General features: G+C 37.0%; 52 protein-coding genes and 2 tRNA genes (2 of these 54 running past the window's edge). 28 read left to right on the top strand and 26 right to left on the bottom strand.

What is annotated here, in order from left to right; translation table 11 throughout:
- A protein-coding gene (locus FCR2A7T_RS12915) for an ATP-dependent Clp protease ATP-binding subunit (RefSeq protein ID WP_023571749.1) crosses the window boundary here: on the bottom strand, positions 1–647 show its 5' end (the start). The gene continues 1,903 nt to the left of window position 1, outside the view; 647 of the gene's 2,550 nt are visible here — the first part of the coding sequence; its start codon is at positions 645–647; the stop codon falls past the left edge of the window.
- 264 nt (positions 648–911) lie between these two features.
- Between FCR2A7T_RS12915 and gyrA the strand changes: the two genes are divergently transcribed.
- From gyrA to FCR2A7T_RS12885, 6 genes are all read left to right on the top strand, one after another.
- Positions 912–3,464, top strand: a complete 2,553-nt coding sequence (gene gyrA / locus FCR2A7T_RS12910; protein ID WP_023571748.1) for a DNA gyrase subunit A — start codon at positions 912–914, stop codon at positions 3,462–3,464.
- An 18-nt stretch (positions 3,465–3,482) separates the two neighbouring features.
- Positions 3,483–4,802 carry a tetratricopeptide repeat protein gene (locus FCR2A7T_RS12905; protein ID WP_023571747.1) on the top strand — a complete coding sequence of 440 codons (1,320 nt, stop codon included), beginning with the start codon at positions 3,483–3,485 and terminating at the stop codon, positions 4,800–4,802.
- Between the two features lie 157 nt (positions 4,803–4,959).
- Positions 4,960–5,643, top strand: coding sequence for a hypothetical protein (locus FCR2A7T_RS14895; RefSeq protein ID WP_023571745.1), 684 nt, complete (start codon positions 4,960–4,962; stop codon positions 5,641–5,643).
- Positions 5,644–5,771: 128 nt separating this feature from the next.
- Positions 5,772–6,860 carry an efflux RND transporter periplasmic adaptor subunit gene (locus FCR2A7T_RS12895; RefSeq protein WP_023571744.1) on the top strand — a complete coding sequence of 363 codons (1,089 nt, stop codon included), beginning with the start codon at positions 5,772–5,774 and terminating at the stop codon, positions 6,858–6,860.
- Positions 6,860–8,116: an ABC transporter permease gene (locus FCR2A7T_RS12890; protein WP_035118466.1), complete on the top strand. Its 1,257-nt coding sequence runs from the start codon at positions 6,860–6,862 to the stop codon at positions 8,114–8,116. The genes FCR2A7T_RS12895 and FCR2A7T_RS12890 overlap by 1 nt, the downstream gene beginning before the upstream one ends.
- A 2-nt stretch (positions 8,117–8,118) precedes the next feature.
- Entirely contained in the window at positions 8,119–8,796 is a 678-nt protein-coding gene (locus FCR2A7T_RS12885; RefSeq protein ID WP_023571742.1) for an ABC transporter ATP-binding protein, read from the top strand.
- On the opposite strand, the gene FCR2A7T_RS12880 is transcribed toward FCR2A7T_RS12885, so the two are convergent.
- From FCR2A7T_RS12880 to FCR2A7T_RS12865, 4 genes are all read right to left on the bottom strand, one after another.
- Positions 8,793–9,368: a pentapeptide repeat-containing protein gene (locus tag FCR2A7T_RS12880; protein WP_023571741.1), complete on the bottom strand. Its 576-nt coding sequence runs from the start codon at positions 9,366–9,368 to the stop codon at positions 8,793–8,795. The two genes, FCR2A7T_RS12885 and FCR2A7T_RS12880, sit on opposite strands and share 4 nt — an antisense overlap.
- Before the next feature lie 27 nt (positions 9,369–9,395).
- Positions 9,396–9,779 (bottom strand): response regulator, encoded by a 384-nt coding sequence (locus tag FCR2A7T_RS12875; protein WP_035118464.1) that lies wholly within the window; start codon positions 9,777–9,779, stop codon positions 9,396–9,398.
- Complete coding sequence (locus FCR2A7T_RS12870; protein ID WP_052115190.1) at positions 9,779–12,070, bottom strand: sensor histidine kinase; 2,292 nt, start codon at positions 12,068–12,070, stop codon at positions 9,779–9,781. Before FCR2A7T_RS12870 ends, FCR2A7T_RS12875 begins: the two co-directional genes overlap by 1 nt.
- A gap of 184 nt (positions 12,071–12,254) precedes the next feature.
- Positions 12,255–12,328 (bottom strand) — tRNA-Arg (locus FCR2A7T_RS12865).
- Between the two features lie 74 nt (positions 12,329–12,402).
- Between FCR2A7T_RS12865 and FCR2A7T_RS12860 the strand changes: the two genes are divergently transcribed.
- Positions 12,403–12,915 carry an adenine phosphoribosyltransferase gene (locus FCR2A7T_RS12860; RefSeq protein WP_023571738.1) on the top strand — a complete coding sequence of 171 codons (513 nt, stop codon included), beginning with the start codon at positions 12,403–12,405 and terminating at the stop codon, positions 12,913–12,915.
- Here the strand turns inward: FCR2A7T_RS12860 and FCR2A7T_RS12855 are convergent.
- The 5 genes from FCR2A7T_RS12855 to FCR2A7T_RS12835 form a co-directional block, all read right to left on the bottom strand.
- Positions 12,912–13,052, bottom strand: a complete 141-nt coding sequence (locus tag FCR2A7T_RS12855) for a hypothetical protein (protein WP_023571737.1) — start codon at positions 13,050–13,052, stop codon at positions 12,912–12,914. The genes FCR2A7T_RS12860 and FCR2A7T_RS12855 overlap by 4 nt on opposite strands.
- A gap of 147 nt (positions 13,053–13,199) precedes the next feature.
- A complete protein-coding gene (locus FCR2A7T_RS12850) occupies positions 13,200–15,071 on the bottom strand; it encodes a peptidase U32 family protein (protein WP_035118605.1) in 1,872 nt (623 codons plus the stop codon).
- 303 nt (positions 15,072–15,374) lie between these two features.
- On the bottom strand, positions 15,375–17,315 hold the full coding sequence (locus FCR2A7T_RS14890) for a M56 family metallopeptidase (protein ID WP_023571735.1): 1,941 nt from the start codon (positions 17,313–17,315) through the stop codon (positions 15,375–15,377).
- A 5-nt stretch (positions 17,316–17,320) separates the two neighbouring features.
- Positions 17,321–17,680, bottom strand: a complete 360-nt coding sequence (locus FCR2A7T_RS12840; protein WP_023571734.1) for a BlaI/MecI/CopY family transcriptional regulator — start codon at positions 17,678–17,680, stop codon at positions 17,321–17,323.
- Between the two features lie 303 nt (positions 17,681–17,983).
- Complete coding sequence (locus FCR2A7T_RS12835) at positions 17,984–19,198, bottom strand: MDR family MFS transporter (RefSeq protein ID WP_023571733.1); 1,215 nt, start codon at positions 19,196–19,198, stop codon at positions 17,984–17,986.
- 109 nt (positions 19,199–19,307) lie between these two features.
- On the opposite strand from FCR2A7T_RS12835, the gene FCR2A7T_RS12830 reads away from it, so the two are divergent.
- The 3 genes from FCR2A7T_RS12830 (at position 19,308) to FCR2A7T_RS12820 (ending at position 21,402) form a co-directional block, all read left to right on the top strand.
- Positions 19,308–19,898: a DUF1684 domain-containing protein gene (locus FCR2A7T_RS12830; RefSeq protein WP_023571732.1), complete on the top strand. Its 591-nt coding sequence runs from the start codon at positions 19,308–19,310 to the stop codon at positions 19,896–19,898.
- 102 nt (positions 19,899–20,000) lie between these two features.
- A complete protein-coding gene (locus tag FCR2A7T_RS12825; RefSeq protein WP_023571731.1) occupies positions 20,001–20,636 on the top strand; it encodes a TatD family hydrolase in 636 nt (211 codons plus the stop codon).
- 49 nt (positions 20,637–20,685) lie between these two features.
- Positions 20,686–21,402, top strand: coding sequence for a tRNA threonylcarbamoyladenosine dehydratase (locus FCR2A7T_RS12820; protein ID WP_023571730.1), 717 nt, complete (start codon positions 20,686–20,688; stop codon positions 21,400–21,402).
- A gap of 32 nt (positions 21,403–21,434) precedes the next feature.
- On the opposite strand, the gene FCR2A7T_RS12815 is transcribed toward FCR2A7T_RS12820, so the two are convergent.
- Positions 21,435–22,508 carry an SRPBCC family protein gene (locus FCR2A7T_RS12815; protein WP_023571729.1) on the bottom strand — a complete coding sequence of 358 codons (1,074 nt, stop codon included), beginning with the start codon at positions 22,506–22,508 and terminating at the stop codon, positions 21,435–21,437.
- Positions 22,509–22,812: 304 nt separating this feature from the next.
- Between FCR2A7T_RS12815 and FCR2A7T_RS12805 the strand changes: the two genes are divergently transcribed.
- A complete protein-coding gene (locus FCR2A7T_RS12805) occupies positions 22,813–23,196 on the top strand; it encodes a pyrophosphohydrolase domain-containing protein (RefSeq protein WP_023571727.1) in 384 nt (127 codons plus the stop codon).
- A 62-nt stretch (positions 23,197–23,258) separates the two neighbouring features.
- Here the strand turns inward: FCR2A7T_RS12805 and FCR2A7T_RS12800 are convergent, their stop codons facing one another.
- Positions 23,259–24,326, bottom strand: coding sequence for a branched-chain amino acid aminotransferase (locus tag FCR2A7T_RS12800; protein ID WP_023571726.1), 1,068 nt, complete (start codon positions 24,324–24,326; stop codon positions 23,259–23,261).
- A gap of 303 nt (positions 24,327–24,629) precedes the next feature.
- Between FCR2A7T_RS12800 and FCR2A7T_RS12795 the strand changes: the two genes are divergently transcribed.
- The 5 genes from FCR2A7T_RS12795 (at position 24,630) to FCR2A7T_RS15335 (ending at position 26,996) form a co-directional block, all read left to right on the top strand.
- Entirely contained in the window at positions 24,630–25,127 is a 498-nt protein-coding gene (locus FCR2A7T_RS12795) for a DUF4920 domain-containing protein (RefSeq protein ID WP_023571724.1), read from the top strand.
- The gene (locus FCR2A7T_RS12790; protein WP_035118461.1) at positions 25,127–25,570 is read left to right on the top strand and encodes a hypothetical protein; all 444 of its coding nucleotides are present in this window, start codon (positions 25,127–25,129) and stop codon (positions 25,568–25,570) included. The genes FCR2A7T_RS12795 and FCR2A7T_RS12790 overlap by 1 nt, the downstream gene beginning before the upstream one ends.
- Before the next feature lie 2 nt (positions 25,571–25,572).
- Positions 25,573–26,235: a tRNA (5-methylaminomethyl-2-thiouridine)(34)-methyltransferase MnmD gene (mnmD, locus tag FCR2A7T_RS12785; RefSeq protein ID WP_023571723.1), complete on the top strand. Its 663-nt coding sequence runs from the start codon at positions 25,573–25,575 to the stop codon at positions 26,233–26,235.
- A 129-nt stretch (positions 26,236–26,364) separates the two neighbouring features.
- Positions 26,365–26,562 carry a hypothetical protein gene (locus FCR2A7T_RS12780; RefSeq protein WP_035118459.1) on the top strand — a complete coding sequence of 66 codons (198 nt, stop codon included), beginning with the start codon at positions 26,365–26,367 and terminating at the stop codon, positions 26,560–26,562.
- A gap of 233 nt (positions 26,563–26,795) precedes the next feature.
- Entirely contained in the window at positions 26,796–26,996 is a 201-nt protein-coding gene (locus tag FCR2A7T_RS15335; protein WP_035118456.1) for a hypothetical protein, read from the top strand.
- Positions 26,997–27,049: 53 nt separating this feature from the next.
- On the opposite strand, the gene FCR2A7T_RS12770 is transcribed toward FCR2A7T_RS15335, so the two are convergent.
- On the bottom strand, positions 27,050–27,991 hold the full coding sequence (locus tag FCR2A7T_RS12770) for a LysR substrate-binding domain-containing protein (RefSeq protein ID WP_023571720.1): 942 nt from the start codon (positions 27,989–27,991) through the stop codon (positions 27,050–27,052).
- A 108-nt stretch (positions 27,992–28,099) separates the two neighbouring features.
- On the opposite strand from FCR2A7T_RS12770, the gene FCR2A7T_RS12765 reads away from it, so the two are divergent.
- The 4 genes from FCR2A7T_RS12765 to can all read left to right on the top strand — a co-directional run bounded on the left by FCR2A7T_RS12765 (position 28,100) and on the right by can (position 31,424).
- A complete protein-coding gene (locus tag FCR2A7T_RS12765; RefSeq protein ID WP_023571719.1) occupies positions 28,100–28,579 on the top strand; it encodes a Dps family protein in 480 nt (159 codons plus the stop codon).
- Positions 28,580–28,668: 89 nt separating this feature from the next.
- Positions 28,669–28,953: a hypothetical protein gene (locus FCR2A7T_RS12760; RefSeq protein WP_023571718.1), complete on the top strand. Its 285-nt coding sequence runs from the start codon at positions 28,669–28,671 to the stop codon at positions 28,951–28,953.
- A gap of 82 nt (positions 28,954–29,035) precedes the next feature.
- Entirely contained in the window at positions 29,036–30,700 is a 1,665-nt protein-coding gene (locus FCR2A7T_RS12755; protein WP_023571717.1) for a SulP family inorganic anion transporter, read from the top strand.
- Between the two features lie 88 nt (positions 30,701–30,788).
- Positions 30,789–31,424, top strand: a complete 636-nt coding sequence (can, locus tag FCR2A7T_RS12750) for a carbonate dehydratase (RefSeq protein ID WP_035118599.1) — start codon at positions 30,789–30,791, stop codon at positions 31,422–31,424.
- A gap of 31 nt (positions 31,425–31,455) precedes the next feature.
- On the opposite strand, the gene FCR2A7T_RS12745 is transcribed toward can, so the two are convergent.
- The 9 genes from FCR2A7T_RS12745 to FCR2A7T_RS12705 all read right to left on the bottom strand — a co-directional run bounded on the left by FCR2A7T_RS12745 (position 31,456) and on the right by FCR2A7T_RS12705 (position 42,440).
- Positions 31,456–32,655, bottom strand: coding sequence for an LETM1-related biofilm-associated protein (locus FCR2A7T_RS12745; RefSeq protein ID WP_035118448.1), 1,200 nt, complete (start codon positions 32,653–32,655; stop codon positions 31,456–31,458).
- 76 nt (positions 32,656–32,731) lie between these two features.
- A complete protein-coding gene (locus FCR2A7T_RS12740) occupies positions 32,732–33,301 on the bottom strand; it encodes a YdeI/OmpD-associated family protein (RefSeq protein WP_023571714.1) in 570 nt (189 codons plus the stop codon).
- A gap of 14 nt (positions 33,302–33,315) precedes the next feature.
- Complete coding sequence (locus tag FCR2A7T_RS12735) at positions 33,316–33,885, bottom strand: hypothetical protein (protein ID WP_023571713.1); 570 nt, start codon at positions 33,883–33,885, stop codon at positions 33,316–33,318.
- A gap of 17 nt (positions 33,886–33,902) precedes the next feature.
- The gene (locus FCR2A7T_RS12730) at positions 33,903–34,427 is read right to left on the bottom strand and encodes a superoxide dismutase family protein (protein WP_035118592.1); all 525 of its coding nucleotides are present in this window, start codon (positions 34,425–34,427) and stop codon (positions 33,903–33,905) included.
- 136 nt (positions 34,428–34,563) lie between these two features.
- On the bottom strand, positions 34,564–36,360 hold the full coding sequence (locus FCR2A7T_RS12725) for an acyl-CoA dehydrogenase family protein (protein WP_023571711.1): 1,797 nt from the start codon (positions 36,358–36,360) through the stop codon (positions 34,564–34,566).
- 133 nt (positions 36,361–36,493) lie between these two features.
- Positions 36,494–37,675 carry an acetyl-CoA C-acyltransferase gene (locus FCR2A7T_RS12720; protein ID WP_035118444.1) on the bottom strand — a complete coding sequence of 394 codons (1,182 nt, stop codon included), beginning with the start codon at positions 37,673–37,675 and terminating at the stop codon, positions 36,494–36,496.
- Positions 37,676–37,681: 6 nt separating this feature from the next.
- Entirely contained in the window at positions 37,682–40,072 is a 2,391-nt protein-coding gene (locus FCR2A7T_RS12715) for a 3-hydroxyacyl-CoA dehydrogenase/enoyl-CoA hydratase family protein (protein ID WP_023571709.1), read from the bottom strand.
- Between the two features lie 22 nt (positions 40,073–40,094).
- A complete protein-coding gene (locus FCR2A7T_RS12710) occupies positions 40,095–40,547 on the bottom strand; it encodes a MarR family winged helix-turn-helix transcriptional regulator (RefSeq protein ID WP_023571708.1) in 453 nt (150 codons plus the stop codon).
- Between the two features lie 114 nt (positions 40,548–40,661).
- Entirely contained in the window at positions 40,662–42,440 is a 1,779-nt protein-coding gene (locus FCR2A7T_RS12705) for an AMP-dependent synthetase/ligase (RefSeq protein ID WP_023571707.1), read from the bottom strand.
- Positions 42,441–42,857: 417 nt separating this feature from the next.
- On the opposite strand from FCR2A7T_RS12705, the gene FCR2A7T_RS12700 reads away from it, so the two are divergent.
- From FCR2A7T_RS12700 to FCR2A7T_RS12690, 3 genes are all read left to right on the top strand, one after another.
- Positions 42,858–44,786: an LTA synthase family protein gene (locus FCR2A7T_RS12700; RefSeq protein ID WP_023571706.1), complete on the top strand. Its 1,929-nt coding sequence runs from the start codon at positions 42,858–42,860 to the stop codon at positions 44,784–44,786.
- A 74-nt stretch (positions 44,787–44,860) separates the two neighbouring features.
- Positions 44,861–45,448, top strand: coding sequence for a dual specificity protein phosphatase family protein (locus FCR2A7T_RS12695; protein WP_023571705.1), 588 nt, complete (start codon positions 44,861–44,863; stop codon positions 45,446–45,448).
- A 416-nt stretch (positions 45,449–45,864) separates the two neighbouring features.
- Positions 45,865–47,919: a response regulator gene (locus FCR2A7T_RS12690; protein WP_131473120.1), complete on the top strand. Its 2,055-nt coding sequence runs from the start codon at positions 45,865–45,867 to the stop codon at positions 47,917–47,919.
- Positions 47,920–47,937: 18 nt separating this feature from the next.
- Here the strand turns inward: FCR2A7T_RS12690 and FCR2A7T_RS14885 are convergent, their stop codons facing one another.
- From FCR2A7T_RS14885 to FCR2A7T_RS12670, 4 genes are all read right to left on the bottom strand, one after another.
- Positions 47,938–48,612: a DUF3667 domain-containing protein gene (locus tag FCR2A7T_RS14885; protein WP_023571703.1), complete on the bottom strand. Its 675-nt coding sequence runs from the start codon at positions 48,610–48,612 to the stop codon at positions 47,938–47,940.
- 188 nt (positions 48,613–48,800) lie between these two features.
- Positions 48,801–52,502, bottom strand: coding sequence for a phosphoribosylformylglycinamidine synthase (purL, locus tag FCR2A7T_RS12680; protein ID WP_023571702.1), 3,702 nt, complete (start codon positions 52,500–52,502; stop codon positions 48,801–48,803).
- Between the two features lie 169 nt (positions 52,503–52,671).
- Positions 52,672–53,319 carry a DUF1579 domain-containing protein gene (locus FCR2A7T_RS12675; protein WP_023571701.1) on the bottom strand — a complete coding sequence of 216 codons (648 nt, stop codon included), beginning with the start codon at positions 53,317–53,319 and terminating at the stop codon, positions 52,672–52,674.
- Between the two features lie 17 nt (positions 53,320–53,336).
- A complete protein-coding gene (locus FCR2A7T_RS12670) occupies positions 53,337–54,866 on the bottom strand; it encodes a right-handed parallel beta-helix repeat-containing protein (RefSeq protein WP_023571700.1) in 1,530 nt (509 codons plus the stop codon).
- Between the two features lie 156 nt (positions 54,867–55,022).
- Between FCR2A7T_RS12670 and FCR2A7T_RS12665 the strand changes: the two genes are divergently transcribed.
- The 5 genes from FCR2A7T_RS12665 to FCR2A7T_RS15245 all read left to right on the top strand — a co-directional run.
- Complete coding sequence (locus tag FCR2A7T_RS12665; protein ID WP_023571699.1) at positions 55,023–55,448, top strand: PaaI family thioesterase; 426 nt, start codon at positions 55,023–55,025, stop codon at positions 55,446–55,448.
- 2 nt (positions 55,449–55,450) lie between these two features.
- Positions 55,451–56,515, top strand: a complete 1,065-nt coding sequence (locus tag FCR2A7T_RS12660) for an isochorismate synthase (RefSeq protein ID WP_023571698.1) — start codon at positions 55,451–55,453, stop codon at positions 56,513–56,515.
- Positions 56,516–57,232 (top strand): bacillithiol biosynthesis deacetylase BshB1, encoded by a 717-nt coding sequence (gene bshB1, locus FCR2A7T_RS12655; RefSeq protein ID WP_023571697.1) that lies wholly within the window; start codon positions 56,516–56,518, stop codon positions 57,230–57,232.
- A 63-nt stretch (positions 57,233–57,295) separates the two neighbouring features.
- Positions 57,296–57,371: transfer RNA gene (locus FCR2A7T_RS12650), tRNA-His, on the top strand.
- Between the two features lie 124 nt (positions 57,372–57,495).
- Positions 57,496–57,671: the start of a tyrosine-type recombinase/integrase gene (locus tag FCR2A7T_RS15245; RefSeq protein WP_242604102.1), read on the top strand. 994 nt of this gene lie beyond the right edge of the window; 176 of the gene's 1,170 nt are visible here — the first part of the coding sequence; the start codon lies at positions 57,496–57,498; its stop codon lies beyond the right edge, outside the window.

Genomic DNA, 57,671 nt, shown 5'->3' with positions numbered 1-57,671 from the left:
CCCACAACAGGATCTAATTTGCCTTCTTCGGCCAATTCTGTTAAGTCACGACCAAAATTATCCAAAACAGGAGTTTTTGATTTTTTATTGGCTTTACCTGCGGCGCCCGGATTGTTAAATCCTGCATCACGCATACTGTCATCTTGTCCGGAATCGTCATTAAATGACTCGTTTTTCGGTAAGTTATCGATGTAATCTTCTTCGTTTGATGTCATAGCTATAAATTGGTCTTTAACAAGTTCGTAGTCAATTTTTAATTTGTTCAAAAGCTTGGTTGTCGGGTCGTTCTCGTTGCGGAGAATACACAGCAATAAATGCGCGGTACTGATAGAAGTACTCTGAAAAACTTTAGCTTCCAGAAACGTTGTTCTTAAAGCACGTTCCGCCTGACGCGTTAAATGCAGGTTTTTCTTGTCGTTACTTCTGTCGGCGTTAGGATTTGGGGGACTAACGATTTCGATTTTTCGGCGTAGATGTTCTAAATCCACCGAAAGGTTGTTCAATATATTGATTGCGGTACCGTTACCGTCTCTTAAAATCCCGAGCATTAAATGTTCTGTGCCAATAAAGTCGTGCCCTAATCGTAAAGCTTCTTCTTTACTGTAGGTAATAACGTCTTTAACCCTTGGTGAAAAATTATCGTCCATTACAAAAATCTTTATATTGTAAATTTACTAATTCTATAAAGGCTGTGCAAAAATCATACCTGATAAAATCATTTTACTTGTATTGCTAATAGACGAATAATAATTGAGAAATAAAAGACAAAAAGGCAGGTTTTTTCAACTTTTTAAAACTTTTTCAATGTTAATAAAATCGCTAAAATTGTGGATAAATTACTGTTTCGTTACTACAAAAATGTGTATATTGGCACGTTTTGAAATAGCTATAATTTTTTAATATAAATACTTATGTCTGAAGGAGAAAAGTTAATTCCTATTAACATTGAGGACGAAATGAAGTCAGCCTACATCGATTATTCGATGTCGGTAATTGTATCAAGAGCACTTCCTGATGTTAGAGATGGTTTGAAACCCGTACACCGAAGAGTTTTGTTCGGGATGTATGAATTAGGAGTATTATCCAATAGAGCGCATAAAAAATCAGCGAGAATTGTAGGGGAGGTTCTTGGTAAGTACCACCCGCACGGAGATAGTTCAGTATACGATGCCATGGTTCGTATGGCACAGGAATGGAGTTTACGTTACTTGTTAGTTGACGGTCAGGGTAACTTCGGTTCGGTTGACGGTGATAGTCCGGCAGCAATGCGTTATACGGAAGCAAGAATGAAAAAACTATCGGAAGAAATTCTGGCCGATATCGATAAAGAAACAGTTGATTTCCAATTGAACTTTGACGACACGTTAGAAGAACCGAAAGTAATGCCGACAAAAATCCCGAACCTTTTAATTAACGGAGCATCGGGTATTGCTGTAGGTATGGCGACTAATATGGCGCCACATAATTTAACAGAAGTTATCGACGGTACTTTAGCGTATATCGATAATAATGATATTGAGATTGACGAATTGATGCACCATATTAAAGCACCGGATTTCCCAACGGGTGGTGTGATTTATGGTTATGAAGGTGTTCGTGAGGCATTCAAAACCGGTCGCGGTCGTATTGTAATGCGTGCTAAAGCGAATTTTGAGGAGGTAGACGGTCGTGAGTCAATTATTGTTACCGAAATTCCATACCAGGTGAACAAGGCGGAAATGATCAAGAAAACTGCCGAGTTGGTTAATGATAAAAAAATCGAAGGTATTTCCACTATTCGTGACGAATCGGACAGAAACGGTATGCGTATCGTTTACGTGTTAAAGCGTGAAGCGGTTCCGAATGTGGTAATGAATACCTTATTTAAGTATACGCAATTGCAGTCGTCTTTCAGTGTGAACAACATCGCATTGGTAAACGGACGTCCGCAGATGCTGAATCTGAAAGACTTAATCCATTATTTCGTAGAACACCGTCATGAAGTGGTAACACGTCGTGCACAATTTGATTTACGAAAAGCAGAAGAAAGAGCCCACATTTTAGAAGGTTTAATCATCGCTTCTGATAATATTGACGAAGTAATTCAATTGATTCGTTCTTCAAAAGACGGAGACGAAGCAAGAGCAAAATTAATCGAACGTTTCAATTTATCTGAAATTCAGGCCCGTGCGATTGTTGAAATGCGTCTGCGTCAGCTAACCGGTCTGGAACAAGACAAGCTAAGAGCCGAGTACGAAGAAATCATGAAATTGATTACGTATTTGAGAGAATTATTGGCCAGCAAAGAAATGAGAATGCAGGTGATTAAAGATGAGTTGGTTGAAATAAGAGATAAATATGGTGATGAGCGTCGTTCTAAAATTGAATATTCCGGTGGTGACGTAAGTATTGAAGATTTGATTGCCGATGAACAAGTGGTAATTACCATTTCGCATGCAGGTTATATCAAGCGTACGCCGCTTTCTGAGTACAAAACGCAGAATAGAGGAGGAGTAGGACAAAAATCGGCTGGAACAAGAGATCAGGATTTCTTAGAACATATGTATGTGGCAACCAACCACCAGTATATGTTGTTCTTCACACAAAAAGGAAAATGTTTCTGGATGCGTGTGTATGAAATTCCGGAAGGAAGTAAAACCAGTAAAGGCCGTGCAATTCAGAACCTTATCAACATCGAAAACGACGATAAGGTAAAAGCATTTATCTGCACACAGGACTTAAAAGATCAAGACTACATCAACAGTCATTATGTAATCATGGTGACCAAGCAAGGTCAGGTGAAGAAAACGTCGTTAGAGCAATATTCAAGACCACGTGTGAACGGAGTTGCCGCCATTACGATTAAAGAAGACGATGAATTGTTAGAAGCAAAATTAACCACCGGAAACAGTCAGGTGTTAATCGCTGTGAAATCTGGTAAGTTAGTGCGTTTCGAAGAAGAGAAGACCCGTCCGATGGGAAGAACAGCTTCCGGTGTTCGCGGAGTTACTCTGGCAGACGATAATGATGAAGTAATCGGTATGGTTTCCATAGATCGAGATCATGTGAATGATTCTCAGATTTTAGTGGTTACGGAAAACGGTTACGGAAAACGCACGAAGTTGGTGGATGAAGATGGTGAAGACGTATATCGTATTACCAACCGTGGTGGAAAAGGAGTGAAAACGCTTAATCTGACAGAGAAAACGGGATCGTTAATTTCAATCAATAATGTTACCGATGAGGATGATTTGATGATTATCAACAAATCCGGTTTAACGATTCGTATGAAAGTTTCTGATTTACGTGTTATGGGACGTGCCACACAAGGGGTTCGTTTAATTAACATTAAAGGAAACGACGCCATTGCTGCGGTAGCAAAAGTAATGCGTGAGGACGAAGAGGAAGAAGGTAATGGTGAAGAATCCAATTCAGAAAATGATACTACTGATACTTCATCAGAAGGAACCGAAACACAGGAATAATTAAAAACTGAATATAAAATGAAAATTAAATATCTTTTATTGGCATCTTCAATGATGTTTTCAGTAGCCTCTTTCGCACAGAAAGATGAGTTAAAAACGTTGAAAAAGCTGTATGCAAAAGATCAGTTATCGGCTGATGACATGTCTGATTATAAATTAGCGGTTAACAAAGCGACTGCAATGACGGGTTTAGCAGAACAGGATTTGGTTTATGTTAATTTCTACAAATCGATGTTACCGATTTTAGAACTGAATAATGCCATGACCAAAAATCCTAATGATTTACAGGCATTGGCAAAAAATCTTACTCCGGCTAATATTAAAATGCTTGGAAAAGGTTTGAGTGATGTATTGGATTTTGAAAAAAAATCAGGCAAGCAAGTTTACACAACTGATATTCAAGAGACTATTGCAAGTTTTAAACCCATGATGTTGCAATATGCTTATGGTTTAAACCAAGCATCAAAGTTTAAGGAATCTGCCCAGTTATTTGAAGCGATTTATCAGTTTGATAAAAGCGATGCATCCAATTTATATAATGCTTCTCTTTTAGCGCTTCAGATTCAGGATTATGACAGTGCATTGAAATATTATGAAGAATTAAAAAACATCAACTATTCCGGTGAAGGAACGAGTTATCTTGCCGTAAACAAGGTTAATGGTCAGGAAGAACCTTTTTCTTCTGATGCTGAAAGAAAAGCAGCCATTAAAATTGGAACCCATGAAAAGCCACGTGATGAGAAAATCCCTTCTAAAAGAGGTGAGATTTACAAGAACTACGCTTCAATTTTATTAAGTAAAGGAAGAGTGGAAGAAGCTAAAAAAGCAATTGCTGATGCTAAAGCTCACAACCCGGAAGATACAGATTTGATTTTAGCGGAAGCCAATCTTTACTATGAAGCAAAAGATATGGTAACCTATAAAAAACTGATTAATGAGGTTATTGCTAAAAAACCAAATGATGCCGATTTGTATTTTAACTTAGGTGTTGTAAGTACAAATACCGGAGAAACCGAAGAGGCTAAAAAATATTATGAGAAAGTTATCTCATTAGATCCAAAATATTTTAATGCTTACAATAATCTTGGAGCAATCTATCTTTTAGAGGATGACAAAATGGTTAAGGAAATGAACAGTTTGGGAATGTCTCCTAAAGAGAGTAAACGTTACGATGAACTAAAAGCAAAAAGAAAGAAAATGTTTTCTGCCGCAGTTCCTTATTTTGAAAAAGCCTTAGAATTGCAACCAAATAATGAAAGTGTTAAGTCAATTTTACTAAACTCTTACCATGTTTTGGAAATGGATGCTAAATACAAAGCGCTCAAAGCAAAAAAATAAAAAAGAAAAGCCCCTCAAACGAGGGGTTTTTTTATGATGATAACCTTCAAAAAACAGAATATAAAATCAGATTTAACTTTTTTTAACGGATTCGATGTTAATTTTCAGGTTGGAATAGTTTTTGATTTACTATTTTTGAAATTCTAAAATTAGAAAAGTGAAACATTTATTCGCGCTGGTATTCGCATTAACTTTTTCAACAGTTGTATTTGCACAACCGGACAGTGGTAAGAAAACTGTTGTGATTCCGCGTATAAAAGATCCTGAAGTTGCTGTAAACAAGATTCCCGCAAAAGCCGCAACGCCGCGTTTTAAACCAATGGATTTCAGTGATTCGGTTTTAGATAAAGACAAACCCTTAACGTTTCCTAAAGAAGGTAAAACCCCTTTGCAGATTGGTAAGGTCACACAACCAAAACAAGAACAATTCGCCAGTCCCTATGAAATCCCTAAAAATGCTCTTCCTAAACCACAGGGAGATGAAAATACCAAGGTTTTCAGAAGAAATCAATCGTTTGGAGAATATAAAACGAAGTCCAAATTTGTAAAAGTTTTATGCCGAGATCACATGGCTATTGACGGTGATGTGGTGAAAGTGTATATCAACAATATGGTCGTAGCGGCTCATGTTGAACTTTCCGCAGGTTACAGAGTTATCGAAATAGGATTAACTCCGGGGTTTAATAAAATAGAATTTGAAGCTTTAAATCAGGGAACTTCCGGACCCAATACGGCCGAGTTTTCAATTTTTGACGATAAAGGAAAAGTTATTACCAGCGACCAATGGGATTTGGCAACAGGCTTTAAAGGCTCAGTCATGATACTGAAAGAATCAGAATAAGTAAAAACTCCAAATTTAACGTTTGGAGTTTTTTTATGACCTTTATCAGTACTTCCCTCACAAAATTCCTGTAAATTTGATAGAAGAAGCAAACAAATCAACAAAGATTCCAATTAAATCCTATTGCAATGAGGTTAAATGCTATTGTTTTCATTATTTCAATTTTAATGCTGACGGCCTGTAAAAAAGGAAACTCGGGGATTCAGCCTACTTTAGGAGATATTACCCAAAGTGTTTATGCTTCAGGAGTTGTCAAGGCTGATGGACAATATATCGTGTATCCGACTACAAGCGGGGTTCTTCGTAAAGTCAAGGTTACTGTTGGTGATGCAATCGTTTTAGGACAACCGTTGTTTGAATTGGACAACGATAAAGCGCAATTAAGTACCGAAAGCGCTCAATTGGCTTATCAATTGAGCAATGAGAACAGCCGGTACATTCAGGATAAAATTGCCGAAATGCAGCTAACCGTGCAAAATGCAAAAGATAAATTGAGATTAGACGAATCCATTTACAACCGAAATGTAAAGGTAAAAGATCAAGGCGGTGTTTCCGAAGTTGATTTTGAAAAGGTTGAACTGGCCTATAAAAGTTCAAAGTTAGCTTATGAAACAGCCCAAAACAGATTAAATCAATTGCGCATCCAACTGAAAAATGAGCAAAGTAAAAACAGGATTAATGTACGCTTAAGTGAAAAATCAGAAAGTGATTTCACCGTGAAAAGTGCTTTTTCCGGACAGTTGTTTGATGTTTTGGTAAAAGAAGGAGCATTGGTTTCTCCGCAAACCCCTTTGGCAGTTATTGGTAAAGCAAATTCTTTTCTGTTGGAATTGGAAGTTGATGAAAACGATATGGTTCAGGTAACTGTTGGCCAAAAGGTTTTGGTAACGATGGACAGTTACAAAGGGCAGGTTTTTGAAGCGGAAGTGGATAAAATTTATCCGATAATGGACGAGCGTTCCCGAACGTTTAAAATAGAAGCCCGATTCATTAAAACGCCTGCAAAACTTTATCCGAATTTAACTGCGGAAGCCAATATTATCATTCACACCAAAAAAAATACTATCACAATTCCCAAAAATTACTTAGTTGATAAGGAATATGTTTTGGTAAACGGCGACGAAAAACGCAAAGTGAAAATTGGTCTTTCCGATTATCAGAACGTAGAAATTACAGAGGGTTTAAAAGCTGGTGAAACCATTTATCTCAAGGAATAATGAATCGCAGACTGATATTGAACATAGCCGTTCATTTGCTCCGAGCCCGATTGAAACAAACTGTTGTGGCTGGCGTGGGTGTTACTTTCGGAATCGCCATGTTTATTACTTTGGTAAGTTTCATGAACGGACTGAACGATCTTCTTGACGGATTAATGCTCAACAGAACGCCACATGTCCGATTGTATAACGAAATAAAACCTGCCGAAAATCAGCCGGTTACCTTATCGGAAACCTATAAAAATGATGTGAATTTTGTTGCTTCCATCAAACCAAAAGACAGGGGAAAAGCTATTTACAACAGCAAAACCATCATTAAAGTTTTAAAGGAAGACAAACGCGTACTGGATGTGGCGCCTAAAATAACAACTCCAGTATTTTTCAACTCCGGGACGATTGAAATATCAGGTATTATCAACGGAATTTCGGTTGCTGAAGAAGAAGAACTTTTCAAATTCAGTGACTATGTAACCGAAGGCGATATGGCCGATTTAGAACAAAATAACAGTATTATCATCGGTTCCGGATTAGCCAAGAAAATGATGCTCCAAAAAGGCGACATTTTAAAAGTGACTACACCAAAAGGGAATTTAGCATCACTTAAAATTGTAGGGATTTCACAAATTGGGATTGCAGAAATCGATGATGTTATGAGTACGACCTCGTTAAGTACAGCGCAAAAGTTCTTGGGAGAACCAACCAATTATATTACGGACATCCAACTGAAATTACACGATCTTAAACTGGCTCCGCAATTGGCCAAAGAATTCGGAACGAAATTCGATATCGATGCCATCGATTATCAAACGGCAAATTCACAGTTTGAAACCGGAAGCAATGTAAGAAGTATTATTTCGTATTCTGTTGGTATCGTTTTGTTGATTGTGGCCGGTTTCGGAATTTACAATATCCTGAACATGATGATTTATGAAAAAATGGACAGTATTGCCATCTTAAAAGCTACCGGATTTTCGGGTAAAGATGTAAAATGGATTTTTATTTCATTGTCCATGATTATCGGATTGGCAGGCGGAATGTTGGGACTCATTTTCGGTTTTGCATTTTCAAATATCATCGATACGATTCCGTTTGAAACCTCCGCACTTCCCACTATAGAAACATATCCGATTAATTACAATCCGATGTATTATGTAATCGGAATTACCTTCGCTTTAGTAACAACAGCTGTTGCGGGTCTTTTACCAGCATTAAAAGCCAGTAAAATTGATCCTGTCGAAATTATCAGAGGAAAATAGTCATGAGTAATAAAGTATTGGAAACCATAGGGCTGACAAAGTATTTTTATGAACCGGTAAAGTTTAAGGTGTTGGACAATATCAACATGACTATCGATCACGGCGAATTTGTGTCGATTGTAGGGAAATCCGGCTGTGGAAAATCAACGTTGTTGTACCTTTTGTCAACCATGGATACCGATTATGAAGGTCAGGTTTTAATTCACGAAGAAGTGGTTACCGGAAAATCGGATATGGATTTGGCCCGGATTCGAAATGAAAAAATTGGTTTCGTTTTTCAGTTTCATTATTTGCTTTCCGAATACAATGTGTTGAAAAACGTAATGCTTCCGGGATTGAAATTAAAGCAGTATTCGGAAAAAGAGGTGGAACATCGCGCCATGGAACATCTCAAGACTTTAGGGATGCAGGATCAGGCGCTTAAAATGCCCAACCAGTTGAGTGGCGGACAAAAACAGCGCGTTGCTATTGCCAGAGCTTTAATTAATAATCCTTTGATTATCATGGGCGATGAACCAACAGGTAATCTGGATAAAAAAAACAGCGATTTGGTTTTTGATATTTTTAAAGAACTGACACAAGAACATAACCAGACGCTTTTGGTGGTAACTCACGATCCGGATTTTGCTGCACGAACCAATCGGATTATCACGATGGAAGACGGAAAAATAATTTCTTAATCTTTAATTACCAGATTGTATTTGGTCAGCAACCCTTTTATGCCGTCGCTCGAGAAAATAGCTTTTTTAAGTTTTGTTTTTTCGGGATCGATGGTGAAATCCCGACTCGAATAAAAATCAGCTTTTTCGCAGTTAGCATCCGTAAATACGGCCAAACGCAGATTACAATTGTCGAATAGCGCTTCCGATAAATCGGTTTTCATGAAATCCACACTCACCATGCTGCAATTGGTAAAACTGATACGTTTCAATTTTAAGGCATAAAACTGAGCATAGTCTAAAAGACAGTTGTTGAAGTAAAATTCGTGTAAGATCTGATCGGTCATGGCAAAGTTTACCGAAGTGAAATTACAGTCGTTAAAAATGGCGTTTCTCAGTCCGACATGACCAATTTTCGCTTCTTTGAAATTGCAATGGTAAAACGTACAGTCAATGAAAACGGTTCCTAAGAAATTACAAAGCGTAAAATCACAGTTGTTGAACGTACAGTTTTCAAATTCTTTGAATTTAATTTCGTATTCGGCGAAAATGTTGTTTTTGTATTCTTTGTCGTAGATAAAATCGGCATTCATTGTAGTGAGTTTGAATGCAAATATAAATTATTCTGCTTCGGCAATGACTTTTAATTTTTCAAGATTGATGGGTTTACTCAAAAAATCTTTTACACAATGGTAGTTCTGCGCTTTGATTTTGTCTTCGCTTGCAATGGAAGAACTGGCAACATAAATGGTAACTTTTTTGTGACAATTCTTTTCTATTCTAATCAATTCATCCAAGAAATCCCAGCCATCCATTCCGGGCATTTCAATATCGAGTAAAATTACATCGGGCAAATCGCCAGTGTTTTCAAAATAGTGCAGCGCTTCATGACCGTTTACAAAGGCTCTGGTTTCACTGAAAAGACTGGTCTTTTCAATTAACCTTTTTGTAACGAGTTGGTAGATGGGGTCGTCGTCAATTATGTAAATTCGTTTTTGGGGCATTATTTAAAATAAATTTTAAAAGTCGTTCCTTCATTTAAAGTACTTTCAACTTCAATTTTTCCATTCATGGTATCGATTTGATTTTTTGAAATGAACAAACCTATACCTCTCGATTCGGCGTTATTTGTAAACGTTTTGTACATTCCGAAGAGTTTGTCTCCGTTTTTCTTTAAATCAATTCCTATGCCATTGTCTTTTATTTCAAGAACCTGGAAATTATTTTCAATATACGAATTTAATTCGATAACTGGTTTTCTGTCAGGATGTTTGTACCGAATTGAATTGGAAATAAAGTTAAGCAATACGCTCTCCAGATATGCCGGGTTGAATTTTACCGTTACGGTTTCCGGAACATTATTTCGGATGTCAGCATCGTTTTTAAGAATCTGATCTCTTAAAACTTCCAGAGTTCTGTTGATGTATTTGTTCAGGTTCAGGTCTTCGATTACCGGCGTTATATCGGTTTGAATGGAAACCACTTCATTCAGGTTATCGATAGTTTCGTTTAAAGCTTCTGAAACCGATTTTAGCAATGCGAGTAACTCTTCTTCTTCTTTTTTATCTTCGGTTAATTCTATCAGATTAATTAACGATTGAATGTTGCTGGTGTGCGAACGCAAATTATGGGAAACGATATGTGAAAAATTCAACAGACGTTTGTTCTGTTCGGTAACTAATTTAAGCGAGTTGTTCAGGTCGATTTCAAATTGTTTTGATTTTGTAATATCAATCAGAATACCCCTGAATTTAATCGAATTTTCGCTTTCGTGATAAATACTAACAATATCACGTACCCAAACCGTATTTCCATTTTTATGAATCATACGGTATTCGCTGTCAAAAGGCTTTCTTTCCTTGGCGCATTCGGCGCTTTTCTTTATAACCCAGTCACGGTCTTCCGGATGAATGATTTTTCTCCAGAAATAATCATCGGCGATCCATTCTTCGGGCGTATAACCTAAGATACTTTCTGATTTTTTACTGATGAAAGTTATGCCGGGTTCTTCTGAATTTCCTTCCCATACGATTCCGTCAATGCTGTCAATCAGGTCTTTAATTTTTTGTTGCGATTCCAAAATTAGTTGCTCAGACGCTCTTCTTTTGGTAATATCTTCAACGATAGCGATATGGGTTTTTATTTTTTCATCTTTTTCCCATAATGGTGAAACAGTAAGATTAACCCAAATAATCTCTCCGTTTTTTCGGAAATATCTTTTTTCCATGGAAAACTGAGCGATTTCTCCTTTTCTGAGACGTTCCATATTGTCCAAATCCAGTTGCAAATCATCCGGATGGGTAATCATCATAAAGTTTAGTTCCTTAATTTCTTCATGAGTATATCCAATTATTTCGCAAAACTTGTCATTGCCATCGATGAAAGTACCGGTAGATGAATTAATATGTGAAATTCCCAAGCCGGCATGATCGAAAATCGATTTGAATAAAAACTCACTTCGTCTTAATTTTGAAGTTTGCAATTTTACAAATTCCTGGAGTTCAGAAGGTTTCTTTAGTAGTGTTGTTACAAACAATCCACAAAGAAGGCTCAGGCAAAAAGAGATTAATGCTATCGGGAAAAATTCCGCAAGAAGATAAGATTGTTTTTTCGGAATAATGTACAGCGTCCAATCGCCTTCCGGAATTTCAACCTTTTGATAGTCGCTTTTGGAGAAATCAGATTTGTTTTCCAAAAAGAATTCTTCCTTATTGGTAATCGGATTAATCTTTGAAATCTGAAAATAGTATTTGTCGTTTTTAAAGGTACTGAAACCGGTTGACTTCAGAAAGGTGTTAAAATGAACTACAACGGCTGAAAATCCCCAAAATTTTCCCTTTTTAAAAATAGGTAAGCGACCTACAACTCCAATTCCTCCTTGTTTTAAGGCAACAGGACCGGAAAAATAAATGGCTTTTGTTTTTATGGCTTTTAGTGCTGCTTTTCTGTGAAGCGGACTGTGGAGTATGTCAAAATTGGTGGCTGCTTCGTTTCCCTTAATCGGATAGGTGTATTTGATAATTCCGTTAGGAACAAGTTGAACCGCATCAATCGAATTGTAACTGTTAACCAGACTTTTGGAAACTTCTTCAAAATTTTTAGGATTTCCCGAGTCGTCAATCGTTAGTGCGAGTGTAATAGTGGCAACATAACTGTTGCGCATGGTTTGCTCAATATTTTGTTTGACAACTCCCAAAATGTTAGCCATGTCGTGTTGTTCAATTTCTTTTACGGTTTGATATCTGAAATATATCGACAGGTTAAAAACGGATAAAAGAATTATAAAAACAAGCATCCCCGAAGTTTTAGGACGGGATAAAAGCCAACTGTTAAGTGTAGTTATTTTAGAATCAAGACTCACGAAAAAAACCTTTTATATTGTAAAAATAGCTAAAAATCAGATAAATACGATTTTTTAAGCAGGTTTAGTGAGGTAGGTATGGGGAGCAATAAAAAAGCCCTGCTAAGCAGGGCTTTAGTGACCTCGACAGGATTCAAACCTGTAACCTTCTGAGCCGTAATCAGATGCGCTATTCAGTTGCGCCACGAGGCCTTGTTTTTAACGAGTGCAAATATAGAAAGAATTGTGTAACTTGCAAAGTAATATTTGAATAAAAATTAAAAAAAATGTCGTTAGAACAATACATACGTGATATTCAGGGTTTTCCGCAAGAAGGAATTTTATTTAAAGACATAACTCCGCTTTTGGCAAGTCCGAATGGACGTGAAGAATGTCTGAATTTATTGCTCAGTACTTTAAAAGATAAGAAAATAGACAAGGTAGTTGGCGTGGAAAGCAGAGGTTTCTTTTTCGCAATCCTTTTGGCCGACCGATTGAATGCAGGTTTTATTCCGGTTCGGAAGCCTAAAAAATTACCTTACGATACGATTTCCGCTTCCTACGATTTGGAATACGGGAAAGATACTCTTGAAATCCATACTGATGCGATAAAAAAAGGTGATAAAGTATTGATTCACGATGATGTTCTGGCCACCGGTGGAACCGCAAAAGCCGTATGTGAATTGGTGGAACGTTTGGGAGGCGAAATTGTACAGCTTAATTTCCTGATGGAATTGTCGTTTTTAAACGGTAGGGAAAAATTAGGTAAGGAAGAAATTTTTGCCGCCATGACGTTTTAATCCAACGCCCGTGTGGTAACATAATAACGCCAGGCAATAATGGCTTTCTGCCAGTTTTTGGCTTTCGTTAAATCCAAACGTTGTTTGGTGAAACTGGGCAAAATCAGTTTGTTTATCTTGGCTATTATTTTGAACATAAAGTATTTATTTGCTGCAAAGGTATAAAAAAAGACCCTCTTGTGTAAGAAGGTCTTTTTGAGTTTGATAATTTAGGATTGGAAATTATTGGTATCGTTGCGGGTGTTTTCGCGAAGATTACTTTTCTTTCCTTCATTATTTTGCTTTTAATGAATATGGTCGTCTTCGATTTCAAATTCGGCATCTTTTTCCCAAATTTCCATTTCGCAAGGTTTGCAATTGAATTTTAGTTTGTATTCCAATTCGCCTTGTTTTAATACTAATGGCTCTTTTAGTTTTTTGTCCATGTTTTCACGATGGTATTTCGGACAACGTTCTAATTCGTATTTGATACAATATTTGGTAGTCATTACACGCGATTTTCCGGGGTCCCATTGCAATTCAAAGGCTTTTTCGATTTCGGTTACGCCGTGACGTTCGTAGAATTTACGAGCCGTTTTATTCGCCACATTGTACATGAAATCCAGTTTGGTTTCCGGATAAGGATGCGATGTTTTTACCATTTGGTGTTCTTTTCGAACATAATTTTTCAAACGAATTTCCGATAATTGTTCGTAAACTGTTCGTCGCATTTCATTGATTTTTGAAATAGGAAGGAACCAATTTTCTGAAAACTCAATCGTAATTTCATCCGCCTTATAAGGTGTAAATCCTGTTTTTGCTAAATTTACTTTGAAATTTTCCGCAATGGATTCGTTGTTTTTAGTTCGTTCTTTCGGATGAACCAAAGTCGCCATACTTACATTTCCGTCTTCATCGGTTGCGATTAACTCAAAACCGGTTTCGTTCTCTTTCAATACTAAAGTCGTACTGATTTTTCGAACTGCACTATCTTCTCTTTCTACTAATTTAATGAAAGCAGCATCGTTATTTCTGTAAATGAAAGTCCCTTCTTTGATTTCTTTCAATACGTTTGGATAGACGATTCCGTTTTCTACTTTGTTCACGTAAATTCCTTCCGCTTCATTATTTTCGTTAATGAAACACAATCCGTCACCATTATTTAAGAAATGCCCGTTTTCAATTTCATAAGAGTTTCCAACCGTTCTGATTAGTTTTCCGATGTATTGTCCTTTCGATTTCGGACTTTCCCAAGAACCAATCGACTGATGTCTTTCGTTAACGAAATAATCGGTATAACCACGATTAAAAGTTCTGTCTAAAGCGGAATCGAAAGAATACGTACACGTTCCTGAAGAAGCTTTGGTGTATTTGTCGCTGTTTTCACTTAAGAAAGCATCTAATTTCTGCCGTAAATAGGAAACGTTGTTTTTTACGTAAACGATATCTTTTAAACGACCTTCAATTTTGAAAGAAACAATTCCGGCTTCCACTAAATTTGGAATTTGATCTGAAACATCGAAATCTTTAATCGAAAGTAAGTGACTGTTTTTAATTAAAGTCTCGCCGTGACCGTCAATCAAGTTATAGGGTAAACGACAGTTTTGTGCACAAGAACCACGATTTGCGGAACGTTCTCCGTTTGCTACACTCATATAACAATTTCCGCTGAACGATACACATAAAGCCCCTGTAACGAAGAATTCCAATTCCACATCGGTAGCTTCGCTGATTTCTTTAATTTGATGTAAGTTTAATTCACGGGCCAAAACCACTCTTTTAATTCCGGCATCTGCTAAGAATTTGATTTTATCGGCATCACGATTGTTGGCTTGTGTGCTGGCATGCAATACGATAGGAGGTAGCTCCATTTCCATAATTGCCATGTCCTGAATGATTAAAGCATCTACACCAATGTCATACAATTTCCAGATTAATTGACGACACGTTTCCAGTTCGTTATCGTATAAAATGGTATTGATAACTACAAAAACCTGCACATTATACAAATGAGCATATTCCACTAAGGCTGCAACATCTTCAATAGAATTGTTTGCATTGGAACGCGCACCAAATTGAGGAGCACCAATATAAACTGCATCTGCACCAGCATTTATTGCCGCTATACCTGTAAGTAAGTCTTTTGCAGGCGATAGAATTTCAATTTTCTTTTTCATTATTTCTATAACTTTGGTTTTTCGGAAGTTGCCCAAAAAAAGTCTGCAAATTTCTTTTAAAAAAGTCAAAGATTTCTAATTCTGATTCACTTTTTTTTGGTCGAAGCTTAAATTAAGGTGTGATTCGTTAAAAATGGAAGTTTTTTAGCAGTAAATAGCTTGAGAATATTGCCGAGTTTGCCGCATTCAAGAAAATAAAAAGACCATCTTATTAAGACGGTCTTTCTGATTTTGATTGTTCCGCAGCGCTCCAATCAGTCCGGCAGCACTTTGGTTGATGATTGATGATATTTGTTGTTGTATTTATTTTTTACGGGCTTTCGCTGCTTCTTCTCTTGCTTTTTGAGCTTCCAATAACGCTCTTTCTCTTTCTTTCATGGCCTCTTTATGAGCTTCCATAGCTTCTTTATGCGCTTTCATGGCCACTTTGTGTTCTTCCATAGCTTTTTTTCGTGCTTCTAAAGCTTCTTTTCTGGCTTCCATCGCTTCTTTTTGAGCTTTTTCAATTTCCGGACGCATGCGTTCCATTTCAACTTTAACTTCGTCGGCTATTTTTTTAACGTCAATGGTTTCAACGATTTTTTTTCCGTCTTCGTTTCGGGTGGTAATAATAACTTTTTTATCGCCGTCCTGAATTATTTTAATCTCATCGGCACTGATAGTTTTACTGCCTTTGAACCCTTTTGGCCCTTTTTCTCCTTTAGTATTGTAAACATAAACGTTGTCTATGTTTTCAGAATCAATATCGCCCAGAATTTCTTCGGTTACTTTTTCTCCGTTAATCCAAACTTCTTTTTTAGTACCGTTTTGTTTGATCACAACATTTTTCTTAACCATTTTCGGAGCTTTAGGTGCTCTTGGAGCTCCGGGTGCATCAGGTGGGGCCGGTATGTCTTCTAAACCAGGTGCATCGGGTGGGGAAGGGATGTCTAAATCGTCTGTCCATGCAAAACCGTCTTCGTCACCTTCTACAATTACCTGTACTTCGTCACCATCTTCATTAAAATGTTTGATGGTTTTGATTTTCGCCAGGCCTTCTCTAGGTCCTCTTTCTTTTGGAAATCCAAAACCGATGGTTCCTTTACCGTTTTCATTTATTTCTTTGAAAAAACGTATAGGTTGAATTGGCGAATCACTTTCTGTATGTGACGTTCCTTTTCTGCCGTCTTTGTCTTTGTATTCTACTTTTATACCTGTAATTTCTCCATTGCTGTTTCTTTTGATTTTGGATACTTTCAAGGTAACGCCAAATTCGTTTTTGAGCATTTCGATATCTTTTTTAATATCGGATTCCGAAGAATTTTTATCGATTACAATGGCAACAATTTTGCTGTTTCTTTGCTGAGTTTCCACTTTTGGCAACGATTTTTCCTGAGCTAAAACCCTCATTTGGAACTGGAACATGAAGAAAGCCAGTAGTGGTAGCACCACGAAATACTTCCAAGCATTCTTCTTACTGGATTGATTTTTGTTTAACATAACGATTCGTTTTTTGATTAATGATTGATAAAATGGATTGGTGATTGCAATGCATTGCGACTGCATTGTGACTTTTAATAAGGTTTTCTGATAGCTTTTAATGTCGTCTACGTTTTTGGTAGCTTCGGCATCGGCAATAAATTCAAGGTTTTGCGCAATCGCTTTTTTGTACAGCCAAACAATCGGATTGAACCAGAACGCAATACAGAAAATCTGGGCAATCATCATGTCGAAAGAATGCTTTTGTGCGCTGTGAACCAATTCGTGCTGTAAAATGTTCTCCAGCTCGTCTTCTTTTAAAGCTGATGAATTGTAAACAATATAATTGAAGAAGGAAAAAGGTGATTGGACTTTCTCGGTATCAATTAAATAAAAATTACTGCGTTTGATGGCTTTTGGCTTTTCAATCAGGTTTTTGATGGCAAAACAATCCATTAAAAATTTAATGAAAAACAGACTGATTCCTATACCGTAAAGTACTAATCCCACCTGAAACCAATTCATTTCAAAAGCGGGTTCCTGAGTCGGAACATAATGATAAGCCTGAGAAACGGCATTATAGTGGTCCACCACCGGAACCGGATCTACCCAAATAATTTTAGTATAGGTGATGAAAGGCAGCACTAACGAGGTTATGAGTCCCGCCAGTAAAAACCATCGGTTCGAATTGAAAAACGTTTCTTTTCGAAGGAATACAAAATACGCCAGATAGAACACAGCTATCAAGGCACTCACTTTCAGCAGATAAATTCCCAAAGCTTCCATAGGCTTTATTTTTTCTGTTCGATCATTTCTAAAATCTCACGCAGTTCTTTCGCACTGATTTTTTCTTCCTTGGCAAAAAAGGAAACCATGCTCTTGTAGGAATTATTGAAATAATTTTCAATAGCAACGTTCATAAACCCTTTACGGTACTCTTCTTTAGTTACGATAGGGAAGTACTGGTGCGTGTTCCCGAACGCGTTGTGCGACACATAACCTTTCTCTTCCAGATTCCGGATTATCGTCGACAAGGTGTTGTAATGAGGCTGATCTTCAGTGATTTCAGCCAAAACTTCTTTCACGAAAGCTTTTTCGAGCTTCCATAAAATGTGCATTACTTCTTCTTCTTTGTTGGTTAACTTTTGCATGATGGTTTGTTTATTTATTTATTGTTTTTTGGGCGTTACCACAAGGCTCGGGCTATCCGCTGTATCTTTTTATTTGGTCATTTCGAGAACCTCAATGTTCAAATAAAAAGGATGCCGCTACAAACGTAGTTCACTGAACTCCTATTAAAAATAAAAATTAAGTGAAGTAATCCCTAACACAGAACAAACGTACAACTATATTTTTAGTTGTACAACTATTTTTGTAGTTGAATAACGAATTTTATAGTTTTGTTAACAAATTTGAGGAATGTAAAAGTATGAAATTATTTGATTATGAGGTTGTTAATTGTTTTCCTCAGCAAGAAGTTTTCGCAACCAAAAGGATAATCCTAAGGCAATTAGTCCTAAAGTACCCATAAATAACCAGTTGGCCTGATATCCCCATCGTCCGCTGATTTCCAAACCAACTTTAGCACTAAGAATGTGCGCCATACTGTAGCTCATTGTGAAAATGGCCATGTATCGGCCTTCATGACCTTTGGGAGCCCTGCTCATGGCAAATGAATTTGAAAATGGGAAAGCAAACATTTCTCCGAAAGTCATAAACAGCATCATGATAATCAATATTCCTGCCCAAACATTTATGAGTAACAAAAACATACTGATAATCATAAAAATCAATCCGAAAATAACGATTCGTACTTTATCAATCTGTTTTCTTTCCACATAACTCACAATGGCCATTTCAGTAAAGAAAATAATCAATCCGTTCATCATTAACAGCAAACCGCTCTGAAATTCATTTAAATTGAACTGCACTTTATGATACAGCGGAAGCGTGGTAAACAACTGGAAAAATAAAATCCCGGTGGTCATGCAAATGAAAAGGAAGATCCAAAACGGTGTATCGGTAAATACAGATTTATTGTCATTTTCGACACTTACAGCTTTATGTTCGGAGGTTTTTTCCTTTTCTTTTACCAATAACCAGAAAATCGAAATGGCTAGGATACAAGTCGCACCGTCTACCCAAAACAATCCTTTATACCCAGAACTTATAATGATCAAACCGCCCATTGCCGGACCGGCCGCAAAGCCCAAATTAATTGCCAATCGAACTAAGGTCAGCGCCCGTGTTCTGTTTTCAGGTTTAGCATAGGCACCGAGTGAAACGAACATGGCGGGGCGAAACATATCGGCAACAACCATAATGGAAAACATCCCGATACAAAGTCCTGTAAAACTCGTTATATATTGCAACAACACGAAGGCAATTCCACTGGTAAATAAGCTGAATATCATTATTTTATAAAACCCAAGTTTGTCGGACAATTTCCCTCCCAACCAAGAGCCTAACATTGAGCCAATACCAAAACATACCAAAATGGTTCCTACCTGACTATGGGAAAAATGTAAATCTTCTTTTAGATATTTAGAAAGGAAAGGCAGCACCATGGTTCCGGCTCTGTTGATGAATGTAATCAATGTCAGAATCCAGATTTCCCTCGAAAATCCTTTGAAGTTGTTAATATAGCGCGAAAAAGCCTGCTGAAGCATAGGAATGAGTTAAATGCAAATTTAAGAATCTTATTGCGCCGTTGGTTGTTAAATGAATGTGAATTTTTAACGGCGATTTTTTACTTACTTTTGCATAAAATAAGTCAAGATGAAAAAACTGTTTTTTACTTTTTTGTTTCCGATAATCGCATCAGCGCAATGCAGTGTAGGAAGTGCAAAATCTTTTCAGAATCAATTGAATAAAGAATACGCCGATGCAAAGGAAAGTCCGCTGAAAAAAACAGATCTGGAACATTTTAAAGCATTAGATTTTTATGCAATCGACATGGATTTCTGTGTGGAAGCAAAATTAGTCAAAACCCCAAAAGAAAAACCTTTTGCCATGAAGACAACCGGAACCCGCACTCCGCTGTATGTGAAGTATGGTGAATTGCATTTCACATTAAAAGGAAAAGCATGTAAACTGAGTGTGTTCCGAAATATCGAATTGTCAAAACAAGAAAAATACAAGAATCATTTGTTTTTACCGTTCACGGATTTAACAAGCGGAGTGGAAAGTTATGGAGGCGGTCGTTACATCGATTTAGAAGCATCCGAAAAAGAAACCCTAATGATTGATTTCAATCAGGCTTACAATCCGTACTGTGCTTATAATGAGGGGTTTTCGTGCCCGATTCCGCCAAAAGAGAACGATTTATTGGTAGAAGTGAGAGCAGGTGTGAAGAAGTTTCATGATTAACTTTTTGAATTTTTTTGAAACATATAAATCATTTAAGTTCTGTAAAAGAAAGAATTAGATTTTGAAAATTCTTATATGATTATATGGTAATTAAAAAATAGAATGAAATACAACATCCACACCCATAAAAGCACCAATCAGGACAACGTATTGGAAATTGTCAATCAGTATCCAAATGAATTTGATGATTCTGTAACGTACTTTTCCATCGGCATTCATCCTTGGTATATCGATGTGGATCGCGTTGATGAATATCTGCAGATTATTGACGAAAAGCTTCAGTTGAAAAACTGTCTGGCATTAGGGGAATGTGGTTTGGACAAACGTATCGAAACGCCATTGGAAATTCAGACGGAAATTTTCGAAAAACAGTTACACTTAGCGGTAAAACATCAAAAACCTGTAGTTTTGCACTGTGTTTCCGCCTATCAGGAAGTAATCGAAATTAAAAAGCGCTTAAATATAGAAGTTCCGATGATTATTCACGGCTTCTCTAAAAACTGGCAAGTGGCCAAATCGCTATTGGATAACGGTTTTTATTTGTCGTTTGGGAAATATTTGCTTCGTAATCCGGAACTTTCGACTGTATTTGAACAAGTACCGAATAACCGGTTTTTTCTGGAAACCGATACTATTGAAGAAGGCATCAATGATGTTTACATAAAAGCTGCATCAATAAAGAATATTGATGTGGAACAGATTATCGAAGATAATTTTAAGTTAGTTTTTAACCCGTAATGAACGAACGGTTTTTCGGCCGGAATCACATTGCACAAAATGTTTCAAAATGGCAGAATGGACAGAAAGAGCCGAATTATTATTTAAAAAAGAAGGATTAGAGAAGTTAAAGAATTCCAACGTATTGATTGTAGGCATGGGTGGCGTAGGCTCGTTTGCAGCCGAATTCATCGCGCGTGCCGGTGTCGGAAAAATGACCATTGTTGATGGTGATACGGTAGATATCACAAATATTAACCGACAATTACCGGCCTTACATTCTACCGTAGGACAACCAAAAGTTACGATTGTAGGCGATCGATTAATGGATATCAACCCCGAATTGCAATTGACCCGAATTCAGGAATTTTTATCACCGGAAAGAGCTTTCGAATTGGTTACCCCGGAATTCGATTATGTTTTGGATTGCATTGACAGCATCACCCCGAAATTAAATCTGATTTTGGCTGCCAAACGTAAAAAGGTAAAAGTGATCAGCAATATGGGCGCCGGAGGGAAATTACTGGCCAGTAAAGTTGTTGTGAAAGATATCAGTAAAACAGACGTTTGTCCGCTAGCGAAAGTAATCAGAAAACGATTGAAAAAAGAAGGGATTTCCACCGGAGTGAAAGCGGTTTTCTCCACAGAAAAGCCGGACCAATCCAGTTTAAAAATGACCGATGGAACAAACTTTAAAAAGTCATTCTTCGGAACGAATAGTTGGATGCCTGCTTTGTTTGGTTTGCACGCCGCCGAAACGGTGGTTAAACATTTGATAAAGAACTAAAAAAAGTCCCCGATAAAAACGGGGACTTTTTGTTATTGTACTTTTGTAGAATCTTTTACAGCCACAGGAATTTCTATTGGTTTGGCTTTTTCCACAATCGGGATGTAAATTTCAGTTACCCATTGCGATGATTTTCGGGTTTCGTTTACGCCGGTTTTATACACTTCAATGTATTTTCCGGATGGATTTTCCAGCCATTTGTGCTTCGCAATTTCTGCATAGGCTTTGTCCCAAGCTTCTTTACTGTGGGAGTAATCCCCTTTAAGCGTAGTTTTTAATGCCAGATACGAATAGAAACGTCCGCCTTCAATATCACTGCCTTCCGAGGTAAAAATCTCTTCCACAATCGGTAAACATGCTGAGAAAGTAACAATTCCGTTCGCGGTATCGTATTTGTCATAAATAGCGAAAGGTGCTCCGTTTAGGGTAATGTTATTGTCTTTTGCAAATTTCGTAATCTTACGGAACAGGATTCCCATGTTTTTGGTTAGAGTCGGAATCTTACAGGTAATCGTTTGCTTAATGTAGTATGTCCCAGATTTTCGGGTTAAACCATTAACGGTTACCGAATAATTTTTTAGTTCACCTACTAAAATATTATCAATGTTAGCTAATCCTTTTTCGAACATTGGTGCCATCATGTTTTCGGCTCCGCCACTAAAGAACGCGAAAAACTTCATCATGAAATCCATCTTTCCTTTCATTCTCCAGGTAACTTTTGTGCCGTTTCCGGATTTCTGAAAACCCCAGATAATGTCATTAGGCTCGCTGTCTTCGAAATATATTTTCTGGAAGATACTGTCGTTTTCAATGGTTTTAACGGTATTCATTTTCCCTTTACCGTCTTTTCCTGTCCAGGAATAGGAAGCGCCCAAACCTTTCGTTTTATCGGTATATTGGTATTGAATGGATTTGTCTTCTTCGGCCCAAGGTCCCCAGTCTTCCCAATTTTTATAATCGTCAACGTAATTATATAATATAGGTTGCGGAACATTGATGACCTTGCTTCGCTGGATGTCAAAATTCCCGTTTTGGGTTCCTATATAAACCGAAACTGCTATGGCAGCAAGTAGTATGAGTAGAAATATGTATTTTACAATTCGCATAATCTGGTGCTAATTATGATAATTTTCAAATATAAGACTATTTATTCTTTCAGGACCAACTTGATTATAAATAAAATTCCTATAAAAAGAAGGAAGAAAAAAAGTATCCACAAACTGCCTTTATAATGGATTTTGTGTAGTGCCAAATCTTTACGGTAAACGTAAATCATGACTGCAACAAAAACGATAACAAAGAAAATAGCAAAATACAGCTGACCTGTTGAAAACATAGTTGGAAATTTTATACAAAATTAGTTTTTTTGAGGATTCTTTTTGCTTAATTTCCTTTCAAATTTTTAAGAATATGCAAAAACAACTTAACGCAGTTAAAGAATTTCATGATGCTTTCGGTTTGGGAGTACGTTTTGAACCAAAAGGACATTTGGGTGAACAGGTAAACCTGCTCCGTTTTAACCTTATGAAAGAAGAAAATGAAGAATATCTGGAAGCGGTTCAGAATGATGATTTGGTTGAAATTGCCGATGCTTTGGGCGATATGCTGTATATCTTATGCGGTACGATTCTGGAGCACGGATTACAACATAAAATTGAAGAAGTTTTCGATGAAATTCAACGCAGTAATATGAGTAAGTTAGGCGAAGACGGAAAACCTATTTATCGGGAAGACGGAAAAGTAATGAAAGGCCCGAATTATTTTAAGCCGAATTTTGAGGAAATTTTGAGATAAGCGTTCAGTAATCAGTGTTCAGTATATAAGTAAACTGAACACTGACTACTAAATACTGCAGACTATATTTTTACTGTCCAGCCGAAAGTGTCTTCTGCCAGTTTGTATTGAATGTTTGTCAGTTTTTCTTTAATTTCACCTGCAAATGAATTTTCCATTTTTGGTAATTCATAATAGGTATCCTGATAAGAGAATCCTGCAATTGGATTCACCACCGCTGCGGTTCCTGCTCCGAAAATCTCTTTTAAGGTTCCGTTTTTAGCAGCTTCTACTATTTCAGAAACCAAAACCGGACGCACTTCAACTTTAATTCCGTCACGTTGTGCCAATTCAAGAATACTTTTTCGGGTAATTCCATCCAAAATACGCTCGCTGGTTGGCGCTGTGTATAAGGTATCGTTAATTCTGAAGAAAACATTCATGGTTCCGGCTTCTTCCAACATGGTATGCGTTGCATCGTCTGTCCAGATGATTTGCTGAAAGCCTTTATCATTCGCTAATTTTGTTGGATAAAATTGTGCTGAATAGTTTCCTGCCGCTTTTGCTGCACCAATTCCGCCGTTAGCAGCACGACTGAAATGATCAGCGATAACCACTTTTACTTCACCTGAATAATAAGCACTGGCCGGTGAAAGAATTACGCAAAAACGATACTGATTGGAAGGGGAAGCGATTACGCCATGTCCCGTTGCAATCATGAACGGACGAATGTATAGCGAATTTCCTTTCCCTTTTTTAACCCATTCTTTTTCAATTTCAATCAGCTTTTTCAATCCGCCAATGAAAACTTCTTCAGGAACTTCCGGCATAGCCAAACGAACGGCTGATTTATTGAAACGCTCAAAATTCTGATCCGGACGGTACAGCCAAATATCATTGTTATCGTCTTTGTAGGCTTTCATCCCTTCAAAAATGGCCTGACCGTAATGAAAAACCCTTGAGGATGGATCCATAGTGAACGGTTCGTAAGGCTTGATTTCAGGTTCTCCCCAAACGCCGTTGTCATAATCACAAACCAACATATGGTCAGTGAAGATGTTTCCGAATGATAAGTTGTCAAAATCAACCGAAGTTATTTTTGATTCTTTTGCAGTAACAATTTTAATGTTGCCTGTAGCTGTTAATTCCATTGAATAAAAATTAGTATTTAAAAACACTAAATCGCTGTTTATTAGAGAATTCGGAATTTTTGAATTCCCAATAAACCTGTTGTGTCATTGCAAATCTAACAAAAAAATACACGTTTTTTAACATCAGATTAAAAATAGCATAATTGATTACGGAATTGCCAATTTGTTTTTGAATATTCAAAATTTGACTTTAAAATGTTATTTTTTAATGGAATAACCGGAAAAAATCGGTTGCCCGTTTTGTCAATCGATTTTAATTTGTTTCTTTGGAATTCAAAATTATAAAGACAAAAATTAAAGAATATGAAAAAAGTTGTTGTTTTTGCCGTAATGGCTCTTGCAGTTGTAAGTTGCAATAAGAAACAGGAAGAAGCTAAAATTGCGGAAGCACCAAAGATGGAATATGCTGTTTTTGGTGACAGTATTTCAGCTGCGGATGCACTAACTAAAGAAGAAATGTTTGCCAAATTTAAGGATTTAAAAGAAGGCGATACTTTAAATGTGAAGTTCAAATCGGATATTAAAGAAGTCTGTCAGAAGAAAGGTTGTTGGATGTCAATGGATTTGGCAGATGGAAAAGAAACCTTCGTTAAATTTAAGGATTACGCCTTTTTTGTTCCGATGAATGCCGGTAAAAAAGAAGCAATCGTTAACGGTAAAGCGTTTGTGAGCATTGAATCAGTGGAGGAGCAAAAACATTACGCGAAAGACGGCGGAAAATCGCAAGCGGCAATTGACAGTATCACAACTCCGAAAGTTACCTATTCTTTCATGGCTGACGGTGTTTTAATCAGTAAATAATGAAAAAGACGATAGTATTGCTTCTGACTTCACTATTGTTGCTGTCGTGCAATAAAAAGGAAGAGGTTAAAGAGGAAGTTAAAAATGAAGCTGCCGGGAAAAGTGATTTCAAGATGTATGAAATGTCTGAAATGGCGGCTTTGATGGAGCAGATGTATGTTGACAATCAGCGTTTAAAAGAACGAATCAAAAAAGGTGATACTATCGGGCAGTTTCCGCAGCATTTTATGAAGATTCATAAAGCGGTGATGACCGATGAAAGTGAAAATGACGATTTCTTTAAGGAACAGGCAGCGAAATTCATTGAAGCTCAGGAATTGATTTACAAGGATCCAAAAAATGCCAAAGAACATTTTAATAATGGAGTAGATGCTTGCTTGAAATGTCATGAAGTAAAATGTGGCGGACCGATTCCGAGAATTAAAAAACTTTACATAGAATAACGTTGAAACGAAGAATTATTCAAACGGAAGACGGCTCTTCATCTTTATTAATGGAAGAGTGGGGGGAAACCTATCATTCCAGACACGGAGCCATTCAGGAAGCGAAACACGTATTCATACAAAACGGACTGTCACTTTTTAAGGAACAGTCCGTTGCTGTTTTAGAGATTGGTTTTGGTACGGGGTTAAACGCTTTTGTGACTTTATTGGAAGCCGAAAAGTTACAACTGAAGATTGATTACACCGGTGTGGAAGCTTATCCGATTTTGCCGGAAGAAGTCGAAAAACTGAATTATGTGTCGCAACTTAATGTTAGTCAACACGATAAGGAATTTCAGTTATTGCATTCCTGCGAATGGGGCGTAAAAACTGTGGTTTCAGACGATTTCACTTTAACAAAAAGGCAACAATATTTTAACGAAATAAGTGACAAAAACTGTTTTGATTTGATTTACTTTGACGCATTCGGATTTCAATACCAACCTGAGTTGTGGACGGTGGGGATTTTCAGAAAAATGTTCGAAGCATTAAAACCGAACGGAATACTGGTTACCTATGCCTGCAGAGGCACTGTGAAAAGAGCAATGATTGAAGTTGGCTTCACTACAGAAAAATTATCGGGCCCACCAGGAAAACGTGAAATGCTTAGAGCTGTTAAAAAGTAATTATTATGTTAAAATTATGTGATATATATTTAATGTTAATAAATAATTAATTCAGAATTAAATAATAATAAAATTTTTTTAATAAATTTACTAAGCGTTCTTACCCTAAACCAATTAATAGTTACAATTATGTCAAGATCTATGTATGCTTACACCAAATCTATTTTAGAGCGAGTAAGTTTCGACCCAATATTATTTTGTAAAGAATTGGAAAAAGCCGTTAAAATTCTGTTGCCTTATGAGTTAGAACAATTAACAGAATGGCTGTTAAGTTTTACAAAAGAAAAACCCGAATTACGACAATGTTTAATTTATGTTAACGAATAATACACTGAAAGGAGCTTAGGCTCCTTTTTTTATGGGAAGACTTTTGTGGGATTACGAAAAATAAAATAATTAAAATGTAAGTATTTTAACGGCAGTTTTGAAAGAAAAACGCTTTTAATCGAAAAATATTGCATTTAATCGATAAATTTTTGCTTTTTTTCTTTGTGGTAAAAATGTTTTTAATTAATTTTACTCAACGTTCTTACCTAGTTAACCAAAAATACTGATTGATTATGCCGCGAATGATTTATGATTACACAAAATCGGTGCTTGAAAGAGTGAGCTTTGATCCTTTGCTTTTTATGAAAGAACTTAAAAAAGCAATTAAGAGTTTATTACCTTATGAAATTGAACAACTGACCAATTGGCTGAAGTATTTTACTTCTGAAAAGCCGGAACTGCGACAGTGCTTGATTGTCATAAATGAAAATTAACTATATAACCCTACCTAAAACTTAACCCAAAATAAAAGGAGCTTCGGCTCCTTTTATTTTTTCCCCAAAGGGCTGATGATTTGTACATTGTGAAAGGCAATTGCACCCTTGACCACTCCGGAAATAGTAGCTCTTAAAGCATCTATTATGTGCATTTTAAGTTCGCTTTTCGGATAAATTAAACTGACTTCACGAGCCGGTCGCGGTTCTTTAAAATGGCGTAGCTTTTCTTTGTTTTTGTCGCTTAAATCCAAAGTGTGTAAGTAGGGAAGCAGTGTAACACCTAAACCTTCATCGGCTAATTTAATCAAGGTTTCAAAACTTCCGCTTTCTATTTGAAAACGGCTGTCGTGGTTTGCGTTGGCATTTTTGCAAAGGTTTAAAATTCCGTCTCTGAAACAATGTCCGTCCTGAAGCAGCAATATGTTGTCTAAATCCAAATCATCCACTTCAATTTCGGCTTTGCTCATATTTTGATGATTTTCAGAAAAATACCCCACAAACGGCTCATAATACAAAACGATTTCTTTGATATTTTCTTCTTCCAAGGGCGTGGCAGCAATGGCAGCATCTAAATGGCCGCTTTTCAATCGCTTAATGATTTCTTCGGTATTATGTTCTTCAATGACCAGATGTATTTTAGGATATTTTTTGATGAAATTATTCAGGAACATTGGCAAAAGTGTAGGCATTATTGTAGGAATGATGCCGATTTTAAATTCTCCACCGAAATACCCTTTTTGTTGGTCTACAATATCTTTAATTCTATCCGATTCATTTACGATATTTTTAGCCTGAGAAACAATTTTCGCACCGATTTCGGTTAATTGTATCGGTTTTTTGGTTCGGTCAAAAATCTGAATATCCAGTTCTTCTTCCAGTTTTTGAATTTGCATGGAAAGTGTAGGCTGGGTAACAAAACACTTTTCGGCAGCCAAAGTAAAATTTTTATGTTCTGCAACCGCTAAAACATAATACAATTGCGTGATAGTCATTGAATAAATATTTTCGATAAAATTATAAAATCTATCAATTTAACTTATACTTAGCAGCTGTTTTTTTTTAATAATTTTGCATTATAAATAAATCAAAAGCGTAAAAACATGAAAACGAATAGCTTAGGATTGCCTGTGAAAGAAACGAAAATTCTGATTGCCGAATTGAATATATTGTTGTCGAATTTTCAGATTTATTATCAGAATTTAAGAGGATTGCATTGGAATATCCGCGGAAAGCGTTTTTTTGATCTGCATTTAAAGTTTGAGGAATTGTATAACGACAGTCAGCTAAAAATAGACCTGATTGCAGAAAGGGTGCTTACGCTGGGCGGTACACCATTGCATACGTTTGATGATTATGTGAAAAACAAGCAAATTAAAGTTGGTAAAGATATTTCCAATGATGAAGTTGCGATTCAATTGATAATTTCGTCGCTGACAGAACTGTTGAAAATCGAACGCGTTATTTTAAAACAAGCGGCAGAAATTGATGATGAAGGAACGAATTCGATGATGAGTGATTTTATTAAAGAACAGGAAAAAACGCTTTGGATGATGAAAGCTTGGACGGAAGAAGAAATTTAATTCGTTACTGTGTAATACGAATCGGGCAGTACTATTAAATTAATCATAATTTATTTTCTGCCCGAATTTTAATTTTCTACTTTCGCAACATGAAAATTCTAGTAAACATAGTTTTATTACTTTTTATCACTTTTTTGGCGACGCCCACAATTGTAGGCATGTTGAAAAGTGATACGGATACTTCTGTGGTTTACTCTTTTTCGGAAGAAGAAGTTCATAAAGAGATAAAAGAAATTCCAGCGAACATTGAAGGTATTCTTCAGGTTCCGGTAGTTTTTAATACTCCAAAAGCTACTGCAATAAATACAGAAAATGAACTGAAGCACGATAATGCCTCTGAAGAAATTTTCTCCCCTCCACCCGAATTGTCGTAATACATTTTAAAGTAATCATTTTGATTATTTTCAAATACGTATTTGTATTTGAAGTATTAATTGTATTATATTTTATCGGGTTATGACAAAAAAAACAAATCTTTTTGGCAGCCTTAAATTTGATTTTGCATCAGGTTTGGTTGTTTTTCTGGTCGCTTTACCATTGTGTTTAGGTATTGCGATGGCTTCGGGTGCACCGCTTTTTTCAGGGATTATTGCTGGAATTGTAGGCGGGATTGTAGTAGGGTATTTAAGTAAATCTCATGTAAGTGTTTCCGGACCTGCTGCTGGTTTAACAGCTATTGTATTAACGGCCATTACTGATTTTGGTGCCTTCAACATTTTTCTGACTGCTGTTTTTCTTGCAGGATTAATTCAGCTGGCATTGGGCTTTTTGAAAGCGGGAAGTATTTCTAATTATTTTCCAACCAATGTTATCGAAGGAATGCTTGCGGGTATCGGTGTAATTATCATCTTAAAACAACTTCCGCATGCTGTAGGATATGATGCTGATTTTGAGGGTGATGAAGCTTTTGTGCAAGGTGATGGCGGCAATACTTTTTCGACTTTATTCGGCGCATTGGATTATGTTCAATTGGGCGCCATAATCATCACGCTAATTTCATTGGCAATTTTGATATCATGGGACAGAGTGCCCTTTTTAAAGAAATTAAAATTGGTTCCGGGCGCTTTGGTTGCGGTTATTGTAGCCGTAATTCTAAATGAAGTATTTACTGCTTCCGGAAGTGCTTTGGCTATTGGTAAAGAACATTTGGTTTCCTTGCCGGTTCCGACCTCTCTTGCCGAATTTAAAGATATTTTTATTTTTCCGGATTTTGCATCCATAACGAATCCGAAGGTTTGGGTTGTAGGCTTAACCATTGCCATTGTGGCCTCTATTGAAAGTTTACTTTGTATTGAAGCAGCCGATCGATTGGACGTTCAAAAAAGATATACCGATACCAATAATGAGCTTCGCGCACAAGGAATTGGAAATATAGTGAGTTCACTTTTAGGCGGTTTACCCATGACATCGGTTGTGGTGCGAACATCGGCAAACGTTAACGCCGGAGCCAAAACGAAAATGTCCACTATTGTACACGGAGCATTGTTGTTAATTAGTGTTTTGGCCATTCCGATGGTTTTAAATAAAATTCCGCTGGCAACTTTAGCAGCTGTTTTATTGCTTGTAGGATATAAATTGGCCAAACCGGCAACCATAAAACATTTCTGGGAAAAAGGAAAATATCAGTTTGCACCTTTTATTGCCACACTTTTAGCGGTTGTCTTTCTGGATTTGTTGAAGGGTGTAGCTTTAGGGATGATCATCAGTATTTTATTCGTTTTGAGAGGAAATTTAAAAAGAGCCTATTACTTCAGAAAAGAAGAATATGAAAACGGCGATATCATTCATATCGATTTGGCGCAGGAAGTTTCCTTTTTGAACAAAGCTGCCATAAAACAGACATTAAACAGTCTTCCGGAGAATTCAAAAGTAGTAATCAATGCTTCTGATACGGTTTATATTGCGCATGATGTTCTCGATCTGATTAAAGAATTTAAAACAATTAATGCTTTGGAAAAAGATATTGAAGTATCCTTAATCGGTTTTAAAGAGGCGTATGAATTGGAAAATTCGGAAAAAGAAAACAATCATGTTTTTATGGAACACGATGCACTGATTGAATTCAGAAAAAAGGCAACATCTTCACACAAAGAAGTAATTGAAGAATTAACATCAAATTAAATAATAACATTTAATCATTTTAACGTAAATTCGTCGGATAAAACGACTTGTTAAATGATTTCAAAAATAACAAGTAAATACTATGGTAATGAGTGATTTTTATAAAAAGATTTTAGACAACAATAAGAAGTGGGTTGAAGACAAATTGGCAATCGACAAAGATTTCTTCAAAGATTTATCAAAAGGCCAAAATCCACCGTTGCTTTGGATTGGTTGTTCCGACAGCCGTGTTCCTGCAAATGAAATTATCGGAGCTGCTCCGGGAGAAGTTTTTGTACACAGAAATATCGCTAACATGGTAATTCATAGTGATATGAATATGCTAAGTGTGTTGGATTATGCGGTTAACGCTTTGAAAATCAAGCACATTATTGTTTGCGGTCATTATGGTTGTGGTGGTGTGAAAGCAGCAATGGGGAACGATTCTATCGGAATTATCGACAACTGGATTCGTCACATTAAAGATGTTTACAGACATCACAGAGTATATCTGGATTCTATTATTGATGAAAATGAGCGTTTTAATAAATTCGTTGAAATCAATGTGAAAGAACAGGTTTACGATTTGGCAAAAACATCCATTGTTCAGGCAGCTTGGAAGTCAGGTCAAGAGGTTACCATTCACGGTTGGGTATATGGATTGAATTCAGGATATGTAACCGATTTGAATGTAAATATCGATTCGAATGAAAAATTAGACGATGTATATCAATTGAAATTCTAAATAAAAAAGTCCCGATAATTTCGGGACTTTTTTATTCTATATCTAAATTCTCATTAAAAGCAGAAGGTAGCATTTTCGGGATAAATTTAATCAGGATCGGAAGTAATAATCCTCCACCGGGCAAAAGGAATATTGTTAATGAAGGAACGGTTTTACAAATGTCTAACAATTGTTTTTTGACTTTCTTCTTTTCCTTTGCGTCCAAATCTCTTGTTGTAGAAAGCGCCAGTAATTTCATAAGTTCACCACTTTGCGAAATTTCCTTAATCAATCGGTTTTTATTTCGTGTAATCAAAACGGCTACATTTTGGGAAGCCTGATCGTAGAAGTGTTTTACCGGATTGGAATATTTGAAATATGGAATTTCTTTCTGATACTGTTTAATAAAAGTGTCTATAGATTCGATACTTTCCGTGGCAAATTCGGTTTTAATTTCAAGAAGTTCTGCCAATCGGTATAAGAAATCACTTTCCTGCTGTTCCAAAACATCATCGCTCCACATCGCCATTCCTGCGATATCCAGTAAATAGTTTTTTTCCAGAGGTGAAGTGAAATAATCCAGTTCCAACATTTCGAAATTCTCGATATTAACTTTTGAAAACTTGGTATAACGAACAGAAGATTCGAAAAGTTTTATCAGCAAATCATCATAATTCGATTTCGTAGCTTTTGTTTTCAGCGCTAACGATACAATACTGATGATGGTTTCTTCGAGTTTCTTTAAATAATTGTTCGGAATTTCCTGGTGCAGCAAATACTGACGAAACGCCAACACATCCATAAAAAGCAATGCATTGGTTAAAATATGCGAAAAGTTTTTGCTGATGATATTATCATTGGTCTGAACCCGCTCGTCAATCATTTCTTCCAATTTGTGACTCGCACTGGAATCCGGCAGCATTTTTTTGAGCAAACTAAAGCCTTCAGGGTTCATTTGCTTGTAAAAGTTAATCACTTGTTCGATAAACTCTTTCGGATTTCCATCATGAGTAACTAAACCATAAACACCGTAAAGGGTGTTCAGTAATGCTACTTTGGTGATTTCTTCTGATGTCCACCCTTTCGTACTGATGGGTTTTTCGACATCAAAACCAACGGTGTGACCATAGATAAATCCCGTTTTTCGCACATTAGTGTAAAAGACTGAGGAATACACAACAACAGGTAGGAGCAAAGGTTTTTGCTCCATAAAAAATTTATCTATCCAACCGCTGCTAGAAGGGTTAATCATTGCTGTGAATTATACCGCAAAGCTATGTCTTTTTACATATTTGATACAAACTTACGGTTAAGTTTTCCACAATTAATTATTGGCGTGATTTGATGTTGGCCTCACAGAGTTTTATGATTTCGGCAATTCTCGTTTTTCGTGTTTCTTCTCTTTTAGCGTGATTGAGCCAATAGAGGTAACTTTTTCGATAGGTAAAACTAAAATTGGTATAGTTTTCAAAGGCGGTTTTGTTCCTGTCGAATGCTTTTTGAAGATCTTCCGGAACAATTAAATCTTCCACATGATCTAAGGATGTCCAGGAACCGTTTTGTTTGGCGATCTCAATTTTTTTTAAACCACTTTCGTGCATTAAATTCTCTGCAATGAGTTTTTCAATGTAATTTTTGTTGACTTTACTCCAAACGCTTTTGTCTTTTCTGGGTGTGAAGGTTTGTTTGCGTCGGTCTTCATCCAGTTTTCGAACTGTAGAATCAATCCAGCCATAGCAAAGTGCTACTTTAACGGCTTCTTCCCAACGCATACTTTCAAAATCGCTGCCTACTTTATAAAAGACAAGATGCACACCTTCAGACGAGTCATGATTTTGGTGCAACCATTCCCGCCATTCGGCATCATTTTTAAAGTAGAGCAGCTCTTTTTCTTTCAAAGTATTTATATATTTCAGGAATGCGTTTCGTCGTTTTCCTCTTTTTGTGTTTCTTCTTTACTTTCTGGATTTGAATAATACCGCTGAAGTTTTATAATTTGACTTCGTCTGTTAAAACTTTCGTCGAAAATAAAAGCGATAATAAAACAAATCATCCAAATAATGATAAATGTAATATTGGAGAAGTCGAAATAATTTGAACTAACAATTGATATCGCTATACAAAAAATAAACCCTGTCCATGAATAATAGCTTGCCTGTTTGAGTTTAAGGACAAATCCATAATCCATGAAATTTCTTCTAATTGGAAAGTTTAGAAACGGAATCCAAATAAAGAAAAAAAATAATTTTTGAAAAAAGGACAAATCATCAATAATGTTCTTTCGAATGAAAGTGTTGAACTCTTTGACCTTAGCATTTTTATACGCTTTTATATCGTTTTCATTAAGTTTTCTTCTGGAAATTTCTTCCAAAGCCACTGTCAATGCCAATTCGGTATAACTGAATTTATTTTCTAAAATATCTAATAATTCTTTGTTTGATAATGCAGCATATCTTTTTTCAAGATCTTCTTTGGAAACCATCTTCTGATAAATTTTAATTATCGGATAATCGCCGAACAAGCCACATGTCCTCCGGCATTTCCGGTAGGTTGAGTTGTAAAATCATCAGCCCCTTTGTGAACGATGATGGCTTTTCCTAAAATATCTTTGGTTTCATCGCCGCAACCGATACACCATTCATCAGTAGATAAAACGATTTTTCCGTTTCCTTCAGCATCAGCGGTAAAGTTTCCGATGTCGCCTTTATGGTATTCGCCTTGTCCCCATTTACCGTGTTTTTTAAAGGTTGGATTCCAATGTCCGCCGGCAGAAGATCCGTCAGCAGCAGAACAATCTGATTTTTCGTGAATATGGATGGCATGAACACCTGGGGTTAATCCCGAAATGTTAGCAGTGAATGTTACGGTTCCGTTTTTCTCTGAAAATGTTACCGTTCCTTTTGTTTTAGTATCGCTTTTTGGTTCCAAAGCAATTTTAAGTTCGTTGACTTTACCTTCGGTTTTTGTTTTACAACCAGCAGTTAAAGCTAATATTCCCAAAGAAGCTAAAATGATTTTTCTCATGATTCCTTTTTCTTTCAAATTTACAGAAAATATAAAGACTTGAGTTGTTAAAAAACATAAAAAAAACCGCTCTGCAAATGCGAGAAGCGGCTTTTAAACAAACTAAACCAATTTTCAAGTCAGTTAATCACGAAGATTAAAAGCAATAAGCGTTTTCTGCAACTAATTTGGCAGCGATAGTTTCACGTAAAGCTACTACGTTAGGCATGTTTGTGTATTTTGTGAAACGACGTAATCCCATTAACATCATGCGTTGTTCATCACCTTCAGCGAAAGAAGCGATTCCTTCTTTTCCTTTTGTATTGATGATGTCAACTGCATGGTATAAATACAATTGGGCCATTGCGATTTGTTCTTTTACGTTATCAGCACCTTTTGATTTTGCTAATTTTTCAGTTCTTAGGATAGTAGATTCTGCCATGTAGATTTCGATTAACATATCAGCCGCCGCCATCAATAACTGTTGGTGTGCTTCTAAATCCGGACCGTATTTCTGTACTGCGGAACCAGCCACCATTAAGAACGCTTTTTTCAGTTTTCCGATTAATTCTTTTTCTTCTGCGAATAATTCAGAATAATCCGGAGTGTCGAAAGACGGAATTCCCATTAATTCTTCGGCAACTTTCATCGCAGGACCTAATAAATCCACGTGACCTTTCATCGCTTTTTTGATTAACATTCCCACGGAAAGCATACGGTTGATTTCGTTCGTGCCTTCGTAAATACGAGCGATTCGGGCATCTCTCCAAGCAGATTCCATCGGAGTATCTTCAGAGAATCCCATTCCACCGAAGATTTGGATTCCTTCGTCGGAACAGTTTTGAATATCTTCAGAAACCGCCACTTTTAAGATAGAACATTCGATTGCGAATTCTTCCACACCTTTCAATTCTGCTTCTTGGTGTGAATTTCCTTCTGCAACACGGGCATTGATTCTTTCTTCAATACTGGCACCGGCTCTGTAAGAAGCACTTTCTCCGGCATAAGCAGAAGTAGCCATTTCGGCTAATTTGGAACGGATAGCGCCAAAGTTTGCGATTGGGGTATTAAACTGCATTCTTTCGTTCGCATATTTTACAGCTCCGGAAATCGTTCTTCTTTGTGCATCCAAACAAGCAGCCGCTAATTTGATACGGCCTACGTTTAAGGCATTCATCGCGATTTTAAAACCTTCACCACGACCAGCCAACATATTTTCTATAGGGACAATGGTGTCACTGAAGAAAACTTGACGGGTAGAAGAGGAGCGGATTCCTAATTTGTGTTCTTCCTCGCCTAAAGTAATACCATTTGGATTGGCCGGATCGTATTCAACGATGAAACCGGTGATGTTTTTATCGTCTTCGATTCTCGCGAAAACAATCATCAAATGACAGAAACCTGCGTTGGAAATCCACATTTTCTGACCGTTGATTTTGTATGATTTTCCGTCAGCTGAAAGTTCTGCTTTGGTTTTTCCTGAATTCGCATCCGAACCTGCGCCCGGCTCTGTCAGACAGTAAGAACCGAACCATTCTCCAGTAGCTAATTTTGGAACGTATTTTTTCTTTTGCTCTTCGGTTCCGTACAAAGTGATTGGCATGGTACCAATTCCGGTGTGCGCGCCAAAAGCAGTTGAAAACGAACCCGTTGCTCCCGAAATATAATCACATGTAAGCATCGTGTTCACGAAACCCATTCCTAATCCGCCGTATTCTTCCGGAACCGCTACGCCTAAGAAACCAAGTTCTCCGGCTTTGCGCATACATTCTTCAGTATAGGCGTAATCTTTTTTCTCGAATTTATCTTTGTGTGCCCATAATTCTTTGTCTACGAATTCTTTAACAGAATCGCGCATCATGATTTGTTCTTCGTTGAAATCTTCTGGTGTGAAGACGTTCTCGCATTTTGTTTCTTTTACAAGGAATTGACCTCCTCTAGTGATATCTTCCATAGTTTATGTTTTTATGTAATGGTCTTGAATAGTTAATTTTATTGGTTTGTCATTTTGACGAAGGAAAAATCACATTATTTTTTGTATGATTATGAGATTCCTCCTTCGTCGGAATGACAGCTGTAATGAATATTTACAACAACTCATAAATACCTGCAGTTCCCTGTCCGGTTCCCACACACATGGTTACCATTCCGTATTTGCTACCACGACGCTTCATTTCGTCGAATAATTGAACGGAAAGTTTAGCTCCGGTACAACCCAGTGGGTGTCCTAAAGCGATTGCGCCTCCGTTTACGTTTACGATATCCGGATTTAAGCCCAATTCACGGATTACAGCTAACGATTGCGATGCAAAAGCCTCATTCAATTCGAATAACTCGATGTCTTTTAATTGTAAGCCGGCTTGTTTTACAGCTTTCGGAATTGCTTTTACCGGGCCGATACCCATAATTCTAGGTTCAACTCCAGCTGAAGCGAAGTTTACCAAACGGGCGATTGGTTCAAGGTTTAATTCTTTTACCATTTCTTCCGACATTACCAATACGAAAGCTGCACCGTCACTCATTTGAGAAGAGTTTCCGGCAGTTACGGAACCGTCTGCTGCGAAAACCGGACGAAGTTTGTTAAGTGCTGCTACGTTGGTATCTGCTCTCGGTCCTTCGTCTTTAGTTACCATATACGATTTTGTTGCTTTTTTACCGTTTTCATCGATATAAACTTGCTCAACGGTAATAGGAACGATTTGTTTGTCGAATTTACCTTCCGCTTGAGCTTTTAAGGCTTTCATGTGCGAGTTATAAGCAAACTCATCCTGATCTTCACGGGAAACGTTGAATTGTTTGGCAACCGCTTCAGCAGTTAATCCCATTCCCCAGTAATAATCTTCGTGACCGGCTGCTGCTGCTTTATAATCCGGAGTAGGTTTGTAGCCTCCCATTGGAATATAACTCATACTTTCTGCTCCGCCGGCAATGATGCAATGCGCCATTCCCGATTGGATTTTCGCTGTTGCCATTCCGATAGTTTCAATTCCCGAAGCACAGTAACGGTTTACGGTTACACCCGGGACATCATCAATTTTCAATCCCATTAAAGAGATTAGACGCCCTACGTTTAGACCTTGTTCTGCTTCAGGCATGGCGTTTCCAACCATAACGTCATCGATTCGGGTTTTGTCGAAATCCGGCAATTCGTTCATCATGTATTCGATGGTTTCGGCTGCCAATTCATCAGGTCTTTTAAAACGGAACACACCTTTTGGGGCTTTACCCACTGCGGTTCTGTATGCTTTAACTATATATGCTGTTTTCATTTTTTCTTAGTTTCTTAAAGGTTTTCCTTTCGTTAACATGAACTGGATTCGCTCCAAAGTTTTTCTTTCAGTACAAAGCGATAGGAAGGCTTCTCTTTCCAAATCCAATAAGTATTGTTCGCTTACTAAAGTTGGTTCAGATAAATCACCACCAGCCATTACATAGGCTAATTTGTTGGCAATTTTCTGATCGTGTTCCGAAATGTATTGTCCGGCAACCATCTGATCAGTTCCAACCAAGAACATACCCAATGCCTGTTTTCCTAAAACTTTGATGTCTTTGCGTTTAACGGGTTGTGTATAACCTGCTTCCGCCATTAAAATCGCGTGTTTCTTCGCTTCGGCAATCTGACGGTCTTTGTTTACCACCACAATGTCTTTTCCTTTTTGAAGTACACCGATGTCGAAACCTTCGTAAGCTGAAGTCGCTACTTTTGCCATACCTACAGCTAAGAAATACTCTTGTAAAACGTTCAGTTCCACATCGTTTTTACGGAACGTATCCGAAGCACGAAGCGCCATTTCTTTGGAACCACCACCGCCAGGGATGACACCAACTCCGAATTCCACTAAACCAATATAGGTTTCTGCAGTAACAACTGCTCTGTCAGAGTGCATGGTTAATTCACAACCACCACCTAGCGTCATTCCGTGAGGAGCAGCAATTACCGGAATTCCCGAGTAACGAACGCGCATCATCGTGTCTTGGAACATTTTGATAGCCATGTTCAATTCGTCGTATTCTTGTTCAACTGCCATCATAAAAATCATGGCTAAGTTGGCTCCAACGGAGAAATTCGCAGCCTGATTTCCGATTACTAATCCGCGGTAGTCTTTTTCAGCTAATTCGATGGCTTTGTTGATGCCCTGAATGACACCGCCACCAATAGAGTTCATTTTCGATTGGAATTCTAAGTTTAAGATTCCGTCTCCCAAATCCTGAACGATCGCTTCGCTATTGCTCCACACTTTTTTTGTTTCGCGGATATTGTTTAAGATGATAAACGCATCTTGTCCCGGAACTTTAACTTGAGACTTAGAAGTAATATTGTAATAATGTGTAGTTCCTTCTTTTACAGTGTAAAATGAAGTGTTACCTGAAGCAATCATTTCAGTAACCCAAGCAGCGGGAGCAAGGCCTTCCGCTTTCATTAATTCGATTCCTTTTTCCACACCAATGGCATCCCAAATTTCGAACGGGCCATTTTCCCAACCGAAACCGGCTTTCATGGCATCATCAATTTTGTAGAAATCATCTGTGATTTCAGGAACTCGGTTGGATACGTAAGCGAACATCGCTGAGAAACTTTTTCGGTAGAATTCTCCGGCTTTGTCGGTTCCTTTTACCAAAACTTTGAAACGATCGATAGGTTTGTCGATTGTTTTGGTCATTTCTAGAGTTGCGAATGACGCTTTTTTAGCCGCTCGGTATTCTAGAGTATCTAAATCTAAGGATAGAATGTCTTTGTCAACTTTTTTGTAGAAGCCTTGACCGGTTTTGCTTCCCAACCAGTTGTTTTCCATCATTTTGGTTATGAAATCCGGAAGTTTGAACAAGTCGTGTGCTTCGTCAGTCGGGCAGTTTTCGTAGATTCCGTTGGCTACGTGAACCAAAGTGTCTAAACCAACTACGTCAACCGTTCTGAAAGTTGCCGATTTTGGTCTTCCGATAACCGGACCGGTTAATTTATCGACTTCTTCAATGGTTAAACCCATCTCTTTTACAAGGTGGAATAAACTCTGAATTCCGAAGATTCCGATGCGGTTTCCGATAAACGCCGGAGTATCTTTAGCAACAACCGAAGTTTTGCCTAAGAATTTTTCGCCGTATTCATTTAAGAAATCCAATACTTCGGTTGAAGTTTGCGGACCTGGAATGATTTCGAATAATTTTAAGTAACGCGCCGGGTTAAAGAAATGTGTTCCGCAGAAATGTTTCTGGAAATCTTCACTTCTGCCTTCGCTCATGAATTTGATGGGAATACCGGAAGTATTTGATGTAATTAATGTTCCCGGTTTTCTGTATTTTTCAATCTGTTCGAAAACAGCTTTTTTGATGTCTAATCGTTCAACAACCACCTCGATAATCCAATCGCAGTCTTTGATTTTTGCCAAATCGTCGGTTGTATTTCCGGTTGTGATTCGGCTTGCGAATTTTTGATCATAAATAGGAGAGGGTTTCGATTTTAAAGCATTCGCTAAATGGTCGTTTACCAATCTGTTACGTACCGCTTTATTTTCCAAAGTCAGTCCTTTCTTTTGCTCGGCTTCGGTTAATTCTCTCGGAACAATATCGAGAAGCAATACTTCCAGACCGATATTGGCAAAGTGACAGGCAATTCCGGATCCCATAATTCCGGATCCTACTACTGCAACTTTTTTGATTAGTCGTTTCATTTTATATTGTTTGTTTGGTATGTTAATCGTTATTTTCAGTATCGCTGTATATGCTTTTATCTGCAATCAGTTCGTTAATAATTTCGGCTACTTCCATGAAATTATTTAATTGTTCGTCGGTTACATGTTGCCTTACGGTTTCATTGAATTTTAAAACCGTCGATTTTGATAACTCTCTTTTTTCTTTCCCTAATTTGGTAAGGTGTATCAAAACACCTCTTCCGTCTACCGGGTTTTTCTTTCGGATAATTAACCCTTTTTCCTCCATGGATTTTAATGTTCTGGTAAGACTTGTAGCTTCCATTCCCATTCTTGGTCCCAATGCGGTAGAAGGGGTTCCGTTTTCTCTGTCAATACTTAATAAGGCAAATCCCGTAGCCATTGTGGCACCATATTTAGTGGCTTCTTCGTTATACATTCTGGAAACCGCTTGCCATGTTGCTCTTAAAACGTAATCAATAGTTTTGTCTTTCATAATTTTTCAGAAGTTCAAATATACAAAAAAAATACTATGCATGCATAATAAAAATGTATTATTTTTATGTTAATTAAAAAAAAAACTCCTCAAATGAGAGGAGTTCGTTGATTTTTAGGCATTATTATAGATTTTATCATAAAGATATTGATATTTTTCTTTTATGATTTTTCTTTTAAGTTTCATGGTAGGAGTCAAATGTCCGGCTTCGATTGACCAGATATCCGGAGTTAATTCTATTCGTTTTACCTGTTCCCAGTTTCCGAATTTTTTGTTTAACTCATTTACCTCTTCTTCTATACGTTGTATCACAGCTGGGTTTGCTGCTATTTCTTCATTGGTGGTGCCAATTTGAATGCTTTTTAGTTTTGCCCATTCTTTTACAAAATCGAAATTTGGTTGAATAAAAGCTGCCGGCATTTTTTCGCCATCACCAATCACCATAATTTGCTCGATAAATCGGGATTGTTTAAAGGTGTTTTCCAAAACCTGAGGAGCAACATATTTTCCGCCGGAAGTTTTGAACATTTCTTTTTTACGATCGGTGATTTTTAAGAAACCGTTAGCGTCAATTTCGCCAATATCTCCGGTATGGAAATAACCGTCTTTTAGTGCATCGCCTGTTTGTAAATCGTCTTTGTAATATCCCATCATTACGTTGGGACCTTTGCAGAGAATTTCACCGTCATCAGCTATTTTTACTTCAACGCCATCTAAAACACGGCCGACAGTTCCTATTTTAAATCCTTTGTTTTTAACTTCGTTTACAGAAATTACGGGAGAAGTTTCCGTTAAACCGTAACCTTCCATAATTGGAATTCCTGCAGCAGCAAAAACTCTTGTTAATCTCGGTTGTAAAGCGGCACTTCCGGAAACCATTAATTCCAATTGTCCGCCAAGACCTTCCTGCCATTTAGAGAAAATTAGTTTGCGGGCAATTTTTAACTGAAATTCATACCACCAGCCGTTGGCTCCGTAAGGTTCGTAAGCCAATCCTAAGTCGATGGCCCAAAAGAAAAGTTTCTTTTTAATTCCGGTTAAATCAGTTCCTTTAGCATAAATTTTGTCATAAACTTTTTCTAAAAGACGTGGTACAGCGGTCATTACATGAGGTTTGACTTCTTTCAAGTTGTCGCTCATTTTTTCGATACTTTCCGCAAAATAAATGGAGATACCATAATATTGGTACAAATACAAAATCATGCGTTCGAAAATATGACAAACCGGAAGGAAACTCAATCCTCTGGTGTCGCCTGCTCTTAAAGGTACGCGAGGTGCACTCATTAATACATCGGAAACGATATTCTGATGACTCAGCATTACACCTTTAGGTCTTCCGGTAGTTCCGGAAGTATAGATAATAGTTGCTAAATCGGTAGTAACGATACTGTTTTTACGGTCTTCCACAACATCCTGGTTGGTATTGTCTTCTCCTAAACTCAGTACTTCTTTCCAGCTTTTACATCCTGGAATGTCATTGTAGGAGTAAATTTCAAGTAACGAGGGAACGTTGTGTCTGATACTGTTTATTTTGTCAAATACTTCACTATCAGAAATAAAGCAATATTTAGATTCAGAATGGTTTAAGATATATTCATAATCTTCTGCAGAAATGGTGGGGTAAATGGGCACGGTTTGCGCACCGGTTTGTAATGCACCAATATCGGTAATATTCCATTCGGTTCTGTTGTTGGAAGAAATGACAGCAATTTTATCATTTTTTTGAACTCCCATCCGAAGCAAACCGCGTGAAAGTGTATTTGCTTTGTCAAGATATTCCTTAGTGGATGTTTTAACCCACTCTCCATTTTGTTTGGTAACCAGAGCGTCGGATAAATTATAGGTTTCCAGCTGATAATAAGGAAAATCAAAAAGACGTGTAATTTGGTTCATTTTTTCAAAATTTATTCTTTGCAAATTATGAAAAATTAAATTTTATTGCAAAAAAAAAGAAGAATAGAATGGTGTTAGGTGGTTTTTAATGCTTTTTTTTAAAATATAATTCATAATGTACTGATAATTATTACTTTGTAATTTACAGAAATATTGCTTTTTTTTTAAAAATTAGTTAACAGCCCCTTTATTTAGCCCATTATTTTGAGTTATAATGAAATAAAAATTTCCATAAAACTCCTTTTTGGTTAAAAATACTATGAAAGCATACTATTTTTTTAAAGAATGTATAATCTGTCTTTTTTGAATTTAAATATATCAAGCTTAATTCTTTATTAATGTTTTCCCAACGAATGTGTTTTAACTGTCATATTTTGTATTTTTGAGCACTAAAAAATTGATTTTCATTATTTTAACATGAAGAACTTCTTTCGTATAAAAGAATATAAAGCCTTGTTTTACAGGTTGTTGCTGGTGTATTTGTTTTATTTTATAGCCAGGCTTTTATTTTTTATTTACAATTATAATCTGCTTAAAGTGGATTCTGTAAGCGAATTTTTCAGACTGGCTTATCACGGATTAACCTTCGATACTACTGCAATACTGTATGTAAATGGTTTGTTTATTCTTTTTTCGGTGTTGCCTTTATGGATAAATACCAAACACGGCTATCAGAAGTTTTTGTTTTATCTTTATTTTATCACGAACCTAATTGCTTACGCAACAAACTTTATTGACCTTATATATTATAAGTTTATTTACGCGCGAACTACTATTGCCGTTTGGGATTCTCTGGAGCATGAAAAAGACAAGGGCGGTATGATGCTGCGTTTTCTGATCAGTTACTGGCACGTATATTTGTTGTTTTTTCTTATGGCAGCGCTTTGGATTTACTTATACAAAAAAGTCAGAGTCATTCACGAACCGGTTAACCACAGCAAATTAAAATATTTTCCTTTTTCCATAATCGGTTTATTGGTTATTGCTACGCTTACTATTGGAGGAATCCGTGGCGATTTTAAAAAGAGCACACGCCCTATCAATCTTATTGATGCCAACCGATACGTAACCAAAGCACAACATGCCGATATTGTATTAAATACTCCTTTTGCAATCATCAGAACCATTGGAACAACCAGTTTCAAGAAAATAAATCTGGTGGATGAAAGTGTTGTTGAAGCTAATTTTCAGCCGATTAAACAGTATAAAAATAACCCAAAATCGACGCCGAATGTGGTCTTGATTATCACGGAAAGTTTCGGAAAAGAATACTGGGGTTCCTTTAATAAGGAAACTAATATTCCCAATTACGAAGGGTATACACCGTTTTTAGATTCCTTGGCCCAACACAGTATGATTTACACGAACGGATTTGCAAACGGCAGTAAGTCTATTCACGGAATGTCGTCTATCATTGCCGGAGTTCCGTCGTTTAGGGATGCTTTTACATCATCGCCTTTTCCGAAACAGAAAATTCAGTCTCTTGTTTCTTGTCTGAAAGAAATGGGTTATGATACTTCCTTTTTTCATGGGGCGCCAAACGGCTCGATGGGCTTTCTCGGATTTGGTAATATTTTAGGTTTTGACCATTATTATGGAAAGACAGAATTTAATAACGATGCCGAATTTGATGGTGTTTGGGGAATTTGGGATGAACCTTTTCTGCAATTCATGAAACAAACACTGGATAAAAAGCAGCAGCCATTTTTCAGTACGGTATTTACGGTTTCGTCTCACGAACCTTATATTGTTCCGGAAAAATATCAAGGGAAGTTTCCGAAAGGGAATGTTCCGATGCACCAGTGTGTGGGCTATACCGATTTTTCGTTTAAGAAATTTTTTGAATCGGCAAAAAAACAACCTTGGTTTAAGAATACGATTTTCATTATTACTGCCGATCACGGAAATCAGACCTATTATGATGAATATGAAAAAGTAGTCAACAGAACCGCCACACCAATTCTTATTTATAAACCGGATGGAAGTCTGAAAGGAGAAAACAAAGAATTGGCACAGCAGATTGATATTTATCCGACCATTTTGGATATGGTGGGTTACGATAAACCTTTCAGAAGTTGGGGCCGAAGTTTAATTGGTGATAAAAAGGTAAAACCGTATACAATTAATTTTAACGGGAATGTCTACCAGTTTCAGCGCGGCAATTATATCTGTACTTTTGACGGAAAACAAGTTGTAGGCTATTATGATATTAAAGACAAAGCTCTGGAACATAATTTGATAGCAAAACCCAATAAAGAAATGCTGGAAAATGGGGAAGCCTGTAAAGCATTTATTCAGGATTACTTCGAAAGAATTATCGATCAGAAATTATATTATAAAAATTAGATAATGAAATCATCTTGATTTCTAAATGGAACACAGATAAAAAATATTGAAAAACACACATTTTATTATTTGATATGAAAAAGAAAATAGGATTACTTGTACTTTTAGTAGTAATGATTGGTGTAGGAAAGTATGTTTATGATATGAACATTAATCATAACTTCGAAACCATTACCGAAGGGAAAGTCTATAAAAGTGGTGTGATTCCGCCGGATGAAATTGAAGATTACGTGAAGAAATACCACATAAAAAGTATCGTGGATTTGCGTTTCCCCGGGACAGGTGATGATGTAAATAATCCGGAAATTCCAGCAGAATTAACGGCCGAAAAAGAAGCGGTTGCCAAAATTCCGGGCGTTACTTATTTTAATAACGGTTCCGATCAGGTGCCACAGCAACATAATTTGGATACATTTTTCAAAATTATGGACAATAAGGACAATTATCCGGTTTTGATTCACTGTTATCACGGAGTTGGTCGTGCTGAAATGTATTCTGCTTTGTACCGAATTGAATATGAGAATATGGATAGGGATAAAGCCAGAACCAGTACACGTTTTCTAACCAAATGGAGTTCTTTCGATTTGGGAAAACCAAAAGGAGATTATCTTCACAACTACGAAACACGAAAAGAGAAAGCGGCTGAAAAAGAAATTAAGTAAAACGCAATTAAAATAGATTAATAAATCAGACCCATTTTTGACATCAGAAATGGGTTTTTTTGTGCTTATTTCAAATTGAAGACCTAAACTCAGTATTTTAAAAAAGATTAGAGATTTGTGTTTAAGATATTGGAATTTAACCGAATATGTTTGTGTTCGTCCGAAATATTTGATTAAAAGTGATTATTGTTGTAAATTGAATACAGCTAATTATTTAAATCGTGAAAAGCACCGAAAGCTTAAGGGGTATTTTCTATGCAAACAAAGGTCTTAAATCTTCGTTATGTTTTTTTTGGTGTCTTGTTTTTTTTCTCGTAATACAGTTTTCAGCGATTTCACAACAAACAGCCATCGATACAGTCGTTTTAAAAGAGTTCGAAAATGCAAAAAAACTGTTAACCCAAAAGGATTATGATTTGTATGAAAAGGGTAATCAAATCCTTAACAAATTAGAGAAAAAACTCATTTCCGAGAAAAATTACGATCAGTTGCTCTATTTGTATCTGGAGATTTCATATTTCTATTTAACGCAATACGATTACAATTCGAGCCAAAAAACATTGGATAAAGTTGGAAAAGTTTTAGAAAAACACAACAACAATTGCATTCGGGGAGAATATTATGAGCATTTGGCAGTTTTCTATAATGCGATGGGTAAAGAAGATCTTGATGAAAAATACACTCTTTTATCTGAAAAATATTTAACTCAATATGCTCCGAAGGAAAAGCAGGTGGATTTGTATTATAACCTTACGCTTTTGTATTTAAAAAAAGAAGACTGGAACAATACACTACTCAATTCACTTAAATTTCTAAAGATAAATGAAGAAACCGGAGGCGATCCGGATCAGCCGGAGATCGATTTGTTTATTGCCGAAAGTTATTATAATCTGAATCAGTTTGACAAAGCCTTTGCGTATTTAAATCGCGTTAAGCAGTCGGATGTTTTTATACATCATGACGACGATTTTCTATTGAAATCGCGCTATTACCTGATTTTAGGCGATTTATATGAAAAACAAAAAAAGTATAAGGAAGCGGCCATCAATTTAAAAATCGCCAATGAATATTTTAAAGAGCGATTGATTTACAGGGTTTCAAAACTCAATAAATCCTTAAACCAAAAAAGGGAACTGGAAGTTAAGAATATTCAATTTCAATCGGTTATAAAGGAAAATCAGCTTAAAAACGAGAATGTAAAGTACAAAAATTATTTGCTTGTGCTTTGTTTGATTACGATCGTAAGTTTATTGATTCTGCTTTACTTTCAGTATCGGAATGCTAAATTTAAAACGTCTACCAATAATCTGCTGAATGAAAAAAACAACTTGCTTCATAAAGCGAATGCCGAACTGGAAGCCGCTTTAACGGTTAAAAAGAAATTATTGGATACCATTTCTCACGAACTGCGAACGCCGATTTATACTTTAAATGGTTTGCTGCACTTAATGAAAGAAGACCAAACCAATTATGAAAAAAATATTGAGCAGCTTCAGTCGTCGGTACAAAACCTTTATAATTTATCAGGAAACATTATTGAAATTACTGTTTTGGACAGTTTTGATAACGATTATATTCCTAAAAAAGATATTTTTTCACTGAAAGAAATGCTTTCGAAATTGCTGGCTTTGGTGAAAAAAAACAGAGACAATAATAATTCAGAAATATTGGTTTTTGATGATACAATCCCGGAAAAACTAATATTTGATGAAGCTAAATTGTATCAGGTTTTGTTTAGTTTGATTGACAACGCTTTTAAATTTTCAAAAAACGGAAAAGTTATTGTGGAAGCCAGTAAAATATCCGAAACCGAAAATAAAACCGAAATTCTATTCGTAATCAAAGACAACGGTATCGGAATAGCCTCTGAAATTAAAGATAAGATTTATGATTTGTTTTTTCAGGGTTCCGATAAAATCAATTACGAATATGGCGGTAGCGGTTTGGGACTTACGTTGGTTAAAAAAACATTAGCCTTATTTGATAAAACCATCACCATAGATTCCGAACCCAACAAAGGAACCCGGATTTCTTTTTCTTTGGATTTTGAAAATTATGCCGAACATCACGAAGTTGCGGAACCATTAAAGACAAAAGAGATACTTGATCCTTCAAAAGTTAGAATCCTTTTAGCTGAGGATAACAAAATTAATCAGCTCATCACCAAAAAGATTTTAACCAATAAAGGATATACCTGTGATGTGGCAAATAATGGTTTAGAAGCCTGTAATATGGTAAGTGATAATGATTATTCGTTGATTTTAATGGATATCATGATGCCAATAATGGACGGTTTTGAAGCGTCAGAATACATATCCAAATTCAAACCGGATATTCCTATTGTAGCTTTAACGGCTATTTCGGAAGATGTGAACAAAGAACTTTTCGTGGCTGCCAAAATAAAAAAAGTACTCAGTAAACCGGTAGATGTTGACGAGCTTTATAAAACAATAGAGTATTATTGTGTGTAGTTATGTCAGCGTAAACGTTTAGGCATGATAACTGAAGTTTCCAAATTTCCAATCGGTTACATAACCGAAAATAAGCATTAACACCATAATAAATTCGAATATCAGCAAAAACAGAAATAGAAACATTCGGATGCTGAATTTAATTTTGGAATACTTCTCGGAAAATGCTGTGTAATAACTGCGAATGGTGTGTAAAATTATGATGAATGGTGTTAAATAGTCGATTAGAGAACTAATGCTGTCAAGATATTTTACAAAACTTAAAAAGCTGACTAAATTGAAAAAGGTCACAAAAATTAAAATCCCTAAAAAAGTTATGCCCGCAATTATAAAATGTTCACTTAAATTAAATTTTCGTCTTCTGAAAAGCAAATAACTGTTGAGCGCAAAAAAAGGAACAAACAAAAGAATTATGCTCTTTGCGTTCTCGGTTAAAAACGTTTCAAGACTGTTCTTAACATGATGTTCCCCATTTGAAACGGAATTGAAATCCGCCACAAGTTGGTCATAATAATGATTTAGGAAAAAATTCAAACCCAGTAACAGTAAGATAAAATAAAAAACATTGTAGTAAGGAATTCGTTTTCCGCTAATATAATCCAACGCAGCTTTTCCCGGTCGTAATAGAGCTTCTTTTGCTGTAAAAAGCATTCCTTTTTCAAAATGCCAGATACCGTGTAAAACGTCATGCATTATGAAATGTTTGAAAGTAATACGGTGTGTATCTGATTTTTGCCCGCAGTTTGAGCAAAATTTCCCTGAAAGTTGAGTGTCGCAGTTTAAACAGTTGTGTTGTTCCATTATTACGAAATAATTTCGCACAATAATACAAAAAAGCACACTAATCTTAGTGTGCTTTTTTTCAGAATTTATTAAAAATCTTATTTGTTTTTTGTTTCAATCCATTTACGGGCGTTCACAAAAGCTTCATGCCAAGGCGTTACTTCGTCTTTTTGTCCGTTATCCGGATAATACGCCCAGTTCCAAGGGAAAGTGGAACGTTCAATGTGTGGCATCGTTACCAAATGGCGACCGGTTTTGTCACACATCATCGCAGTATTGAAGACCGAACCGTTCGGATTCGCCGGATACCCTTCGTAACCGTATTTTCCAACGATGTTGTATTGATCTTCCGAATAAGGCAAGTTGAATTTACCTTCACCATGCGAAACCCAAACCCCTAAAGTAGTACCTTCTAAAGAAGAAAGCATAACCGAATTATTTTTCTGCACAGTTACCGAAGTAAAGATGCTTTCGTGTTTATGCGAGTTGTTGTGTAACATTTTTCCGTGAACTTCATGCTCCGGATTGATTAGTTCCAATTCCATGAACAACTGACAACCGTTACAGATGCCGACCGATAAAGTATCTTCTCTTTTAAAGAAGTTTTTTAAAGCCGTATTCGCTTTTTCGTTGTATAAAAACGCTCCGGCCCAACCTTTCGCAGAACCTAAAACGTCAGAATTCGAGAATCCACCAACGGCTCCGATAAATTGGATGTCTTCCAAGGTTTCGCGACCGGAAATCAAATCCGTCATGTGAACGTCTTTTACGTCAAAACCTGCCAAGTACATTGCGTTGGCCATTTCGCGCTCGGAATTACTTCCTTTTTCACGGATGATGGCGGCTTTCGGTCTTGAACCAATTGGAGCAATTGTTCCCTGAGCTTGTCGAAGGGTTCCGTCAAAATGCGATGGGAAAGTATAGGTTAACGGTTGATTTTTATAGTTTTCGTAACGGGCAGCTGCCATTCCATTTTTCGATTGTTTGGAATCTAAAAGGAAAGACGTTTTGTACCAAGTGTCTCTTAATTTTGAAACACTTAAAGTAAAAGCATCCTCATTGTTGATGAACGTTACCACATCGCCTTCCACAGCAGAACCGATGTTGAAAATTTCGATATTATTCTGAGCGAAAACAGCTTCCACTTCGGCATTCGCCTGGAAAACCACCCCGATATTTTCGTTGAACAACGCTTTAACCGTGTCTTTTTCACCTAACGAAGTCAAATCAAATGAAGCACCTAATTTTACGTCGGCAAAACACATTTCCAATAACGTTGTGATTAAACCACCGCTTCCGATATCGTGTCCGGCCTGAATTTTACGTTCTTTGATTAAATCCTGTAAAACGTTGAAGGCTTTTTTGAAATACTCTGCATTTTTAATCGTTGGCACTTCATTTCCGATTTTATTCAAAACCTGTGCGAAAGAAGAACCTCCTAATTTGAAGGTATCCTGAGATAAGTTAATATAGTAGATGTTTCCGCCGTTTCTTTTCAAAACAGGTTCCACCACTTTAGTAATGTTCGAACAGTTTCCGGCTGCCGAAATGATAACCGTTCCCGGTGCAATCACTTCATCGTTCGGATATTTCTGTTTCATGGAAAGCGAATCTTTTCCGGTTGGAATGTTGATGCCCAATTCGATAGCGAAATCCGAACAGCCTTTAACCGCTTCGTATAATCTTGCATCTTCGCCTTCGTTTTTACAAGCCCACATCCAGTTGGCCGAAAGCGAAACCGATTTTAAATTGTCTTTCAACGGAGCCCAAACGATGTTGGATAACGCTTCTGCAATCGCGGTTCTGGAACCCGCAACCGGATCTACTAAAGCAGCAATAGGCGAGTGACCAATTGAGGTAGCGATTCCTTCTTTTCCTTTGAAATCCAACGCCATAACTCCAACGTTGTTCAAAGGCAATTGTAATGGGCCGGCACATTGTTGTTTTGCAACGCGTCCTCCTACACAACGGTCAACTTTGTTGGTTAACCAGTCTTTACAAGCAACCGCTTCTAATTGAAGCAATTGGTTTAAATACGTTGGAATATTTTCTGTTGAATAGTGTAAATCCGAGTAATTTGCCGCAACCGTTTTATCAGTCATGATGGTTTTTGGCGAACTTCCGAAGAAATCTTCCAACGCATAGTCCATCGGTTTTGCGCCGGTTGTTTTGGATTCAAACGTAAAACGATGATCTGCAGTTACATCACCCACCTGATACATTGGTGAACGCTCACGGTCGGCAATTTTCTGAAGGATATCAATATCTTTTTCACCGATCACCAATCCCATTCGTTCCTGAGATTCGTTTCCGATGATTTCTTTTGCGGATAGCGTAGGGTCACCAACGGGTAATTTATCCAAATCGATTAAACCTCCTGTATCTTCCACTAATTCCGAAAGACAGTTCAAGTGACCGCCGGCTCCATGATCGTGAATAGACACAATCGGGTTATTGTCGCTTTCCACCAAACCACGAATTGCGTTGGCAGCACGTTTTTGCATTTCCGGATTGGAACGTTGAATGGCATTTAATTCGATTCCTGAACCGAAAGCACCAGTATCTGCAGATGAAACCGCAGCACCACCCATTCCGATTCTATAATTTTCGCCACCAAGAATTACGATTTTATCGCCTTCCTGTGGTTTCTTTTTAATAGCCTGATCTAATTTTCCGTACCCGATTCCGCCCGCTTGCATGATTACTTTATCATAACCCAATTTTCTACTTTTGGAAGCTGAGGCACTCGAAGCTTCCTCGTGTTCGAACGTTAAAATGGAACCTGTAATTAGCGGCTGCCCAAATTTATTACCGAAATCTGAAGCTCCGTTGGATGCTTTGATTAGGATGTCCATTGGGGTTTGGTATAACCACGGTCTTGCGTTCATGGCTTCTTCCCAAGGACGGTTTTCTTCCAATCTTGAATAAGAAGTCATGTAAACCGCTGTTCCGGCTAAAGGCAATGAACCTTGTCCGCCAGCTAAACGGTCACGGATTTCTCCTCCCGAACCTGTAGCAGCTCCGTTGAACGGTTCTACTGTTGTAGGGAAGTTATGTGTTTCAGCTTTTAAGGAAAGTACCGAATCGAATTCTTTTTCTTCGTAGAAATCCGGTTTGTCGGCACTTTTTGGTGCGAATTGCGTCACTTTCGGTCCTTTTACAAAAGCAACGTTATCTTTATAAGCGGAAACAATATCATTAGGATTGGTTTCCGATGTTTTCTTGATTAATTTGAATAGGGAAGTCGGTTTTTCTTCACCATCCACTATGAAAGTTCCGTTGAAGATTTTGTGGCGGCAGTGTTCCGAATTAGCTTGAGAGAAAGCAAAAACCTCTGAATCCGTTAGTTTTCTTCCGATTTTGACTGCTAAATTATTAAGGTATTCTACTTCTTCGTCGCTTAAAGCCAATCCTTCCGATTTGTTATAAGCATCTATATCCTCAATGTCCAGAATGGCTTCCGGCTGAATGTTGATGGTGAAAATATCCTGGTTTAATTCGGCATATTTTTGGGAAATCATCGGATCGAAAGCGGTAAAATCGGAAGTTGTTTTTTCAAATTCCTCGATTCGGATAATTCCTGAAATACCCATGTTCTGGGTTATTTCAACGGCATTGGTGCTCCAAGGCGTCACCATAGCGGCACGGGGTCCAACAAAAAAATCCGACAGTGCGGATTTTTCTATTTTATGTGCGTTGCCAAAAAGCCAGTTTAATTTGTTGATGTCTTCAGTCGATAATTCGTTTTGCGTCTGAACTGCAAAAACAGTGTTCGTTTGGTTTCCGAAGAAATGAATCATTGTATGTAGTTGTTTTATTCCGCTACGTTCCAAAGAGTTTGGTTCGCCTCGGGTGTGTTGTTGTTTTGAAAGTGCAAATTTATTCTAAAAAAGTCAGTTAACAAAGTTTGACCTCATAAAAAAAGCACAAGAATGAACCTGTGCTTTTTGATAGAATTATTTAAAGAAATTATTTCTTTCTCTTCATTGTAATTTCCATGCTTTTGAACTCTTTTCCGTCGTATCCGGTGTCGTACATTTCCATTTTTTGAGTGTTTTCGTCCACCATTGTAATGACTTCACGCATTTTTTTCATTTTCTTGGTTACCGGGTCAATCACTTCGCCTTCCATTTTGAAGGTTTTGCTAGCTTCATCATAATTTCCGTGCATCACCATAATTCCGGTGCTCATGTTGTCAATCCAAGTCGAAATGTATTCTTTGGAAGCATTGTCATACGCTAACGTACTTTTTCCTTCAAACGGCATACCCATGAAATCACCCTTATGAACGGCTTCCTGATATTTACCGTCAAATACAGATTTGATTTCAGCGGTCATTTTCATTTTCATCGGTGCTGCACCTTCCTGTTGCCACGAGGTCATGTCTTCCTCCCAAACGCCGTTGTCTTTTGCCATTCTTTTGTGGGCATCACCGGGAGTGGCATATTCTGTCCAGGCTTTGGTAATGGCAGCAGAATCCGGAATTACGGTAGCTACTTCTTCTGTTTTTGTTGCAGTAGAATCTATTGCAGCCTGCGAATCGGTTTTATCTCCGTCTTTTTTGCAGGCAATCAGACTTAATGAAGCGATTGTTACTGTTAAAAATGTTTTGTTCATAATCTATGTTTTTTGGTTTACTCAAATATAACAAAATTATAAGCGCCTATGTCAGAAGGATTTGTTCTGTTTTTATCTAAAATGTCTTTAAAATTTGAAAATGAGAAATCAGCAGTTCCTTTTGCGGCAGAATGTTCACCAATGATAAGTTGGTTTCTTGATGGATTTTTAAAATCAGGTTTATTGGTTGTCGAATTTCTTGCAATAATACAGCCCGGATAATTGGCAGTATTGGCAATCGGATATAAAGGATTGGTTTCAAACTGACCAAAATCGAAGAATTTAATCAGACAATTTCTGAAATTATAATTGAAAAGATTTCCTTCTTTCTTCAAAGAAATTCCGTAGCTGCTTGAACCATAGATGATACAGTTGGTAAAATTGGCATTGGTAAGCGCAAAAGGAGCTGTTCCATCGTAATTATCAAGGGAAACCGGCACCTGATTTGGTCTCGGCCAGTAATTGGCAAATGTACAATGTGTAAAGTTATAATCACCTCCGTATGAACATGCTAATCCTGCTTGCCCACAGTTGTTAATCACTATATTTTTCCCATCAATAGTTGCGGTTTTTGCTAAAATACCATAATTGGAACAATTGTAAATCTGAACATTGTTCATGTTTAATGTTCCGGTATTTTTGTCAATCAGTAAACCTATTGTTGCATTCTTAATGGTTGTGTTATTGAATGTTCCATTACTGCCTAAAGTCATCCAGATGGTGCCCCATTGTCCCGGAATATCTTCAAAATCAGGTTCCAAACGGTCGCTTTGAAAAACGATTTCGTTATTATCAATTACATTCCCGTCAACATCATAGGTAGAAGGTGTTCCGTTTGAATTTATGGTAGCATTACTTCCGATAATCAATCCGGAATCGGCATGAAAATGAATTTTCGCACCCGAATCAATAGTCAATGTTTCATTATCCGGCACTGCGGCATAACCGTATATTACGTAAGGTTTTGTGTTGTTCCAATGGTATTCGTCTCCGTTGGCCAGATCGGCATGGTCCAGATAAAAACCGTAGATTTCTTCACCATTAATAGGTAGGGTTTCCGTAGTTCCGTCACCAAATTTTTTCGGATATAAAAAATAAGCATCTCTAACCAATGTTACTAAATCAACCGTTTGCGGCGCACCGCTTATATTATGAAATTCGATTTTATCAGTATATAGGTATTCCGAATCGGGATTAGCGTAGTCGTTATAATCAATTGTGGTTTCAATGAAAATGAACATACTGTCTTTTGCCAGTAATTCCACGTTATTGAAAACTTTGCCAGGCATTCCATCTACCATTAACCGGTATTTGGAATTTTCACCTTGTGCCAGTTGAAGTGTTGGTATTTTGATGTCTTTGTCGCTGTTGTTGTAGACTTTAAGCGTATAAGTACTTGAACCGATATTGGTAAAAACGGTATCCAGATAAACGGTTTGTTTTGAAAATTCAAGTCCGCCGGTACTGGTTTCAAATTCAAAATCCTGACGACAGGAAGTTAACAAAAGTATAAATCCAATAAAAAGTATATATAGGTAATGACGCATAAAAAAGTGCTTGTTTTTGGTAAAAGTATTGATTTTTTTTAAATTTCTTATAAGTATTCACTTAACTGCTTAACGTATTTTTAACCAAATTAGTTTACTCAGAGATGGGAATAATGGTTTTACATTTCATAAATTTACATTTCTAAAGAAATAATTATGTCATTTGATAAAGATAGAGTACTCCAACTTTGTAAAAACTTTTCCCAAAATACTTTAATGGAAACGCTCGAAATGGAGTTTATAGATGCCGGTGAAGATTTTCTGGTAGCAACTATGCCGGTAAATTCGCGAGTACACCAGCCTATGGGGTTATTGCATGGAGGCGCATCTGTTGCACTAGCGGAAAGTGTAGGCAGCGCCGCTTCGATAATGTTTATTAATCCTGAAAAACAGGAAGTTCGCGGTATTGAAATTTCTGCCAATCATTTAAAAAGCAAACGAGAAGGAATCGTTACCGGAACCGCAAAAATCATTCATAAAGGAGCGAGTATTCATCTTTGGGAAATTCGAATTACCGATGAACAGGGAAAACTGATTTCGCTTTGTAAACTGACCAATATGGTCTTACCAAGAAAACGATAAACATGACCGATTTATTTCTAAAAGTTAAGACACATCAGGAGCAAAATCTACCGTTTGTTTTGTATTCCAAACCTAACAAGCCATTTGTTGTTGGGCTTTTTCAGAATAACGATCATCTTTATTCGGTTACCAGTTTTAAAGAGAAAGGATTTGTTTTTGCGCCATTTGAAGGCGATCATTATGTTCTTTTTCCTGAAGAACACCTGCATGTTTTTACCGAGCATTTTCAAAACGAATCGGTAAAATTATCCGAAAATGTGTTTTATGAAATGAACGAAAAAGCAAAGGCTGATTTTGAACATTTAGTGGAAAAAGGAATCACGGCGATTAATTCCGGACATTTTCAAAAAGTGGTGCTTTCACGAAAAGAAGAAGTTGCACTGGAAGCGCTTGATGTTGAAGCCTTGTTTAAAAAAATGGTATTCTGTTATCCCTCGGCGTTCAAATATTTTGTCTATCACCCGAAAGTAGGGATGTGGATGGGGGCAACTCCGGAGCGATTGTTGAAAGTGAAAGATTTTGATATCGAAACCGTTGCCTTGGCAGGTACGAAAGTAAATAAAGGAAAAGAAAATACCGTTTGGAAATCGAAAGAACAGGAAGAACAGCAGTTTGTAACGCAATTTATTCTTGAAAACATTAAAAAGTATGTTTCGGAAGAAGTGGTTTCCAGTCCGTACACAGTTGAAGCGGGAAATTTGCTGCACATCAAAACGGATATTTCGGCAAAACTGCATGACAAGTCTGATTTGGGTGAAGTTTTGAAAGTTCTGCATCCTACACCGGCTGTTTGTGGTTATCCGAAACTGATTGCCAAAGATTTTATTTTGGAGCATGAAGGATACGACCGTGAATATTATGCCGGTTTTTTAGGCGAATTGAACCTGAATTTTGCCACCGGAAAAAGCGAATGTTCTGATTTGTATGTGAATTTACGTTGTATGAAAATTGAAGATAAAACCGCACATTTGTATATTGGTTGTGGGATTACCAAAGACAGTAATCCGGAGAAAGAATTCCTTGAAACGGTCAACAAATCAATGACCATGAAGAAAATTTTAAATTAAATGAAATTAGATATATTAGCTTTCGGGGCGCATCCCGATGATGTGGAATTAGGTTGTGGTGCTACCATTGCCAAAGAAATTTCGCTTGGAAAGAAAATCGGAATTGTAGATTTAACTCGTGGAGAATTGGGAACTCGTGGTTCGGCAGAAATCAGAGATGAAGAAGCGGCGGCGGCGGCAAAAATCCTAGGTGTTTCGGTACGGGAAAATCTAAGATTTCGCGATGGTTTTTTTGTTAACGATGAAAAACACCAATTGGAAATCATTAAGATGATTCGGAAATACCAGCCGGAAATCGTTTTATGCAACGCAGTTGACGATCGTCATATCGATCATGCCAAAGGCAGCAAATTGGTTTCCGATGCATGTTTTCTATCAGGTTTGCGCCGAATTGAAACCGAGTTAAACGGAGCACAACAAGAAGCGTGGCGACCAAAATTGGTGTATCATTATATTCAGTGGAAAAATATAGAACCTGATTTTGTCGTAGATGTAACCGGATTTACCGATAAAAAAGTAGATGCGATTATGGCTTACAGTTCTCAATTTTACGAACCGAATTCGAATGAGCCGATAACACCAATTGCCACAAAAAACTTTCTGGACAGCTTAACTTATCGTTCTCAGGACCTAGGACGACTAATTGGAACCGATTTTGGCGAAGGATTTACTGTAGAGAGGTATTTGGCAGTCAATAGTTTAGGAGATTTACGATAATTTTTTTAAAATTTTATTTGCGAAAGCAGATAAAACGCCTATATTTGCACTCGCAAAACAAATGGTGATTGTAGCTCAGTTGGTTAGAGCGTCGGATTGTGGTTCCGAAGGTCGCGGGTTCGAGACCCGTCTTTCACCCGAGAGCCTAACTTCGTAAAAAGGCATTGTATAAACGGTTTAAGAGTATTCTTAAATCGTTTTTTTTTATGTCAAAATTTGTTGCATATTTGAAATCGGTACACGAAAATGTACACGATTTGAAAATGAAAAAACAATATTCAATACCAAAAATATACGATGCCGACGGGGACCTGTCAAAACGTTGGTATGTATATTATTCTTATCGCAATCCTGAGACTGGAAAGCTTGAAAGACAAGTTAATATTTCTTCAGGATTAAATAATTATAAGACATTTAAGGGTCGAACGAAAGCTGTTAA

It is taken from the genome of Flavobacterium cauense R2A-7 (assembly GCF_000498475.1).
GTDB classification, from domain to species: domain Bacteria; phylum Bacteroidota; class Bacteroidia; order Flavobacteriales; family Flavobacteriaceae; genus Flavobacterium; species Flavobacterium cauense.
This window is presented reverse-complemented; position numbering and strand designations above follow the sequence as displayed.

Excerpts from the sequence above, each read along its gene's own strand:
- FCR2A7T_RS12840 (WP_023571734.1), bottom strand. The coding sequence starts at position 17,680 with ATGCAAAAGTTAACCAACAAAGAAGAAGAAGTAATGCACATTTTATGG.
- bshB1 (WP_023571697.1), top strand. The coding sequence starts at position 56,516 with ATGAAATTAGATATATTAGCTTTCGGGGCGCATCCCGATGATGTGGAA.
- FCR2A7T_RS12825 (WP_023571731.1), top strand. The coding sequence starts at position 20,001 with ATGAAATACAACATCCACACCCATAAAAGCACCAATCAGGACAACGTA.
- FCR2A7T_RS12905 (WP_023571747.1), top strand. The coding sequence starts at position 3,483 with ATGAAAATTAAATATCTTTTATTGGCATCTTCAATGATGTTTTCAGTA.
- purL (WP_023571702.1), bottom strand. The coding sequence starts at position 52,502 with ATGATTCATTTCTTCGGAAACCAAACGAACACTGTTTTTGCAGTTCAG.
- FCR2A7T_RS12770 (WP_023571720.1), bottom strand. The coding sequence starts at position 27,991 with ATGACTATCACGCAATTGTATTATGTTTTAGCGGTTGCAGAACATAAA.
- FCR2A7T_RS12870 (WP_052115190.1), bottom strand. The coding sequence starts at position 12,070 with ATGCTTGTTTTTATAATTCTTTTATCCGTTTTTAACCTGTCGATATAT.
- FCR2A7T_RS12735 (WP_023571713.1), bottom strand. The coding sequence starts at position 33,885 with ATGGTTTCCAAAGAAGATCTTGAAAAAAGATATGCTGCATTATCAAAC.
- can (WP_035118599.1), top strand. The coding sequence starts at position 30,789 with ATGAGTGATTTTTATAAAAAGATTTTAGACAACAATAAGAAGTGGGTT.
- FCR2A7T_RS12835 (WP_023571733.1), bottom strand. The coding sequence starts at position 19,198 with ATGCTTCAGCAGGCTTTTTCGCGCTATATTAACAACTTCAAAGGATTT.
- FCR2A7T_RS12695 (WP_023571705.1), top strand. The coding sequence starts at position 44,861 with ATGAAAAAGAAAATAGGATTACTTGTACTTTTAGTAGTAATGATTGGT.
- FCR2A7T_RS12700 (WP_023571706.1), top strand. The coding sequence starts at position 42,858 with ATGAAGAACTTCTTTCGTATAAAAGAATATAAAGCCTTGTTTTACAGG.
- FCR2A7T_RS12730 (WP_035118592.1), bottom strand. The coding sequence starts at position 34,427 with ATGAGAAAAATCATTTTAGCTTCTTTGGGAATATTAGCTTTAACTGCT.
- FCR2A7T_RS12830 (WP_023571732.1), top strand. The coding sequence starts at position 19,308 with ATGAAAAAACTGTTTTTTACTTTTTTGTTTCCGATAATCGCATCAGCG.
- FCR2A7T_RS12670 (WP_023571700.1), bottom strand. The coding sequence starts at position 54,866 with ATGCGTCATTACCTATATATACTTTTTATTGGATTTATACTTTTGTTA.
- FCR2A7T_RS12850 (WP_035118605.1), bottom strand. The coding sequence starts at position 15,071 with ATGAAAAAGAAAATTGAAATTCTATCGCCTGCAAAAGACTTACTTACA.
- FCR2A7T_RS12755 (WP_023571717.1), top strand. The coding sequence starts at position 29,036 with ATGACAAAAAAAACAAATCTTTTTGGCAGCCTTAAATTTGATTTTGCA.
- FCR2A7T_RS12855 (WP_023571737.1), bottom strand. The coding sequence starts at position 13,052 with ATGTTCAAAATAATAGCCAAGATAAACAAACTGATTTTGCCCAGTTTC.
- FCR2A7T_RS12710 (WP_023571708.1), bottom strand. The coding sequence starts at position 40,547 with ATGAAAGACAAAACTATTGATTACGTTTTAAGAGCAACATGGCAAGCG.
- FCR2A7T_RS12875 (WP_035118464.1), bottom strand. The coding sequence starts at position 9,779 with ATGCCCCAAAAACGAATTTACATAATTGACGACGACCCCATCTACCAA.
- FCR2A7T_RS12725 (WP_023571711.1), bottom strand. The coding sequence starts at position 36,360 with ATGGAAGATATCACTAGAGGAGGTCAATTCCTTGTAAAAGAAACAAAA.
- FCR2A7T_RS12715 (WP_023571709.1), bottom strand. The coding sequence starts at position 40,072 with ATGAAACGACTAATCAAAAAAGTTGCAGTAGTAGGATCCGGAATTATG.
- FCR2A7T_RS12820 (WP_023571730.1), top strand. The coding sequence starts at position 20,686 with ATGGCAGAATGGACAGAAAGAGCCGAATTATTATTTAAAAAAGAAGGA.
- FCR2A7T_RS12800 (WP_023571726.1), bottom strand. The coding sequence starts at position 24,326 with ATGGAATTAACAGCTACAGGCAACATTAAAATTGTTACTGCAAAAGAA.
- FCR2A7T_RS12890 (WP_035118466.1), top strand. The coding sequence starts at position 6,860 with ATGAATCGCAGACTGATATTGAACATAGCCGTTCATTTGCTCCGAGCC.
- FCR2A7T_RS12805 (WP_023571727.1), top strand. The coding sequence starts at position 22,813 with ATGCAAAAACAACTTAACGCAGTTAAAGAATTTCATGATGCTTTCGGT.
- FCR2A7T_RS12860 (WP_023571738.1), top strand. The coding sequence starts at position 12,403 with ATGTCGTTAGAACAATACATACGTGATATTCAGGGTTTTCCGCAAGAA.
- FCR2A7T_RS12885 (WP_023571742.1), top strand. The coding sequence starts at position 8,119 with ATGAGTAATAAAGTATTGGAAACCATAGGGCTGACAAAGTATTTTTAT.
- FCR2A7T_RS12790 (WP_035118461.1), top strand. The coding sequence starts at position 25,127 with ATGAAAAAGACGATAGTATTGCTTCTGACTTCACTATTGTTGCTGTCG.
- FCR2A7T_RS12765 (WP_023571719.1), top strand. The coding sequence starts at position 28,100 with ATGAAAACGAATAGCTTAGGATTGCCTGTGAAAGAAACGAAAATTCTG.
- FCR2A7T_RS12660 (WP_023571698.1), top strand. The coding sequence starts at position 55,451 with ATGACCGATTTATTTCTAAAAGTTAAGACACATCAGGAGCAAAATCTA.
- FCR2A7T_RS12675 (WP_023571701.1), bottom strand. The coding sequence starts at position 53,319 with ATGAACAAAACATTTTTAACAGTAACAATCGCTTCATTAAGTCTGATT.
- gyrA (WP_023571748.1), top strand. The coding sequence starts at position 912 with ATGTCTGAAGGAGAAAAGTTAATTCCTATTAACATTGAGGACGAAATG.
- FCR2A7T_RS12760 (WP_023571718.1), top strand. The coding sequence starts at position 28,669 with ATGAAAATTCTAGTAAACATAGTTTTATTACTTTTTATCACTTTTTTG.
- FCR2A7T_RS12780 (WP_035118459.1), top strand. The coding sequence starts at position 26,365 with ATGTCAAGATCTATGTATGCTTACACCAAATCTATTTTAGAGCGAGTA.
- FCR2A7T_RS14890 (WP_023571735.1), bottom strand. The coding sequence starts at position 17,315 with ATGGAAGCTTTGGGAATTTATCTGCTGAAAGTGAGTGCCTTGATAGCT.
- FCR2A7T_RS15335 (WP_035118456.1), top strand. The coding sequence starts at position 26,796 with ATGCCGCGAATGATTTATGATTACACAAAATCGGTGCTTGAAAGAGTG.
- FCR2A7T_RS12795 (WP_023571724.1), top strand. The coding sequence starts at position 24,630 with ATGAAAAAAGTTGTTGTTTTTGCCGTAATGGCTCTTGCAGTTGTAAGT.
- FCR2A7T_RS12665 (WP_023571699.1), top strand. The coding sequence starts at position 55,023 with ATGTCATTTGATAAAGATAGAGTACTCCAACTTTGTAAAAACTTTTCC.
- FCR2A7T_RS12815 (WP_023571729.1), bottom strand. The coding sequence starts at position 22,508 with ATGCGAATTGTAAAATACATATTTCTACTCATACTACTTGCTGCCATA.
- FCR2A7T_RS12895 (WP_023571744.1), top strand. The coding sequence starts at position 5,772 with ATGAGGTTAAATGCTATTGTTTTCATTATTTCAATTTTAATGCTGACG.
- FCR2A7T_RS12745 (WP_035118448.1), bottom strand. The coding sequence starts at position 32,655 with ATGATTAACCCTTCTAGCAGCGGTTGGATAGATAAATTTTTTATGGAG.
- FCR2A7T_RS12720 (WP_035118444.1), bottom strand. The coding sequence starts at position 37,675 with ATGAAAACAGCATATATAGTTAAAGCATACAGAACCGCAGTGGGTAAA.
- FCR2A7T_RS12880 (WP_023571741.1), bottom strand. The coding sequence starts at position 9,368 with ATGAATGCCGATTTTATCTACGACAAAGAATACAAAAACAACATTTTC.
- FCR2A7T_RS12705 (WP_023571707.1), bottom strand. The coding sequence starts at position 42,440 with ATGAACCAAATTACACGTCTTTTTGATTTTCCTTATTATCAGCTGGAA.
- FCR2A7T_RS14885 (WP_023571703.1), bottom strand. The coding sequence starts at position 48,612 with ATGCATGACGTTTTACACGGTATCTGGCATTTTGAAAAAGGAATGCTT.